This is a genomic window from Nonomuraea sp. NPDC050536 (assembly GCF_044457685.1).
Classification (GTDB): Bacteria; Actinomycetota; Actinomycetes; order Streptosporangiales; family Streptosporangiaceae; genus Nonomuraea.
Genome location: NZ_JBITHD010000002.1, coordinates 446,471 through 502,645 on the forward strand (window position 1 = coordinate 446,471; position 56,175 = coordinate 502,645).

51 protein-coding genes (2 of these 51 only partly in view) are annotated in these 56,175 nt (G+C 70.2%); 24 read left to right on the forward strand and 27 right to left on the reverse strand.

Going from position 1 to position 56,175, the window contains the following annotated elements:
• Positions 1 to 329, reverse strand: the beginning of a protein-coding gene (locus ACIBHX_RS09050) for an amidohydrolase family protein (protein WP_397065721.1). 910 nt of this gene lie to the left of the window's left edge; only the first 329 of its 1,239 coding nucleotides appear in the window; its start codon is at positions 327 to 329; the stop codon falls past the left edge of the window.
• Positions 330 to 389: 60 nt separating this feature from the next.
• On the opposite strand from ACIBHX_RS09050, the gene ACIBHX_RS09055 reads away from it, so the two are divergent.
• The gene (locus ACIBHX_RS09055; RefSeq protein ID WP_397065723.1) at positions 390 to 899 is read left to right on the forward strand and encodes a MarR family winged helix-turn-helix transcriptional regulator; all 510 of its coding nucleotides are present in this window, start codon (positions 390 to 392) and stop codon (positions 897 to 899) included.
• Here the strand turns inward: ACIBHX_RS09055 and ACIBHX_RS09060 are convergent.
• Genes ACIBHX_RS09060 through ACIBHX_RS09070 form a run of 3 tightly spaced genes read right to left on the reverse strand, consistent with a single transcriptional unit; the run spans position 896 to position 4,241 of the window.
• A complete protein-coding gene (locus ACIBHX_RS09060) occupies positions 896 to 1,855 on the reverse strand; it encodes a hypothetical protein (protein ID WP_397065725.1) in 960 nt (319 codons plus the stop codon). The genes ACIBHX_RS09055 and ACIBHX_RS09060 overlap by 4 nt on opposite strands.
• 53 nt (positions 1,856 to 1,908) lie before the next feature.
• Entirely contained in the window at positions 1,909 to 2,913 is a 1,005-nt protein-coding gene (trpS, locus tag ACIBHX_RS09065) for a tryptophan--tRNA ligase (protein ID WP_397065727.1), read from the reverse strand.
• Between the two features lie 14 nt (positions 2,914 to 2,927).
• Positions 2,928 to 4,241 (reverse strand): hemolysin family protein, encoded by a 1,314-nt coding sequence (locus ACIBHX_RS09070; RefSeq protein ID WP_397065728.1) that lies wholly within the window; start codon positions 4,239 to 4,241, stop codon positions 2,928 to 2,930.
• A gap of 85 nt (positions 4,242 to 4,326) precedes the next feature.
• On the opposite strand from ACIBHX_RS09070, the gene galE (ACIBHX_RS09075) reads away from it, so the two are divergent.
• Positions 4,327 to 5,274, forward strand: coding sequence for a UDP-glucose 4-epimerase GalE (galE, locus tag ACIBHX_RS09075; RefSeq protein ID WP_397065730.1), 948 nt, complete (start codon positions 4,327 to 4,329; stop codon positions 5,272 to 5,274).
• A gap of 178 nt (positions 5,275 to 5,452) precedes the next feature.
• Here galE (ACIBHX_RS09075) and ACIBHX_RS09080 read toward each other — a convergent pair whose 3' ends face one another.
• The 3 genes from ACIBHX_RS09080 to ACIBHX_RS09090 all read right to left on the reverse strand — a co-directional run bounded on the left by ACIBHX_RS09080 (position 5,453) and on the right by ACIBHX_RS09090 (position 9,819).
• A complete protein-coding gene (locus tag ACIBHX_RS09080) occupies positions 5,453 to 6,313 on the reverse strand; it encodes a hypothetical protein (RefSeq protein ID WP_397065731.1) in 861 nt (286 codons plus the stop codon).
• A 604-nt stretch (positions 6,314 to 6,917) separates the two neighbouring features.
• Entirely contained in the window at positions 6,918 to 7,892 is a 975-nt protein-coding gene (locus ACIBHX_RS09085) for a malate dehydrogenase (RefSeq protein ID WP_397065732.1), read from the reverse strand.
• A 55-nt stretch (positions 7,893 to 7,947) separates the two neighbouring features.
• Positions 7,948 to 9,819, reverse strand: a complete 1,872-nt coding sequence (locus tag ACIBHX_RS09090) for a serine/threonine-protein kinase (RefSeq protein WP_397065733.1) — start codon at positions 9,817 to 9,819, stop codon at positions 7,948 to 7,950.
• A gap of 111 nt (positions 9,820 to 9,930) precedes the next feature.
• Here ACIBHX_RS09090 and ACIBHX_RS09095 point away from each other — a divergent pair, with 111 nt between their 5' ends.
• Together ACIBHX_RS09095 and ACIBHX_RS09100 are read left to right on the forward strand one after the other, a co-directional pair.
• A complete protein-coding gene (locus tag ACIBHX_RS09095; protein WP_397065734.1) occupies positions 9,931 to 11,061 on the forward strand; it encodes a saccharopine dehydrogenase family protein in 1,131 nt (376 codons plus the stop codon).
• A gap of 11 nt (positions 11,062 to 11,072) precedes the next feature.
• Positions 11,073 to 12,365 carry a hypothetical protein gene (locus tag ACIBHX_RS09100; protein WP_397065736.1) on the forward strand — a complete coding sequence of 431 codons (1,293 nt, stop codon included), beginning with the start codon at positions 11,073 to 11,075 and terminating at the stop codon, positions 12,363 to 12,365.
• On the opposite strand, the gene ACIBHX_RS09105 is transcribed toward ACIBHX_RS09100, so the two are convergent.
• Positions 12,362 to 12,886: a hypothetical protein gene (locus ACIBHX_RS09105; RefSeq protein WP_397065738.1), complete on the reverse strand. Its 525-nt coding sequence runs from the start codon at positions 12,884 to 12,886 to the stop codon at positions 12,362 to 12,364. The genes ACIBHX_RS09100 and ACIBHX_RS09105 overlap by 4 nt on opposite strands.
• A 105-nt stretch (positions 12,887 to 12,991) precedes the next feature.
• Here ACIBHX_RS09105 and ACIBHX_RS09110 point away from each other — a divergent pair, with 105 nt between their 5' ends.
• Both ACIBHX_RS09110 and ACIBHX_RS09115 read left to right on the forward strand, forming a co-directional pair.
• Positions 12,992 to 14,035 carry a hypothetical protein gene (locus ACIBHX_RS09110; protein WP_397065740.1) on the forward strand — a complete coding sequence of 348 codons (1,044 nt, stop codon included), beginning with the start codon at positions 12,992 to 12,994 and terminating at the stop codon, positions 14,033 to 14,035.
• Positions 13,944 to 14,666, forward strand: coding sequence for a hypothetical protein (locus ACIBHX_RS09115; RefSeq protein ID WP_397065741.1), 723 nt, complete (start codon positions 13,944 to 13,946; stop codon positions 14,664 to 14,666). Before ACIBHX_RS09110 ends, ACIBHX_RS09115 begins: the two co-directional genes overlap by 92 nt.
• A gap of 33 nt (positions 14,667 to 14,699) precedes the next feature.
• Here ACIBHX_RS09115 and ACIBHX_RS09120 read toward each other — a convergent pair whose 3' ends face one another.
• Positions 14,700 to 15,734: a polysaccharide deacetylase family protein gene (locus ACIBHX_RS09120; RefSeq protein WP_397065742.1), complete on the reverse strand. Its 1,035-nt coding sequence runs from the start codon at positions 15,732 to 15,734 to the stop codon at positions 14,700 to 14,702.
• Positions 15,735 to 16,179: 445 nt separating this feature from the next.
• On the opposite strand from ACIBHX_RS09120, the gene ACIBHX_RS09125 reads away from it, so the two are divergent.
• Complete coding sequence (locus tag ACIBHX_RS09125; RefSeq protein WP_397065744.1) at positions 16,180 to 18,369, forward strand: NADP-dependent isocitrate dehydrogenase; 2,190 nt, start codon at positions 16,180 to 16,182, stop codon at positions 18,367 to 18,369.
• Between the two features lie 24 nt (positions 18,370 to 18,393).
• Here ACIBHX_RS09125 and ACIBHX_RS09130 read toward each other — a convergent pair whose 3' ends face one another.
• Both ACIBHX_RS09130 and ACIBHX_RS09135 read right to left on the reverse strand, forming a co-directional pair.
• A complete protein-coding gene (locus tag ACIBHX_RS09130; RefSeq protein ID WP_397065746.1) occupies positions 18,394 to 18,690 on the reverse strand; it encodes a DUF3017 domain-containing protein in 297 nt (98 codons plus the stop codon).
• 52 nt (positions 18,691 to 18,742) lie between these two features.
• On the reverse strand, positions 18,743 to 19,867 hold the full coding sequence (locus ACIBHX_RS09135; protein ID WP_397065747.1) for a citrate/2-methylcitrate synthase: 1,125 nt from the start codon (positions 19,865 to 19,867) through the stop codon (positions 18,743 to 18,745).
• A gap of 423 nt (positions 19,868 to 20,290) precedes the next feature.
• Here ACIBHX_RS09135 and ACIBHX_RS09140 point away from each other — a divergent pair, with 423 nt between their 5' ends.
• Both ACIBHX_RS09140 and ACIBHX_RS09145 read left to right on the forward strand, forming a co-directional pair.
• Complete coding sequence (locus ACIBHX_RS09140) at positions 20,291 to 20,941, forward strand: FHA domain-containing protein (RefSeq protein WP_214320786.1); 651 nt, start codon at positions 20,291 to 20,293, stop codon at positions 20,939 to 20,941.
• A gap of 62 nt (positions 20,942 to 21,003) precedes the next feature.
• A complete protein-coding gene (locus ACIBHX_RS09145) occupies positions 21,004 to 21,870 on the forward strand; it encodes a polysaccharide deacetylase family protein (protein ID WP_397065748.1) in 867 nt (288 codons plus the stop codon).
• On the opposite strand, the gene ACIBHX_RS09150 is transcribed toward ACIBHX_RS09145, so the two are convergent.
• Both ACIBHX_RS09150 and ACIBHX_RS09155 read right to left on the reverse strand, forming a co-directional pair.
• On the reverse strand, positions 21,823 to 22,929 hold the full coding sequence (locus ACIBHX_RS09150) for an anhydro-N-acetylmuramic acid kinase (protein ID WP_397065750.1): 1,107 nt from the start codon (positions 22,927 to 22,929) through the stop codon (positions 21,823 to 21,825). The genes ACIBHX_RS09145 and ACIBHX_RS09150 overlap by 48 nt on opposite strands.
• A gap of 4 nt (positions 22,930 to 22,933) precedes the next feature.
• Positions 22,934 to 24,460 carry a glycoside hydrolase family 10 protein gene (locus ACIBHX_RS09155; protein WP_397065751.1) on the reverse strand — a complete coding sequence of 509 codons (1,527 nt, stop codon included), beginning with the start codon at positions 24,458 to 24,460 and terminating at the stop codon, positions 22,934 to 22,936.
• A gap of 90 nt (positions 24,461 to 24,550) precedes the next feature.
• On the opposite strand from ACIBHX_RS09155, the gene ACIBHX_RS09160 reads away from it, so the two are divergent.
• Genes ACIBHX_RS09160 through ACIBHX_RS09175 form a run of 4 tightly spaced genes read left to right on the forward strand, consistent with a single transcriptional unit; the run spans position 24,551 to position 28,293 of the window.
• Positions 24,551 to 25,981 carry a glycoside hydrolase family 3 protein gene (locus ACIBHX_RS09160; protein ID WP_397065753.1) on the forward strand — a complete coding sequence of 477 codons (1,431 nt, stop codon included), beginning with the start codon at positions 24,551 to 24,553 and terminating at the stop codon, positions 25,979 to 25,981.
• Positions 25,978 to 26,838, forward strand: a complete 861-nt coding sequence (locus ACIBHX_RS09165) for a MurR/RpiR family transcriptional regulator (protein WP_397065755.1) — start codon at positions 25,978 to 25,980, stop codon at positions 26,836 to 26,838. The genes ACIBHX_RS09160 and ACIBHX_RS09165 overlap by 4 nt, the downstream gene beginning before the upstream one ends.
• Before the next feature lie 50 nt (positions 26,839 to 26,888).
• A complete protein-coding gene (locus ACIBHX_RS09170; protein ID WP_397065757.1) occupies positions 26,889 to 27,425 on the forward strand; it encodes a TetR/AcrR family transcriptional regulator in 537 nt (178 codons plus the stop codon).
• Between the two features lie 52 nt (positions 27,426 to 27,477).
• The gene (locus ACIBHX_RS09175; RefSeq protein ID WP_397065759.1) at positions 27,478 to 28,293 is read left to right on the forward strand and encodes an MBL fold metallo-hydrolase; all 816 of its coding nucleotides are present in this window, start codon (positions 27,478 to 27,480) and stop codon (positions 28,291 to 28,293) included.
• On the opposite strand, the gene ACIBHX_RS09180 is transcribed toward ACIBHX_RS09175, so the two are convergent.
• A complete protein-coding gene (locus tag ACIBHX_RS09180; RefSeq protein ID WP_397065761.1) occupies positions 28,290 to 29,138 on the reverse strand; it encodes a bifunctional methylenetetrahydrofolate dehydrogenase/methenyltetrahydrofolate cyclohydrolase in 849 nt (282 codons plus the stop codon). The two genes, ACIBHX_RS09175 and ACIBHX_RS09180, sit on opposite strands and share 4 nt — an antisense overlap.
• A gap of 142 nt (positions 29,139 to 29,280) precedes the next feature.
• Between ACIBHX_RS09180 and ACIBHX_RS09185 the strand changes: the two genes are divergently transcribed.
• From ACIBHX_RS09185 to ACIBHX_RS09195, 3 genes are read left to right on the forward strand one after another with little or no spacing between them, the layout of a single operon-like run.
• Positions 29,281 to 33,378 carry a glycoside hydrolase family 38 C-terminal domain-containing protein gene (locus ACIBHX_RS09185; RefSeq protein WP_397065763.1) on the forward strand — a complete coding sequence of 1,366 codons (4,098 nt, stop codon included), beginning with the start codon at positions 29,281 to 29,283 and terminating at the stop codon, positions 33,376 to 33,378.
• Positions 33,375 to 34,103: a hypothetical protein gene (locus tag ACIBHX_RS09190; RefSeq protein WP_397065765.1), complete on the forward strand. Its 729-nt coding sequence runs from the start codon at positions 33,375 to 33,377 to the stop codon at positions 34,101 to 34,103. The genes ACIBHX_RS09185 and ACIBHX_RS09190 overlap by 4 nt, the downstream gene beginning before the upstream one ends.
• The gene (locus ACIBHX_RS09195) at positions 34,103 to 34,999 is read left to right on the forward strand and encodes an ROK family protein (RefSeq protein WP_397065767.1); all 897 of its coding nucleotides are present in this window, start codon (positions 34,103 to 34,105) and stop codon (positions 34,997 to 34,999) included. Before ACIBHX_RS09190 ends, ACIBHX_RS09195 begins: the two co-directional genes overlap by 1 nt.
• Here ACIBHX_RS09195 and ACIBHX_RS09200 read toward each other — a convergent pair.
• From ACIBHX_RS09200 to purN, 3 genes are read right to left on the reverse strand one after another with little or no spacing between them, the layout of a single operon-like run.
• Positions 34,990 to 35,154, reverse strand: a complete 165-nt coding sequence (locus ACIBHX_RS09200) for a hypothetical protein (RefSeq protein ID WP_397065769.1) — start codon at positions 35,152 to 35,154, stop codon at positions 34,990 to 34,992. The two genes, ACIBHX_RS09195 and ACIBHX_RS09200, sit on opposite strands and share 10 nt — an antisense overlap.
• A gap of 9 nt (positions 35,155 to 35,163) precedes the next feature.
• Positions 35,164 to 36,696 (reverse strand): bifunctional phosphoribosylaminoimidazolecarboxamide formyltransferase/IMP cyclohydrolase, encoded by a 1,533-nt coding sequence (gene purH, locus ACIBHX_RS09205; protein WP_397065771.1) that lies wholly within the window; start codon positions 36,694 to 36,696, stop codon positions 35,164 to 35,166.
• On the reverse strand, positions 36,693 to 37,322 hold the full coding sequence (gene purN, locus ACIBHX_RS09210) for a phosphoribosylglycinamide formyltransferase (RefSeq protein WP_397065772.1): 630 nt from the start codon (positions 37,320 to 37,322) through the stop codon (positions 36,693 to 36,695). Before purN ends, purH begins: the two co-directional genes overlap by 4 nt.
• A gap of 74 nt (positions 37,323 to 37,396) precedes the next feature.
• Between purN and ACIBHX_RS09215 the strand changes: the two genes are divergently transcribed.
• A complete protein-coding gene (locus ACIBHX_RS09215; protein WP_397065773.1) occupies positions 37,397 to 37,816 on the forward strand; it encodes a hypothetical protein in 420 nt (139 codons plus the stop codon).
• A gap of 16 nt (positions 37,817 to 37,832) precedes the next feature.
• Here the strand turns inward: ACIBHX_RS09215 and ACIBHX_RS09220 are convergent, their stop codons facing one another.
• Together ACIBHX_RS09220 and ACIBHX_RS09225 are read right to left on the reverse strand one after the other, a co-directional pair.
• Positions 37,833 to 40,079 (reverse strand): hypothetical protein, encoded by a 2,247-nt coding sequence (locus tag ACIBHX_RS09220; protein ID WP_397065775.1) that lies wholly within the window; start codon positions 40,077 to 40,079, stop codon positions 37,833 to 37,835.
• Positions 40,080 to 40,364: 285 nt separating this feature from the next.
• Positions 40,365 to 40,925, reverse strand: a complete 561-nt coding sequence (locus ACIBHX_RS09225; protein WP_397065777.1) for a TetR/AcrR family transcriptional regulator — start codon at positions 40,923 to 40,925, stop codon at positions 40,365 to 40,367.
• Positions 40,926 to 41,011: 86 nt separating this feature from the next.
• Between ACIBHX_RS09225 and ACIBHX_RS09230 the strand changes: the two genes are divergently transcribed.
• A complete protein-coding gene (locus ACIBHX_RS09230) occupies positions 41,012 to 42,007 on the forward strand; it encodes an NAD(P)-dependent alcohol dehydrogenase (RefSeq protein ID WP_397065779.1) in 996 nt (331 codons plus the stop codon).
• A 43-nt stretch (positions 42,008 to 42,050) separates the two neighbouring features.
• Here ACIBHX_RS09230 and ACIBHX_RS09235 read toward each other — a convergent pair whose 3' ends face one another.
• The 3 genes from ACIBHX_RS09235 to sucC form a co-directional block, all read right to left on the reverse strand.
• Entirely contained in the window at positions 42,051 to 43,673 is a 1,623-nt protein-coding gene (locus ACIBHX_RS09235; protein ID WP_397065781.1) for a DUF6350 family protein, read from the reverse strand.
• A gap of 338 nt (positions 43,674 to 44,011) precedes the next feature.
• Positions 44,012 to 44,887, reverse strand: a complete 876-nt coding sequence (gene sucD / locus ACIBHX_RS09240; RefSeq protein ID WP_397065783.1) for a succinate--CoA ligase subunit alpha — start codon at positions 44,885 to 44,887, stop codon at positions 44,012 to 44,014.
• Between the two features lie 5 nt (positions 44,888 to 44,892).
• Positions 44,893 to 46,071 carry an ADP-forming succinate--CoA ligase subunit beta gene (sucC, locus tag ACIBHX_RS09245; protein ID WP_397065785.1) on the reverse strand — a complete coding sequence of 393 codons (1,179 nt, stop codon included), beginning with the start codon at positions 46,069 to 46,071 and terminating at the stop codon, positions 44,893 to 44,895.
• Positions 46,072 to 46,270: 199 nt separating this feature from the next.
• Between sucC and ACIBHX_RS09250 the strand changes: the two genes are divergently transcribed.
• The 3 genes from ACIBHX_RS09250 (at position 46,271) to ACIBHX_RS09260 (ending at position 49,122) form a co-directional block, all read left to right on the forward strand.
• Complete coding sequence (locus tag ACIBHX_RS09250) at positions 46,271 to 47,176, forward strand: hypothetical protein (protein ID WP_397065787.1); 906 nt, start codon at positions 46,271 to 46,273, stop codon at positions 47,174 to 47,176.
• 151 nt (positions 47,177 to 47,327) lie between these two features.
• A complete protein-coding gene (locus ACIBHX_RS09255) occupies positions 47,328 to 48,182 on the forward strand; it encodes a hypothetical protein (RefSeq protein ID WP_397065789.1) in 855 nt (284 codons plus the stop codon).
• Positions 48,183 to 48,324: 142 nt separating this feature from the next.
• Entirely contained in the window at positions 48,325 to 49,122 is a 798-nt protein-coding gene (locus ACIBHX_RS09260) for a hypothetical protein (protein ID WP_397065791.1), read from the forward strand.
• Between the two features lie 14 nt (positions 49,123 to 49,136).
• Here ACIBHX_RS09260 and ACIBHX_RS09265 read toward each other — a convergent pair whose 3' ends face one another.
• The 4 genes from ACIBHX_RS09265 to galE (ACIBHX_RS09280) form a co-directional block, all read right to left on the reverse strand.
• Positions 49,137 to 49,487: a VOC family protein gene (locus ACIBHX_RS09265; protein WP_397065793.1), complete on the reverse strand. Its 351-nt coding sequence runs from the start codon at positions 49,485 to 49,487 to the stop codon at positions 49,137 to 49,139.
• The gene (locus tag ACIBHX_RS09270) at positions 49,484 to 49,735 is read right to left on the reverse strand and encodes a zinc ribbon domain-containing protein (RefSeq protein ID WP_397065795.1); all 252 of its coding nucleotides are present in this window, start codon (positions 49,733 to 49,735) and stop codon (positions 49,484 to 49,486) included. Before ACIBHX_RS09270 ends, ACIBHX_RS09265 begins: the two co-directional genes overlap by 4 nt.
• A gap of 61 nt (positions 49,736 to 49,796) precedes the next feature.
• Complete coding sequence (locus ACIBHX_RS09275) at positions 49,797 to 50,228, reverse strand: MarR family winged helix-turn-helix transcriptional regulator (RefSeq protein ID WP_397065796.1); 432 nt, start codon at positions 50,226 to 50,228, stop codon at positions 49,797 to 49,799.
• A 133-nt stretch (positions 50,229 to 50,361) separates the two neighbouring features.
• Complete coding sequence (gene galE / locus ACIBHX_RS09280; protein WP_397065798.1) at positions 50,362 to 51,342, reverse strand: UDP-glucose 4-epimerase GalE; 981 nt, start codon at positions 51,340 to 51,342, stop codon at positions 50,362 to 50,364.
• An 83-nt stretch (positions 51,343 to 51,425) separates the two neighbouring features.
• On the opposite strand from galE (ACIBHX_RS09280), the gene ACIBHX_RS09285 reads away from it, so the two are divergent.
• Entirely contained in the window at positions 51,426 to 51,887 is a 462-nt protein-coding gene (locus ACIBHX_RS09285; RefSeq protein WP_397065800.1) for a nuclear transport factor 2 family protein, read from the forward strand.
• A 91-nt stretch (positions 51,888 to 51,978) separates the two neighbouring features.
• Entirely contained in the window at positions 51,979 to 52,950 is a 972-nt protein-coding gene (locus tag ACIBHX_RS09290) for a L,D-transpeptidase (RefSeq protein ID WP_397065801.1), read from the forward strand.
• Between the two features lie 308 nt (positions 52,951 to 53,258).
• Here the strand turns inward: ACIBHX_RS09290 and pcrA are convergent, their stop codons facing one another.
• Entirely contained in the window at positions 53,259 to 55,478 is a 2,220-nt protein-coding gene (gene pcrA, locus ACIBHX_RS09295) for a DNA helicase PcrA (protein ID WP_397066067.1), read from the reverse strand.
• 432 nt (positions 55,479 to 55,910) lie between these two features.
• On the opposite strand from pcrA, the gene ACIBHX_RS09300 reads away from it, so the two are divergent.
• Positions 55,911 to 56,175 carry the start of a PIG-L deacetylase family protein gene (locus tag ACIBHX_RS09300; protein WP_397065803.1) on the forward strand. Its footprint extends 455 nt past the window's final position, so 265 of the gene's 720 nt are visible here — the first part of the coding sequence; it begins with the start codon at positions 55,911 to 55,913; the stop codon falls past the right edge of the window.

The window sequence follows — 56,175 nt, forward strand, 5'->3', positions numbered from 1 at the left end:
AGCGCCTCCAGCGCGCCGGCCAGGTTCCCCGCCCGCACGTCCTCGGGCGTGAAGCGGGGCGCCAGCTCCCCGAGGACAGTCTGCAGGTATCCCTGGAAGTCCGTGTCCGGGGCGACCGCCCGGATCGCCGCCTGCCAGGTGTGCCGGTGGCTGTCGACGAACCCGGGCAGCACGATGCGGCCGGTCGCGTCGATCACCTCGTCGCCGCTGAGGCCCTTGCCCACAGCCGCGATCTTTCCGTCCTCGATGAGCACGTCGGTGCCACGCAGCACGACCGGGTTCGGCTCGGTGTCGATCACGGTGCCGTTTCTGATCACTGTTGTCGTCATGTCTGAAAGCTTAGGGAAAAGCTTTTTAGAAAGCAAGATGGTGACAGGTATCCTCGATCCGTGGAACGTAGGGACGAGGTCGACGCGCTGGTGCCGCGCTGGGAGAGGTCGGGGCTGTCCGCCTCGCTGATCGCCGGCCTCGAGCTGAGCAAGCGGATGTCGCGCATCAACGGCCTGTTCGAGCAGGCGCTCAAGTCCGAGCTGGCCGAGCTGGGTCTCACCTATGCCGAGTTCGACGTGCTGGCCGCGCTGAACCGGATCGGCCCGCCGTACCGGATGAAGCCGAGCGAGCTGTCACGGGCGCTGTTCCTCACCTCGGGCGGGATCAGCAACGTGCTGCAACGGCTGACCGCGGCCGGCTACGTCGAGCGCGCGGACAACGACGGCGACGGGCGCAGCCGCTGGGTGCAGCTCACCGAGGAGGGCCTGCGCGTCTCCGACACCGCGATGAACGTCTCGGGCCAGGTGCACGAGGAGGTGCTCGCCGGAGTCCCGGAAGAGGCCGTACGGCAGGCCGCCGACGCCCTGCGCGAGGTGCTGCTCGTGGTCGGCAGGCGCCGGGTCCGCTAGGCCTCGGGCAGCGGCAGGCCCAGGTTCTTCAGCCCGCCGGCCATCATGCGGACGGGGTCGTCGGACAGGATGGCCCACGGCATGCTGTCGACACGGCGGCCGATGCGTGCCAGGTGACGCTTGCGCCTGTCGAAGTCGCGCATCTTGTTGCCCTGCAGGTAGGCGCCGGCGAAGAGATTGTGCGCCTTGAGCGCGTACGGGTGCGGAGTCTGCCTGCTCTCCCACTTGGCGTCCGCCTCGCGGATCTCGGCCAGCACCTCGTGGGAGAAGTAGGTGAGCTCCAGCTTCGCCCCGGCCATGAACTTGTTGTCCTCGTAGAGCCGGTCGCGCTCGCGCCGGTAGCGGATGAAGTGTGCCAGCGGCAGTATCGCCACGATCGGACTGCCGGCCGGGGCCCGCTCGACCGTGTCACGGGCGAAGGCGAACATCTCCTCCTCGGATCCCGACCAGCGGTCGCCGACGATGCCCAGCCTGTCCCAGTGTGCGGCGAACAGGCGCGGCGAGCGCGCCACTGCCTCCTGCCAGAGCCGGTCCACGTCCTCCCTGCGCGCCTGCGTCAGCGCCGCGACACGCTGCAGCACCGCCCACGGCGCCGCGTCGCCCGGGGCGAGGCGGGCGGCGCTCAGCAGCGAGTCGTGCGCCTGCTCGAGCAGTGCGAAGAAACGCTGGAATTCCTCGTCGCTGAGATGCCCGTCGAAGGCGCTCCACGCCTCGTCGGCGATGACGCAGCCGTGCCACACCCACAGGTCGGGATCGTCGTCGGCGTCTCTCAGCAGGTCGGCCAGGCGCTCGCTCTGCCCGTTCGCCGCCCTGCCCAGCGCGTCAAGCCGCAGCGTCCTGCGGTCGGAGTCGCCGCGCGTCTCGGCCAGCAGCGTCTTGCCCGCGGCCAGGTGTCCCTCGGCGACGGCCTCGACACCCGCATCGAGTGCGGGATCGGACCAGGTGCGGTCAAGCACGAACCGTGCCGCGCGATCGTCCGCCTTCCGCCTGAAGAGCCCCACGATATGCCCTACAGCGACGGCAGGAAGCCCACCCTGTCGCGGACCTCGGCCATGGTGTGGGCGGCGACGCTGCGGGCGCGCTCGGCGCCGATGGCCAGCAGACGGTCCAGCTCCGACTCGTTGGCCAGCAACTTCTCGGTGCGCTCACGGATCGGGGTGAAGGCCTCCACCACGGCCTCGGCCACGTCCTTCTTGAACGTGCCGTAGCCCTGGCCCTCGTAGCGGGCGACCAGGTCGGGGATCGGCGTCTTGGTGAGCGCCGACTGGATGCGCAGCAGGTTGGAGATGCCCGGCTTGTTCTCCTCGTCGAAGAGCACGTCGGAGCCGGTGTCAGTGACCGCGCGCATGACCTTCTTGCGCAGCGGGCCGGGCTGCTCCAGCACGTCCAGGATGCCGGCGGGGCTGGAGGAGGACTTCGACATCTTCGAGGTCGGGTCCTGGAGGTCGGTGATCTTCTCGACCTCCTTGAGGATGTACGGGTCGGGCAGCGTGAACGTGTCGCCGAAGCGGTGGTTGAACCGCTGGGCCAGGTCGCGGGTGAGCTCCAGGTGCTGCTTCTGGTCGGCGCCGACCGGGACCGCGTTGGCCTGGTAGAGCAGGATGTCGGCGGCCTGCAGGATCGGGTACGTGAACAGGCCGACGCTGGCCGCGCTCTCGCCGAACTTGGCCGACTTGTCCTTGAACTGCGTCATGCGGGCGGCCTCGCCCATACCCGTCAGGCAGATCAGCACCCAGGCCAGCTCGGTGTGCTCGCGCACGTGCGACTGGACGAAGACGGTGGAGCGCTCGGGGTCGAGCCCGGCGGCGAACAGCTGCGCGGCGGCCACCCGGGTGCGGCGGCGCAGGTCGGCGGGCTCGGTCGGCACGGTGATCGCGTGAAGGTCGACGACGCAATAGAACGCGTCGTGCGTCTCCTGCAGCGTGACCCACTGGCGGACCGCACCCAGGTAATTACCCAGGTGGAAGGAGTCTGCCGTGGGCTGGATGCCGGAGAGTACGCGAGGTCTGGCCATAGCAGGCAATTGTGTCAGGAATCCTGGTCGGGCGGCGACTCGACCGCCGGACGGCGTTTCACCCGCACGCGGGCGATCCGACGGCCGTCCAGCTCGGTAACGATCATCTCGAATCCCGGAATTTCCACCTTCTCCCCCACAGACGGGACATGTCCCAGCATGGCCATGACGAACCCGCCGAGCGTCTCGTAAGGGCCGTCAGGCAGGCGGATCCCCGTCGAGGCCGCGACGTCGTTGAGGTTGGTGAGCCCGTCGACCTCGCTCTCGCCCGCGGGCAGGACGACCTGCTGCTCCTCGATGTCGTACTCGTCCCTGATGTCGCCGATCAGCTCCTCGACCAGGTCCTCGAGCGTGACGATGCCCGCCGTACCCCCGTACTCGTCGACCACGATGGCCAGGTGATGGTTCTCGTCACGCATCTCCGACAGCGTGGTGAGCACCCGCTTGGAAACCGGCACGAGCTTGATCGGCCGGATCGGCACCAGCTGGCTGATCGGCTCGATCCGCCCGGTCAGCACCGGGTCGAGCAGGTCGCGCACGTGGACGAAGCCGAGGATCTCGTCGTAGGACTCGCGGTAGACCGGGAAGCGGGAGTGCGGCAGCGCCGCGGCCAGCACCGCGGCCTCGGCCAGCGGCGTGTCGGCCTCCATGAACTCCACCTCGGTCCGCGGCAGCATCACCTCGCGCAGCTGCCGCTTGCCGGCGGCGAACACCTCGGCGATCAGGTTCCGCTCGTCGGTGGTCAGGTCGGCGTGGCCGACGACCATGTCGCGCAGTTCCTCGGTGGTCACCTTCTCCCTGTCGGCCTGCGGGTTGCCGCCGAGCAACCGGACCACGCCGTCGGTCGACTTCGACAGCACCCAGATGATCGGGCGCGACAGTGACGCGACCCTGTCCAGGATGGGCGCCACGACCAGCGACAGCCGTTCGGCCCGCTGCCGGGCGAACCGCTTGGGCGCCAGCTCGCCGAGCACCAGCGAGAAGTAGGAGATCGCGATGGTCACCAGGATCAGCGCGAGCGAGGGCGCGATGGCCGGGGACACCCCCCAGCCCTCCAGCGCGGGCACCAACTGCACGCCGATCCGGTCGGCGCCGAAGGCGGCCGACAGCACGGTGGCGACGGTGACCCCGATCTGCACTGCGGACAGGAAGCGGTTGGGGTCGCGGGCCAGCTTGGCCACTCGCTGGCCGCGCTTGCCCTTCCCCGAGAGCTTGCGAATCTGGCTCTCCCGCAGGGAGATCATCGCCATCTCCGCGGCCGCGAAGAACCCGCCCACGACAATGAAGAGCAGGACCAGGGCGACGTTGGCCACGACGGTGTCAAACATGGTGTTGGCAGCGTACTCGGCGGGATTCCCCCGTATGCTGAACAGCAAGCCCTACAAAATCACACATGTTTGAACAGGAGTAAACATGAGACTGCTGGTCACCGGAGGCGCCGGGTATGTCGGCAGCGTCGTCGCGGCGCAGCTGGTCGAGGCCGGACACGAGGTGACCGTGCTCGACGACCTGTCCACGGGACACGAGGACGCCGTTCCCGCCGGGGCTCGCTTCGTCCGGGGCAGCATCACCGACCCCGGCGACGCGCTCGCAGGAGTGGAGGCGGTGCTGCACTTCGCCGCCAGGTCGCTGGTCGGCGAGTCGGTCGAGAAGCCTGGCCTCTACTGGCAGCACAACCTCGGCGGGGCCCTCGCACTCCTGGACGCGATGCGACGGCAAAATGTCGGGAAAATCGTCTTTTCATCCACTGCAGCCGTGTACGGCGAGCCGGAGCGGACCCCGATCGAGGAATCCGACCCCACCCGGCCCACCAACCCCTACGGGGCCTCCAAGCTGGCCGTCGACACCGTTTTGAGCACCTACGCGGGGCTGCACGGGCTCGGCGCGGTCAGCCTGCGGTACTTCAACGTCGCCGGGGCCTACGGCGCCTTCCGCGAACGGCACGCCGTCGAGACCCACCTCATCCCGAACGTCCTGAAGGTGGCCACCGGCGAGCGCGAGTCGGTGTCCGTGTTCGGCACCGACTACCCGACGCCCGACGGCACCTGCGTGCGCGACTACATCCACGTCGCGGACCTGGCCCGTGCGCACCTGCTCGCGCTCGACGCGATCACCCCGGGCGAGCACAAGATCTACAACCTGGGCAGCGGCACCGGCTTCTCGGTCCGCGAGGTGATCGAGGTCTGCCGCGAGGTCACCGGCCACGAGATCCCCGCCGTGGTCGGCCCGCGCAGGCCCGGCGACCCGGCCGTGCTGGTCGCCTCGTCCGCGAAAATCCAGCGTGAGCTGGGGTGGAAGGCCGAGCGCGGGTCGATGCGGGAGATCGTCGGGGATGCCTGGGGAGCGCTTTCCGGGAAATGAGGTATGGCGACGCCGAATATGTGCTGTGATACCGAAATGTGAGGAGCTTTTCACCAAGGGTCACGAAGGTGCTCTTCGGCGTCCTCATCTTGCTCGGCTGCCTCGCTGCCGCATCCGGCGTGCTCTTCGCCACCTCCCAGCCCGCCCCGGCCGCCCGGGCCACCCCCTGCCCCCGGCACTAGCCCGCCCCTCCAGCGGTCAGGCGGGTGCCGGCCTGGTTGTCGGTGGGGTGCCGGGTCAGGCGGGTGCCGGCCTGGTTGTCGGTGGGGTGGCGATCGCCGTACCTGGCCGAGAAGACCGTGGCCTGCACGGTACGGCCGGGCGCGCGCAGGCCCAGACGCAGCTGTACCCGCTCCCCCGCGGCCATCGGGGCGAGGGCGCACGAGACGGACCCGGCCCCGCCGGTGCACCGGCCGCCCGCCGATGACACCAGCCGGGCACGGCCCGTGCGCAGGTACACGCGGGCGTCGCGGACCAGCCGCGGCCCGCGGTTACGCACGAAGGCCGACACCGAGGCGACCCCCGCCCGCACCCGGCCCCGCAGCCGCAGCCCCAGGTCGGCGCCCTCGTCCACCGCCGTGTTCACGGTGGTCAGGTTGTCGGCCTCGTTGGCGTCGTCCACCTCGGAACGTATGCGCGCCACCGTCCGCAGCGGCCCCGTGGCGCTCGGCCTGACGATCCCGCTGACGGTGAGCTGCCCGGACGCGCCCGCGGGCACGTCGACGGGCGACGGGCAGACGATCTCGTTCACGCTGGTTCCCGTCCTGCAGGTGCCCACGTCCAGCCCCACGATCTCGACCCCGGCGGGGATCGCCAAGGTCATCGTGGGCAGCACCGCGTCACCGGGCCCGGCGTTGTGCACCTGCACGCGGTAGACGATCGGATGGCCCGGCTGCGCCACCCCCGGTTCCACGGCCACCCGCACGGACAGATCCGCGTCACCCGAGGCGGGCTCGGACCTTCCGTCGGCCGTGCCAGGAATTCCCGCCAGCACGACTCCCAGCACACCGGCGACCACCCACGCCGGAACCCCCACCATCGCCCCCACCGACCCCCGTCGCTCCCCGCCCCCCATTCAACCCCGCCCCGCCGAGCCCCCAACCCACGACACGCCGCCCAAGATCACCCCCACCAAGCCCATCCCCAACAAGCCCCCTCACGGCGAACCAGCCACGGCGAGACCCCAGGCGCCGGGTCGGCGAGACGGTGCACGGCGAAATCCGGCGCCCCGGGAACGGCCAACAACCCACAACCCCAGCGCCCGCTAACAGCCCGAACCGTGACAGCGCCCCGCATCACAGCGAGCCCCCAGGCGCCGGGTCGGCGAGAAGGTGTACGGCGGAATCCGGCGCCCCGGAACGGCGAGCAACCCACAACCCCGGCGCCCGGACAAGAGCCGGAGCCGTAGCGGCGCCCAGCCACGCGTCACCGGAGGAGCGTCTCCCTGGACAGAGCCCAGCCGAAGTGCGGTGACAGGCGGTGGGGGCGGCCTCGCCGTACAAGAAGAACTCGCCGTACAAGCAGAAGCGACCGCGCAAGAAGAGGCGGCCGTACAAGAAGACGCGGCCGCACAAGAAGACGCGGCCGCGCATGAAGAGCATGAAAAACGGCGCGCACCTGGGTGCGCGCCGTGAAAGTGGACCTCAGATGAGGCCGAGGGACTTCACCGCGTCGCGCTCCTCGATGAGCTCGGCGACGGAGGCGTCGATGCGCTCGCGGGAGAACGCGTCGATCTCGAGGCCCTGGATGATCTCGAACCGGCCGTCGACCGCGCGGACCGGGAAGGAGGAGATGAGCCCCTCCGGCACCCCGTACGAGCCGTCGGAGACGATCGCCGCAGAGGTCCAGTCGGTGCCGTTGACCCAGTCGTAGACGTGGTCGATCGCGGCGTTGGCGGCCGAGGCGGCCGAGGAGGCGCCGCGGGCCTCGATGATGGCGGCGCCGCGCTTGGCGACCGTGGGGATGAACGTGTCGCGCAGCCACTCCTGGTCGACCTGCTCAGCCGCGACCTTGCCGCCGACCTCGGCGTGGAACAGGTCGGGGTACTGGGTGGCGGAGTGGTTGCCCCAGATGGTGATGTTCTTCACCTCGGTGACCGGGACCTGGAGCTTCTGGGCGATCTGGGAGATCGCGCGGTTGTGGTCGAGGCGGGTCATCGCGGTGAAGCGCTCGGCCGGCACGTCGGGCGCGTGCTGCTGGGCGATGAGCGCGTTGGTGTTGGCCGGGTTGCCGACGACCAGGACCCTGATGTCGTCGGCCGCGTGGTCGTTGATCGCCTTGCCCTGCGGGCCGAAGATGCCGCCGTTGGCGCCGAGCAGGTCGCCGCGCTCCATGCCCGCCTTGCGGGGCATGGCGCCGACCAGCAGGGCGACGTTGGTGCCCGCGAAGGCGACGTTGGGGTCGTCGGTGATCTCGATGCCGGACAGCAGCGGGAACGCGCAGTCGTCGAGCTCCATCGCGGTGCCCTCGGCCGCCTTCACCGCCTGCGGGATCTCCAGCAGGCTCAGCTTCACCGGGACGTCGGCGCCGAGCAGCTGGCCCGACGCGATGCGGAACAGCAGGGCGTAGCCGATCTGACCGGCGGCTCCGGTGACGGTTACCTTGACGGGCGTGGCCATGGCCTTCCCCCAACTCAACGGGATTCGATGGTGACGTTCGGATGTTACCCGCTCGTCATCCGCAGGGTTCCATCGCGGGCACTTTCAGCTCCGGAGTGAAGCCAACCTCGCCGAAGTACTTGGTGAGCAGCGCCTTCATGGTGCCGTCCCGGTAGAAGCCCTTGATCACGCCGGTGACGGCCTTGCACGTCTTGGCGTCGCCCTGCTTGATGCCGACGGCGTAGCGCTCGTCGTCGAGCTGGGCGCCCAGGATGCGGAAGCGCAGGTTCTCCCTGCTGGCGAAGCCGGCCAGGATCAGGTCGTCGCCGGGGATGGCGTCGACGCCGCCGTTCCTGAGCAGGTCCATGCACTGGGCGTAGTTGCCGGCGGGCACCGGCTCGATCTTCACCCGCGACTGGACCTCGCCGACCGACGGGCTGTCGGGCGCGCACAGCTTCTTGCCCTTGAGGTCGGCTAACGTCTTGATCGAGTCGCCGTCCCGGATCAGCACGTCGTGGTGTGCCAGGTAGTACGGCCCGGCGAACTGGACCTCGCTCTTGTCGATGGAGTACGTGGCCAGCACCATGTCGACCGTGCCTTCGGCCAGCATGTCGGCGCGGGTGGCCTTGGTGACCTTGGTGAAGACGGTCTGCTTGGCGCCGAGCGCGGTGGCGATCCGCCTGGCCAGCTCCACGTCGAAGCCCTCGAAGCCGCCGTTGCGCTGCAGGCCGATGCCGGGCAGGTCGACCTTGACGCCGATGGTGACCTTGCCGGTCTGAGCGATCTTGTCAGCGACCGCCGTGAAGGCGGCGGGCTGGGTGGGGTTCTTGCCGGAGGTGGGCGGCGTGGTGGTGGTGGTCGGCTGCTGCCCGAAGGCCAGCGGCAGGAAGCCGTTCGCCAGCAGGGCGACGGCGGCGGCCGCGAGCAGCACCAGGGCCATGATCAAGCCGATCCACACGCCCAGGCGCCGCCTGCGCGCCGGCGGAGGCGGCGGGGCGACCCGCAAGGGGGGCGCCTGGGCCGTCTCGGCAACGGGCTTCTGCTCCGTGACCGCGGTCGGCAGCTTCGGGATGGGCATCGTGTCGTCGCCGGCCAGCTGCGCGGCCCTGTTCATGACGGCGGTGGAGGCGCCGGCGGTCTCCGGCTGGCCGAGCAGCCGCAGCAGGATCTGGTCGGCAGAGGGCCGCTCGGCCGGCGACTTGGCCAGCGCCGCGCGCACCACCCCGCGCAGCGGCTCCGGCATGACCTCGACGTCGACCTCGTGGTTCAGGATCCGGTTGAGCACGACCGCGATCGAGTTGCCCTCGAACGCGGTCTTCCCCGTGGCCGCGAACGCGATCGTCGCGCCCCAGGCGAACACGTCGGTGTAGGGCCCGACGTCGTCGCCCGCGATCTGCTCGGGCGCCATGTAGGCGGGCGTGCCGATGGCGCGGCTGGTGATCGTGCCGGTGGAGTCGATGATCCGGGCGATGCCGAAGTCCACCACGCGCGGCCCGTCCGCCGCGATCAGCACGTTGTCGGGCTTGAAGTCGCGGTGCACGATCGAGGCGTGGTGGATCGCGGTCAGCGCGGTCGCCGTGCCGATCGCCAGCCGGTCCAGCGCGGTGCCGTGCATCGGCCCGTCGCCCTCGACCACGTCGCGCAGCACCCGCCCGTCGATGTACTCGCTGGCGATGTAGGGCGTGTTGCCGTCGAGGTCGGCCTCCATGACGCGGGCCGTACAGAAGGAGGCGACCCGCTGGGCCGCCTTCAGCTCCCTGGCGAAGCGCGATCTCGCGATCGTGTCGCCGGAGAACTTGACGTGCAGCAGCTTGATCGCCGCCCGCTCTCCCTGCTCATTGACGCCCAGGTAGACGATGCCCTGACCGCCCTCTCCGACCCTGCCGGTCAGCCGGAAGGACCCCAGCTGGCTGGGATCGCCGGCAACCAACGGCGAGATCTGCGGCATTCGTCTTCCCCACGTGTACTCAAAGCCTGACGAGGCAAACTTTACGACGCCCAGGAAGCTCTCAGGGAACCGTTAACCGTTCGTGATCCAGTGAGATGGAGGCTTCGCACCATGTACGACATCGTGCTCTTCGGCGCCAGTGGATTCACCGGCGCCCTCACCGCCGCTTACCTCGCCGAGGTCGCCGGCCCCGAGGTGCGCTGGGCGCTGGCCGGGCGTGACAGGGCCAAGCTGGAACGCCTCGGTCTCGACGCACCGATCCTGATCGCCGACGCCGGCGATCCCGCGTCGCTGGCCGCGATCGCGCGGCAGGCGCGCGTGGTCGCCACCACCGTCGGTCCTTACATCAGGTACGGCGAGCCGCTCGTCGCGGCGTGCGCGGAGGCGGGGACCCACTATCTGGACCTGACGGGCGAGTCGGAGTTCGTGGACCGGATGTACGTGCGCTACCACGATCGGGCCGTGGCGTCGGGGGCCAAGCTGGTGCACGCGTGCGGGTTCGACTCGATCCCCCCGGATCTCGGCGTGCTGTACACGGTCAGCCAGTTGCCGGAGGACGTGCCCCTCCGCGTGTCCGGATATTTGCGGACTCGTTTGCAGCCGTCAGGCGGCACCTTCCAGTCGGCCCTGTCGATCATGTCGCGCCCGCGGCAGATGCTCGAGGCGGGCACCCAGCGCCGCTCGGCCGAGCCCGCGCTCGCGGGCCGCCGGGTCAGCTCGCTGCCGGGCGGCCTGCGGTACGTGGGCGGGTGGGCGCTGCCGATGCCCACGATCGACCCGCAGATCGTCGGCTACTCGGCCCGCCTCCTCGACCGCTACGGCCCCGACTTCACCTACCGGCAGTACTTCGCCATCAGGCGGCTCCCGCAGGCCCTCGCCCTCGCGACCGGTGCCGCCGCCCTGGCCGGAGCCGCCCAGATCCCTCCGGCCCGCCGCTTCCTGTCGACCCGCCTCCAGCCGGGCGACGGCCCCAGCCCCGAGCAGCGCGCCCGCAACTGGTTCAACCTCACCCTCATCGGGGAGGGCGCCGGCCGCCGTGTCCGCACACAGGTAACAGGCGGCGACCCCGGCTACGACGAAACCGCCAAGATGCTCGCCCAAGCCGCCCTCTGCCTCGCCTTCGACGACGTCCCCGACCGATCGGGCCAACTGACGCCCGCCTCGGCCATGGGCCACCCCTTGATCACCCGCCTCACCCAATCCGGCATCACCTTCTCCACAAAGGAGGTGATTGATCACTAACCTCACGTTTCATGCGCAGCCTCGCCGGATTCCGTGACTTCGTGCGAGAGCACGAGCACGACCTCGTCACGACCGCTCTCCAGCTCACCGGAACTCGCGAGTCCGCCGAACGGCTGGCCGCGGCGGCGCTGCGCGACGTCGGCCTGACCTGGCCTCCACCGCCCTGGCCGACCCCGGCCGCGCACGCCCGCCATGCTCTCTACCGGCGTTTCCTCGCGACGACGACCATCCCACTCGCCGAGCGGCACCGCCGCCTGGCCGCGGTCGCCGATGCCCCGGCCGCGTCCCCTCAGCCGGTCGCACCCGGGTTCGCGGACCGGGTTCTCCGGTCGGTCAGGTCGCGCCGCCTGGGTCGGGTGCTGGTTCCCGCGGCGGTGCTGGTGTGCGTGGCGATCGCCGCCCCGCCGGTCTGGGACCACGTACGGCCGGCGGCGCCCGTGAGCATGCCGCCCGATTTCGCCACGCCGACGCCCCGGCCGGCCGCCTGGAAGATCCCCCGGACGGAGTTCACGATCCGCTTCGCCGTACCCGATGAGTGCCGCAGTGACGTCGGTCCCGCCGCCGCGGGGACGGTCACCTGCTCGGGGTGGGTCCTGCACCTCGGCGGCGAGAAGCACCAGAAGAGCGGCGACCTGCCCTTCCGTTCCTGCTCCGAGACGTGCTGGAGTAACGTCCGCATCCCCGACGCCGCCCGCTGGGTCGCCGCCGACGACGGCTCCATGTGGAATCTCGAACCCGCCCTCAGCTCGGACGGGCGCCGGGTCGCCTACCTCAGCGCGGTGGAGCGGCGCTACGTGGCAGCGGACCTGAGCACGGGGACCAAGGTGTATCTGACTCCCGAGCTGGCCCCCGGCGACCTCAGGGAGTCGAGCTTCGTGGTCGCGGACGGGCGTGACTTCACGGTCTCGGTGAGAGGCGAGCGCAGGCGGGTCGACTCCACGACCGGCGCGTCCAGCCCCGTCTCCGAGCCCCACGCCAAGGTCGGGGACAGGTACGACGACAGCGCCGTCGCGCCGGGCGGCCGCCTCGCGGCGGCGCTCGACACCGAGCGAGGCGGGAACGGCGGCCTGGACTTCATCGACGCCCGCAAGGGCCGGGTCCTGCGGCGCGTGGAGCTGCCGACGCTGGGCTCCGCCGCCTCGTCGTCGGAGCTGATCTCCTGGGCGGACGACGAGCGGGTGGTGATCCGCATGACGAGCGAGAACGACCTGCTCGGCTGGTTCACCGTGAGCGCGAAGACGGGCAGGCTCACCCGCATCCCCAATATCCCCGACATCCGAGACCTCATTCTCGGCAAGGCCTAGCCGTCGCGGCAGAGCGACCCGGCCGCGAGCGGCAAGGGGGTGAGGTCCTCGTCCTGGGCTGCGGTCACCGTGGTGGTGCCCCACCAGCGGGTGACCTCGATGAGTACGGGTGCGTTGGCCGTGCCGTCGCAGCGTCGTACGTCGAGGACGAGCTTCAGTCTTACGGCGGCGCCGGGCGCAAGCGTGCGGGGGAACGATCCGCCCGCGACCTCCACCAGGGACACGTCCGGTGTCTGTACCGCCACGCCGGTGATCGTGACGGGGAACCACCCGTCGTTGACGAACGTCTGGACGACCGTTGTCCTGGCCGTGCGCCGCCTGCCGGCGTCGTCCTTGGAGACGAGCGTCCGCTCCGGGCCGAAGCCGCGCTGCTCCAGCAGGGGAATCAAGGCGCCCGACCGCCAGGTCAGGAAGCAGATGAGGGAGACCGCCACAGCGGCGGCCAGGCCGAGGAGGAAACGGCGACGGCTCAGCCTCCCGACGTCGGGATCCAGCCGGGCCCAAACGTCGGCATAAATCACTTCATATCTCCCCTGTCACGCGATTTCGCATTCTGCTACATTTTCGGGCGTGATGAAAGGCATTCGTTGCTCGTAATCTGGTTCCTGGTATTGTTCACGACTCTCGTGCCTCTCGCGATAATGGCCGTCAACGTCTCTCTCGGGCCGGAAGCGGTGAAACGCTTCGCCCGCAGGCAGCAGGTCGACATCAGCGCGTTCAACGGCAACCAGGTCATCGGCTACCTCCAGGTCACGCGCCGCTGGATGTGGATCGGGCTGGCGGCCGGGCCTGCATGGACGATCGCCTCCGGCCTGACCATAAGTCCGTTTCCATTTGTGGTCGGCTGGCTTTTCGGAATTGTGGTCGCGGAGGTGGGATTCGCCAAGGGGCCCAAAGGGCGGCGGCCGATCGGCATGCGGCTTGCGCCCCCGCTGCTCGTCGCCTGCTGGCGAATCGCCGCCGCCGTCGGCTGCGCCCTGGCGGTGGCCACGGTGGCGCGGTCATTCCGCGCCGAGGTGGGCCTCGCCGAGCGGCTGGCGGCGGTCACGGCGCTCGGCGCGACGCTCGCCGTACATCTGCTGATCAGGAGCCTCGAGCGGCGGCCGCTGCCCGCGGGACCGGCCGACCTGGTCGGGGCCGAGGTGGCCGTGCGTTCCCGGTCGGCACGCACGCTGCTCGCGCTGGGCGCGGCCGTCACGCTGTGGACAGGGCTGCAGGCCGCCTTCCCGCAGCCGTCCCGCGACGCGCTCGCGCTGGTGGTGATCGTCTCGTACGGCCTGCCGCTGGTGGCCTGGGTGTCCGCGGCCTCGTCCTGGCAGGCGGTCCCGGCGCGAGAGGGCCGGTCCCTGCCGTGGGCTCCAGCAGCCGCGGTGACGCTGGCCGTGGCGGCATTCCTCGTGCCCGTTCCCGCGCCGGCGGAGGTGCCACAGCCGCAGTCAGAGCAGCAGACTGGTCGTGGCGGCGATCCTGGCCGCGGTCTGGGTGGCGCTGCCGCCGCGGACGGCGGATCGGCCCACGTTCGTCCACCCGTCGCCCACGCCCTCCGCCGCACCGGCACCGCACGAGCTGCGTGGGCGCGTGACCAGCCCGGTGCGCTACGCCTACCATCCCGAATGCGACGACGAGGTCCCCGAGTGCGAACGCTGGGTGCTGGTCTCGGTACGCGGTGACCGCTGGCGGCTGCCGGACGCCCTCTCCGACGACGTCCTCGCGCTCAGCCGGGACGGGACGCGCGTCGCCTACCCGCACAGGAAGACGAGGCGGTTGGTCGTCGCCGATCTGGAGGCGGGCACCGCCAAGACCTTTCCCGTGAAGCCGCTCTTCGATACGCCGGAGTTCTCCCTCGACGGCCGCCGTCTCCTGATCCCTGGCGCCCACCCGGTGATCGTCGACGTCGCCCGGGGCACGGTGCGCGGGGTGCCTGACGGCACGGTCCCGGTGCCGCCGGGGCACGTCACGTCCACGACGTACATCGCGTACGCCGGGGGCGGGGCGATCCGCCGCGTGACACTGCCGGGCAACCTGGTCGGCAAGCTGTCGCCCTCGGGGCGGCTGCTGGCCACGGTGCCACGCGAGGTGACTCCCGACGAGGTGATCACACCGGGCGTGCTACTCGTGGACACCGCCACCGGCAGGTCCATCCGCACGATCCCCGGGCCCGTCCAGGACGTCGTCCGATGGGAGAGCGAGAGCGCCCTGATCGTGCGGGAGAACGGCTACCAGGTCCTCGACGTCGACACCGGCGCTCGGCGTCCGCTCGGGATCGACGGTGACGACGTCGTGGTCGGCGCGGTCGGCTAGTGGGAGCCCAGGGCGAGGGCACCGCCTTGTCGCCTAGTAGGTCAGCGACCTGGCTTTGTACACCGTCCGCAGGTACGGGTTCTTGAACTTCGGGTAGGCCACGGTCTGCGGATCGCCGTCGCTGGTGTACCGCATGTCCGGGTTGCGATTGAGCCAGTCCAGCCACGCCGTCGAGCAGAACTGCGCGCAGTCGCCCTTCTTGTCCATCGCCCTGATCCGCGGGATGCCCAGCGGGTCGAAGGTCTTGGCGAACGGCGCCGGCGCCGGCGTGTAGCCGGCCAGGAACACCCCCAAGTGGTGGTAGGTGTCGCCGCCGAACTTGCCCTTGATCGCCCACTCCTTCTTGCGGGGCTGGTTCCCGTACGGCAGGGCCACCGTGATCGGCTTCACGTTGGTCAGGGAGATGATCTGCTTCTGGATGGCGCCGATCTGCTCCTCGACATCCTTCTGCGAACGGGAGTGCAGATTGATGTGGTCGCGGGTGTGGTTGCCGATGTCGAAGCCGTTGTCCTTCAGCCAGATCAGTACCTGGGCCTGCTCCTCCCTCGTCGTCTTGCCGAACATGTCGCGCGTGACGTAGAAGGTCGCCACCGGCCTGAAGCCGGGGTTCTTGGCCGCCACGTCACGCAGGATCGACACGGCGGTGTCGGCCTTGGGCGCGCCCAGCTCGTCCAGGTCGAGCTGGGACGGCGACGAGTCGTCGAAGGTCAGCACGACCGCGTGCTTGCCCGCCGGGATGTCGATCTTCCCGGTGACGTACTCGGCGGCGGTGATCGGCACGTAGCCGTCGTGAGCGAGCCGCTCGAGGTCGGCGCGGAGCTTCTCCGGCGTCCTGTCGTCCTCGGAGCCCGGGTGCTCGACGATGCGGTGATACATCAGCACCGGGATCTGGCCGAGCTCGTTGGCCTTGACCTTCGCGGCGGCGGCCACCTTCGCCGCGTGAGCCTGCTGGACCTTGGCGGCGGCCGCCACCTGGGCGGTCTGCGTGTTGGTGCTGGGCTGACCGCCGCCGCAGCCACCTACCACGACCACGGCCGCGACGGCCACCCCGAGTGCACCCAGACGCATCGCAACCCCCTCGACACGGAACGTCAACACGCAGGGCTCATCCCCCCCACCCCGCCATGCCACTCCGAGCCCGGCTAAAAGAGATCACCAAAGGTAGGGATCATTACAGGCCCCATCCGCCATGCTCCGCTACCACGCCACCAGCCGCCCCTTCGTGTCCCCCGACGTGACCCGCCGCCTCTCCTCCACGGCCTCGAACACCCCATCCCGTGACCACGAGGTGTAGGCGACCCCGCGCAATCCGTAACCTCGAAGAACAACCGCATGGCGACCCCCTTCCCGGTGCCCAGGGACACCGACGAAGGGCTCAGAGTGGAGAGCGGACCACGTTTCGGCTGGATGTGGTTACGGGGCGGACCTGGCACCTGTGAGAGCTGTCGCGGGCAGCCCCGGCAAGGGATATCTTGATATCAAGCAATCTCATTGACGTGGAGCGGACACCCCGGTGACTGATTCGACCATCATTTACACGTATACCGACGAGGCGCCTGCCCTGGCGACGTATTCGTTCCTGCCCGTGATCGAGGCCTACGCCTCCACGGCCGGGGTCCGGGTGGAGAGTCGTGACATCTCGCTGGCGGGGCGGATCATCGCCAGCTTCCCCGAGCGCCTCACCGAGAGCCAGCGCATCGGCGACGCCCTCGCCGAGCTCGGAGAGCTGGCCAACACCGCCGAGGCCAACATCATCAAGCTGCCGAACATCTCGGCCAGCATCCCGCAGCTGAAGGCCGCGATCGCCGAGCTGCAGGGCAAGGGCTACGCGCTCCCCGACTACCCGGAGGACCCGCGGACCGACGAGGAGCGCGAGATCCGGGCCCGCTACGACAAGGTCAAGGGCAGCGCTGTCAACCCGGTCCTGCGCGAGGGCAACTCCGACCGCCGCGCCCCCGCCTCGGTGAAGAACTACGCCAGGACGCACCCGCACCGCATGGGCGCGTGGTCGTCCGACTCCAAGACGAACGTGGCGCACATGACCGCCGACGACTTCCGCTCCTCCGAGAAGTCCGCGGTCATCGCCGAGTCCCAGAGCCTGCGCATCGAGCTGGTCGGCGACGACGGCACCACCACGGTGCTCAAGGAGTCGGTGCCGGTGCTCCAGGACGAGATCGTCGACGCGACGGTCATGCGGGTGGCCGCGCTGCGCGAGTTCCTGACGGAGCAGATCGCCCGCGCCCAGGCCGAGGGCGTGCTGTTCTCGGTGCACCTGAAGGCCACGATGATGAAGGTCTCCGACCCGATCATCTTCGGCCACGTCGTACGCGCGTTCTTCCCCAAGACGTTCGCCGAGTACGGCGAGCAGTTCAACCCGAACGACGGCCTGGGCGCGATCCTCAAGGACGCCAGTGACGAGGTGAAGGCCTCGTTCGAGGCCGAGCTGGCGGAGCGCCCGCGCCTGGCGATGGTCGACTCCGACCGGGGCATCACCAACCTGCACGTGCCCAGCGACGTCATCGTCGACGCCTCGATGCCCGCCATGATCCGCCAGTCGGGTCACATGTGGGGCCCCGACGGCGAGGAGGCCGACACGCTCGCGGTCATCCCCGACAGCAGCTACGCCGGCATCTACCAGGCCGTCCTCGACGACTGCCGGGCCCACGGCGCCTTCGACCCCGCCACGATGGGCTCGGTGCCGAACGTCGGCCTGATGGCGCAGAAGGCCGAGGAGTACGGCAGCCACGACAAGACCTTCGAGATCCCGGCCACGGGCACGGTCCGGGTCGTCGACGCCGCCGGCCAGGTGGTGCTCCAGCACGCCGTACAGCAGGGCGACATCTGGCGCATGTGCCAGACCAAGGACATCCCGGTGCGCGACTGGGTCAAGCTGGCCGTCACCCGGGCCCGCGCCACCGGTGACCCGGCGGTGTTCTGGCTCGACGCCGAGCGCGCCCACGACGCCGAGCTGATCGAGAAGGTCAACGCCTACCTGCCCGAGCACGACACCGACGGGCTCGACATCAGGATCCTGGCGCCGGTCGAGGCGATGAAGCTGTCGCTGGAGCGCATCCGCAGGGGCGAGAACACGATCTCGGTCACCGGCAACGTGCTGCGCGACTACCTGACGGACCTGTTCCCGATCATGGAGCTGGGCACCAGCGCCAAGATGCTGTCGATCGTCCCGCTGCTGAACGGCGGCGGCCTGTTCGAGACCGGCGCGGGCGGCTCGGCGCCCAAGCACGTCCAGCAGCTGCTCAAGGAGAACTACCTGCGCTGGGACAGCCTGGGCGAGTTCCTCGCGCTGGCGGCCAGCTTCGAGCACCTGGCGACCAAGACGGGCAACGCCCGGGCGAAGATCCTGGCCGACACGCTCGACCGGGCGACCGCCACGTTCCTCAACGAGAACAAGTCGCCCACCCGCCGCGTCGGCGGCATCGACAACCGCGGCAGCCACTTCTACCTGGCCATGTACTGGGCACAGGAGCTGGCCAAGCAGACCGACGACGCCGAGCTGGCCGAGGCGTTCAGCGGGCTGGCCGAGACGCTGGGCGAGCAGGAGAAGACCATCGCCGACGAGCTGATCGCGGTGCAGGGCTCGCCCGCCGACATCGGCGGCTACTACCAGCCGGACCCGGAGAAGGCCACGGCCGTGATGCGGCCGTCGCGGACGTTCAACCAGGCGCTGGCCGACCTCGGTTGATCCGTGAGGGGGATGACCTGCGGGTCATCCCCCCAGCAGGTTCAGGATCATCGCCTTGAGCGTGTCGTTGCCCAGGATGAGCGACGTCAGGACGACGGCGAAGCCGCCGAGGCCCATGACGATCATGTCTGCCCGCTTGCTGCGGACGGCGAGCTGCCCGCCGTAACCGGCGAAGCGGAGAGCGGCGGCGATCATGAGGACCGCGCCCAGCGCGAACCCGCCCCAGCGCGGATCGATCAGGAAGATCACCGCAACGCTGACGACCGCACCCGCCAGAATCAGCGGGTACGGTCCCCAGCTCTCACGCTTCGAGTCGTTCACGCGGGCTTACAGGCCTGCGTTGACATGGTTCCTCGCTCTCCCCGGCCCAGACTCACCGCTCGTCGATGGGCTTCCACTTCTGATCCCGTTCCCCGATGTACTCGCTGTCAGGGCGGATCAGGCGGTTGTCGGCGTGTTGCTCGATCACGTGGGCCGTCCAGCCGGACATGCGGCTGATAGAGAATACCGGCGTGAACAGGTCGGTCGGGATGCCGAGGTAGTGGTAGACCGAGGCCGCGTAGAAGTCGACGTTGGGATAGAGGCCCTTGGTCTCGAAGACGACCTCCTCCATCTCCTTCGACATGCGGTAGTAGGTGTCGTCGCCGGTGGACTCGGCCAGCTCGGCGGACATCCTGCGCAGGTGCGTGGCGCGCGGGTCCTCGGTCTTGTAGACGCGGTGGCCGAAGCCCATGATCTTCTCGTGCGCGTCCAGCTTCTCCCGTACGGCCTGCGCCACGTTGCCCGGTGAGATCGACTCGAGCGTCTTCATGACCTGCTCGTTGGCGCCGCCGTGCAGCGGGCCCTTGAGCGTGCCGATGGCGGCGACGATGGCCGAGTGCATGTCGGACAGCGTGGCGGCGCACACGCGGGCGGCGAAGGTCGAGGCGTTCATCGTGTGGTCGGCGTGCAGCACCAGGCAGGTGTCGAAGAGCTCCGCCTCGCGCCGGCTCGGGACGCGCCCGGTGACCTGCAGGAGGAAGTTGCCGGCGATGCTCAGCGACGGGTCCGGCTCGGGCGGCGCGTCCTTGCCCGTGCGGGCGGCGTGGTACTGGGCGACCAGCAGCGGCTGCTGTGCGGTCAGACGGGCGGCCTTGCGCAGGTTCGCGTCAGGGGCGATGGAGTCCTTGTCCGGGTCGTCCGCCCCGGCCAGGGAGACCAGCGAGCGGAGCGCCTCCATGGGTTTCTGCTTGCTCGCGATCTCCGGGATGTTGTGGGAGACGAGGGCGCCGAGCGCGCGGCCGTCGTGCAGCTCGTCGATGTAGGCGGCCAGCTCGGCGCGGGTGGGCAGCTTTCCGCGCTGCAAGAGGTGGGCGGTCTCTTCGAACGTCGTACGGCCGGCGAGATCATGGATGTCGTATCCGCGATAGAAGAGCCGGCCGGCCTTCCCGTCAATGTCGCTGAGCGCTGTGGACGCGGCTACGACATCGGCCAGGCCTTTCGTGGGCTTGTCCGCCATGAGTGTTTCCTCCGCTTATCTTCGGTGGAAGTCTACCCGTGAGCAGGCAAAACCGTCCGCAAAGGTCCAGACCAATTTCACGCCGGATTCTCCTTATGGCAAAGGCGATTCCGCATCCCCTCGTTTGGGTAAGCCGGAGCTGTAGCAATAGTTACGGCGGGCTACCCCCATGGGTGTGGCACGCCCCGGTCAGCCGTGGGAGGAACTGCCGTGCCTGTGGGAAGCGCGGCGCCGTTCAGTCATAGGCACACATAGGGCTCACATGTCATAGGCGCACATTGGGCTCACATAGGGAAAGGAACTCCCATGCCAGGTGAAGGCATGGGGGCGTCCATTCCCAGACTCAACTGAGGGAAGGAACTGCCGTGTCCGGGAGGGCACGCCGCCGTTCATTCGCAGACTCAACTGAGGGAAGGAACTGCCGTGGAGGGGCCGTTCATTCGCATCGAGGACACAGGCGAGGTTGTCCCGTTGCGCCCCGAGATCACGACGGTCGGCAGGGGACGCGGGGTGGACATCCGGCTCACTGATCCCAGCGTGTCTCGACTCCATGCCGAGTTCGTCAGGCGAGGACCCTACCTGTACGTCGTTGACCTGGGCCTGTCCCGCAACGGCACGCGGGTGAATGGCAGGCCGATCGCGCGGAGGGTGCTGGACGACGGCGACGTCGTCTCCTTCGGCGCGGCGCGCGGCCGCATCGGAGGGGTCCCGCGGGAGGACTTCACCCCGGAGGTCGAGCTGCGCAGGGCGGCCGCTCCCGAGCTGACCAGGCGCGAGGTGGACGTGCTGACGTCGCTGTGCAGACCGGCGCTGTCGGATGAGGCCTTCGTCGCCCCCGCGACGGCCCGCGAGATCGCCGACGACCTGGTGGTCACCGAGGCGGCGGTCAAGCAGCACCTGCTGCGGCTCTACCAGAAGTTCAGGATCCCCGAGGGCACCAACCGGCGCACGCGTCTGGCCAACGAGGTCGTGGCGCTGGGGCTGGTCCGCCCGACCCCGGTGGTGCCGCCGCAGCGGTCGGCGGGCACCGCGCCCGAGGCGCAGCCCTCGACGGCGGGTCGCCGCGCGTCCTGACGAGTTAGAAAGACTCACATATCGGGACGCAACTTCGGGCCTCGGCGGGGAGTCTCACACCCGTGAGATTCAACAGGATCTGGACGTTGCTGGGCGCGGGCGCCATGACCGCTGCCTTGATCACGCCTCAGCCCTCCGCCGCGGAGGCCCCGGCCGACATGCCGAAGGCCGACACAGCGCCGACCCCCGTGCCGACCACCCCTGTGCCGACAACCCCGGCGCCGACAACCCCGGCGCCGACAACCCCCGTGCCGACCACCTCAGCGCGGACCACCCCGGCGCCAGTCGCCAGCGAGCCCGTTCCGGTCGACACGGCGCCGGTGGACTGCTCGGCGGTCAAGTGCGTGGCGCTCACGTTCGACGACGGGCCGGGCATATATACCCCGAAGCTGTTGACGCTGCTGGAGCGTCAGCACGCCAGGGCCACGTTCTTCGTGGTCGGCTACAACACCCGGCGCTATCCCAAGGTGCTGCGCCGGATCGTGGGCGACGGGTTCGAGCTCGGCACGCACACGCAGTCGCACCCCGACCTGCGGTGGCTGCCGCCTTCCAGGGTCCGGGCGCAGATCAGGGGTCCCATCGACGACATCGTCGCCGCCGGCCAGCCCGCGGTCACGCTGTTGCGCCCGCCGTACGGCGCGACGAACGCCAAGGTGACCAAGGTCGCCAGGAAGCTCGGGCTGGCGCAGATCCTGTGGAGCGTGGATCCGCAGGACTGGGCCGTCCACAACTCGCGCAGGGTGGCCGGCCGGATCCTGTCGCACGTCAGCCGCGGCTCGATCATCCTGGTCCACGACATCCACCCGACGACGGTCGGCGCCATGCCCAAGGTGATCAAGACGCTCCAGAAGCGCGGCTTCCACCTGGTCACCGTCTCGCAGCTACTGGGTCCGAAGCTCGAACCTGGCCGCAAGTACTTCCGTCAGTGACGGTGACAGCTCCAGCGGACCGGCGCCGGGGGTGATCGTGCCCAGCACGCGCGCCCCCGACGCGCCGGTACAGCTGGGCACGGTGGCGGGCAGCCCGTGCGCGGTCAGCCAGCCGAACAGCGAGAACGCGATCGCCTCCTTGGCGTCCGACGGCACGCCCAGCTCGTCGCTCGGCACCACACTCGCGGTGACGCGCTCGCGCAGCATCCGCATCAGCGTCGGGTTGCGCACCCCGCCGCCGGAGACGACCAGCGTGTCGAGCCGGTGCCTGCGCACCTCGGCGGCCACGGTCTCCGCGGTGAGCGCGGTCAGCGTGGCCACCAGGTCCGCCTGCGGCAGGCCCAAGGTGACGTAGCCGGGGGTGAACAGCTCCTTGCCGGTGCTCTTGGGCGGCTCGAGCGCGTAGTACGGCTCCTGGAGCAGCTCGTTCAGCAGGCCCTCGTCGACCTTCCCCGCCGCCCCCAGCTCCCCGTCCCTGTCGTACGGCGGGGCCGCCGCGTCGATGAGCGCGCACGCGGGCCCGGTGTCGTAGGCGATGGCCGGTTCCCGCACGGTGAGGTTGGCGATGCCGCCGAGGTTGAGGGCCCCCGAGCGGCCCTCGACCCCGGCCAGCAGCAGCAGGTCCAGGTAGGACACGAGCGGGGCGCCCTGCCCGCCCGCGGCCACGTCCCTGGCCCGCAGATCGGAGACGACGGGCAGCCCGGTCCGCTCGGCGATCCAGGCGGGCTGGCCGAGCTGGAGGGTGCCGCGCACGACGCCGTCCTCGACCCAGTGGTAGAGCGTCTGTCCGTGCGAGCACACCAGGTCGGCCTCCACGCCGGCCGCCACGTCGGCGAAGGCCTGGCCGATGAGCGTGTCCAGCGCGCACACCTCGGCCATGTCGACCTTCGCCGGGGGCAGGGCGTTCTTGATGCGGGTCCGCAGTTCCGGTGGATAGGGCCGCTCGCCGGCGTGCGTGATGACGCCGGTGAGCACGCCGTCCCCGTCGAGCGACCAGTCCACGACCGCGCTGTCGATGCCGTCGTGGGACGTGCCGGAGATCAGCCCGAGGACCCGCACAGGCTCACACCACCCTGAATCCGTGGGAGGGCCTGCTCGTGCGGCCCACCCTGTCCACCGCCACCGTGTAGTAGCGGTCTCCCCGCTTGCCGTCCGGGTCGGTCCAGCGGGCCTGGCGGCCACCGGGTACGACCGCGACCAGGTTGCGGGCGTCGTCGAATGACACGTTCCCATCCGAGGAACGGAAGATCGCGAACTGGAACGGCTCGTCGCGTCCCGTGGCCACCGTACGGACCTCGACCCTGTTGGCGCGGCGCAGCGCGTAGGCCACCACCGGGCGGCTCGGCGGCTCCCCGCCGGCCAGCCTGGGCAGCACGGGCGGCAGCGCAGGGTGCTGGTAATGGTCCTTGACCGCCGTCGTGATCGAGCCGATCCGGTCGTCGCGCACGTCGCCCGCGCTGAACCAGATGTCGCCGCTGACCTGTGGGTGGTCGCGGTTGAGCGTGAGGTGCTTGGACAGCTCGGCCGGATCCTGCCACTGCGGGGCGGTCTGGGCCGGGTCGCCCGCCTTGTAGGCGGCCTGGCCGATCCACAGCAGCGTGTTCGTGCCGTCGGCCACGTCCGACCACCAGGGGATGAGCTTGCTGTAGTCGGCCGGCGGCTGGCCGATGTACCAGTAGATCTGCGGCGCGATGTAGTCCAGCCAGCCCTTCTTGACCCAGCCGCGGGTGTCGGCGTGCAGGTTGTCGTAGGACTGGCCGCCGGCGGTGTCGGAGCCCAGCGGGTCGCTGGACTTGTTGCGCCAGATCCCGGACGGGCTGATGCCCCACGAGACCTCGGGCTTGGCCTGCCGTACGCGCTGCTGCATCTCCGAGACCATCAGGTCGACGTTGTTGCGGCGCCAGGTGGCCAGGTCGGGGAAGCCGGCGCCGTACTTGGCGAAGGCGGCGCTGTCGTCGAAGGCGGTGGTGTTGGTCGGGTAGAAGTAGTCGTCGAAGTGCAGGCCGTCGATGTCGTAGCGGGTGATCGCGTCGAGCATCGCGTCCTGGCAGAACTTGCGCACCTCCGGCATGCCGGGGTTGTAGTACAGCTTCCCGCCGAACGGGAGGATCCAGTCGGGGTGCTGGCGCCCGGGATGCGAGGGGTGCAGCTTGGCCGGGTCTGACTGCATGGAGACCCGGTAGGGGTTGAACCAGGCGTGGAAGGTCAGGCCGCGCTTGTGCGTCTCCTCGACGAGGAAGGCCAGCGGGTCGTAGCCGGGGTCCTGACCCTGGGTGCCGGTCAGCCACTGCGACCACGGCTCGAAGGACGAGGGCCAGAAGGCGTCGGCGGTCGGCCTGATCTGGACGAAGACCGAGTTCAGCTTGCGCTGGATGGCTAAGTCGAGCCAGGCGAGGTATTCGGCCTTCTGCTCCTCGACGCTCAGACCGGGCTTGGACGGCCAGTTGATGTTGACCACGGACGCGATCCACATGCCGCGCATCTGGCGCAGCGGCGGGATGTAGCCGGTATCGGCGAACGCGGGTAACGGTACTGCGGAGGCGGCGACGGCGAGGGCGAGACCCTTCAGGACTGTCCTTCTGCTGGGCATGTGGGGGGTGCCTCCCGGGAAGCGGTTGTGTCGAGGGCGACGATGACAGAAAATTACCTTCAGATCAATAAATGTGAAGGAAAATGCCGCATGCCTGATGACCTGTACCGACTCGCTCTGACAGTGCTCCAGCCCGGCTACGAGGAGACGTCCGTTCCCGACTGGCTGCGCAGGCTGCTGGGCGAGGGCCTGGGCGGCACGGTCCTGTTCGCGCGCAACGATCCGAGCAGGCAGGTCGTCGACCAGTTGCGCGCCGAGAACCCCGGCGTGGTCGTCGCGATCGACGAGGAGGGCGGTGCGGTCACCCGCCTCGAGGTCTTCACCGGCAGCTCCTTCCCCGGCAACCGGGCGCTGGGCGTCGTCGACGACGTGGCGCTGACCGAGCGCGTGGGACGCCAGATCGGCCGGATGCTCGCCGAGGCGGACATCACGCTCAACTACGCGCCCTCCGCCGACGTCAACTCCAATCCCGCCAACCCGGTCATCGGGGTGCGCTCCTTCGGTCCGACCGTCGACCTGGCCTCCCGGCACACGGTCGCCTACGTCAACGGTGTGCAGGGCGCCGGCGTCGCGGCCTGCGCCAAGCACTTCCCCGGCCACGGCGACACGATCACCGACTCGCACCTGAGCCTGCCCACCGTGCACGCCGCCCGCGAGGTGCTCTTCCAGCGCGACCTGCCGCCGTTCCGCGCCGCCGTCCGGGCGGGGGTGCGCGCGGTCATGACGGGTCACCTGCTGGTGCCGGCGCTGGATCCCGAGGTGCCCGCGACGCTCAGCCGTACCGTGCTGACCGAGCTGCTCAGGGGCGAGCTCGGATTCGACGGGATGCTCGTCACGGACGCGATCGAGATGCGGGCGGTGGCCGCGCTGTTCTCCCCCGGCGAGATCGCCGTCCGGGCGCTGGCCGCCGGGGTCGACGCGATCTGCATGGGCAGCGCCTCCGAGCGGCTCGTGCGCGAGGTGTGCGAGGCGATCGTCGCCGCGGTCCGCGCCGGCACGCTGCCGGAGGAGCGCCTGGCCGAGGCGGCCGCGCGCGTTCTGTCCCTGTCGGAGTGGTACGGCAAGCAGTCCGACCTGCGCGAGCAGGCGGTCGCCGACCTCGACGCCGAGGCCGGGCTGGAGGCGGCGGCCAGGGCGCTGACCGTGACAGGCGCGGGCAGGCTCGAGCGGGCGCCGCTGGTGATCGAGGTCAACACGCGCTTCAACCGGGCGGTCGACCCGGCCACGCCCACCGGCATCACCTCCGCGCTCACCGCGGTGCTGCCCGGCACGGCTCGCGTCCAGCTCACAGCCGGCGACGAGCTGCCGCCCTTCGACGAGCGGCCCGTGGTGCTCGTCGTGCATGACGCAGCGCGGCACGACTGGGTGCGGGAAAGGGTGGCCCAGGCCGTCGCCGCCCGCCCGGACGTGATCGTGGTCGACACCGGCATCCCGGACGAGCCGGCGGGCGGGATCCACATCGCCACGCACGGCATCTCCCGGGTGGCCGCGCGGGCGGCGGCCGAATGGCTGACCCGATGACGAACGAACCGGCGAACCCGGTCGCCGCGGTGCGTGCCGTACTGCCGTCACTCACGCCCGCGGCGCAGGCCATCGCACGGATCATCCTGGACGACCCCAGGCTGGTCGTGCGGAGCACGATCACCGAGTTCAGCGCGGTGTCGGGCACGAGCGAGGCGACGATCGTGCGCACGGCCAGGGCGCTGGGCTTCGGCGGCTACTCGCAGATGCGCTTCGCGCTGGCTGCGGCGGTGGCCAAGGAGCCGGAGCGGCTCGTACCCGGCGACCTCGGGCCTGACGACCCGCTCACCGACGTGATCGCCAAGGTGGCGCGCGCCGAGTCGGACGCGCTCGCCGACACCTCCGCCCAGCTCGACCCCGTGCAACTGGGCGAGGTGGTCTCCGCCATCGCCGAGGCCCGCAGGGTCGACGTGTACGGCGTGGCCGCCTCGGGACTGGTGGCCGCCGACATGTCGCAGAAGCTGCTGCGCATCGGGCTGTCCAGCCACCCCTTCAGCGACGCGCACCTGGCGCTGACCAGCGCGGCCCTGCTGCAGTCAGGCGACGTAGTGGTGGCGATCAGCACCAGCGGCGAGACGCCCGACGTGCTGGTACCCGCCCGCACCGCGAAGGAGGCGGGCGCGATGCTGATGGCGATCACCAACAACCCGCGCTCGTCGCTGGCCGAGCTGGCCCACCACACGCTGGTCTCCGCCGGGCGCGAGACGGCCTTCCGCCCGGGGGCGCTGGCCAGCCGGATCAGCCAGCTGCTGATCGTGGACTGCATTTTCGTCGGCCTGGCCCAGCGCACCTACGACACGGCCGAGGCCGCCATCCGCGCCACCCGCGCGGCCACCGACCGCTACCGCGGACGCTGATCGGCCTCCGCACTTGACAGTGAATATGAAGACCGGTCTATTATTCATGCATGGGACAGAAGGGGCAGGAGACCCGGGCACGGCTGCTCGACGCGACGCAGGACCTGATCGAGTCGGGCGGCTACTTCGCCGCCGGGCTCAACCAGATCATCGCAGCCAGCGGCGCGCCACGCGGCTCGGTCTACTTCCACTTCCGCGGCGGCAAGGACGAGATGGTCGTGGAGTCCCTGACCCGCGCCGCCGACGCGATCACCGCCGCCATCAAGGAGCTGGACGCCGAGACCCCGCGCGAGCTGGTGCAGCGGACGCTGGGGCTGCTAGGCGACCGGCTGGAGCAGTCGGATTGGCAGAAGGGCTGCCCGATCGCCACGGTCGCCCTCGATGTGTCGGGCAACAACGACGAGGTACGGCAGGCCTGCTCGGCCGCCTATACCGCGTGGGAGCGAGCCCTGCGTGACCGCATCGGCTCCGACGACCTGGCCACCGCCGTGCTCGCGTTGATCGAGGGGGCGATCCTGCTGGCCAGGACCCACCGCAGCAGGGAGCCGCTCGAGCGCGCGGGGCGGGTGATCGCCACCCTCCTCTAGCTTTTTCACGTCCACAAAATATGTAGACCGGTCCATTATTAAGGAGCCCGTCATGAAGGTCCATCACCTCAACTTCGGCACCATGCGCGAGATCGACCCCGAGCACGACGGCCTCGCCCCCGCGTCCGCCCTCAACCACTGCCTGCTCGTCGAGACGGACTCCGACGGGCTCGTGCTCGTCGAGACCGGGTTCGGCACCGTGGACGTGGAGCGGCCCGTGGAGGCGCTCGGGCAGACGTTCCTCGACAGGACCCAGGCCGTGCTCGATCCCGCCGAGACCGGCGTGCGGCAGCTGGCCAGGCTCGGCTTCGCGGCCGAGGACGTGCGCCACATCGTGCTGACCCACCTGGACCTCGACCACTCCGGCGGCCTGCCCGACTTCCCCGAGGCCAAGGTCCACCTGCACGACGCCGAATACCGGGCCGCGATGGCCGCCACCAGCACGCACCCGGAGCACGCGCTGCGCTACCGGCCCGCGCACTGGGAACACCGGCCGCACTGGGTCACCTACGAGACGCGCAAGGGCCTGTCGTGGTTCGGCTTCGACGCCCTGGAGCTGGAAGGACTGCCCTCGGACATCCTGCTCGTCCCGCTGCCCGGGCACACCGAGGGGCACTGCGCGGTGGCCGTGAAGGACGGCGAGAAGTGGCTACTCCACGCCGGCGACGCCTTCTACTACCACGGCCAGATCGACCCGGAGGCACGCTGGGAGATCCCGCTGTGGAACGCTCTCGAGGAGATCGCCACGATCCACCGGCCCCTGAACATGGGCCAGCAGGCCCGCCTGCGCGAGCTACTGCGCGAGCACGGGGACGAGGTCGAGGTGTTCTCGGCACACGACCCCTGGGCGTTCCAGCGCTACGTCTAGAGGCGCTTCTCGGCGGCCTCGACCACGTTGGCCAGTAGCAGGGCCCGGGTCATCGGGCCGACGCCGCCGGGGTTCGGCGTGAGGAAGCCGGCCACCTCGGCCACGTCGAGGGCCACGTCACCGGCGATCTTGCCGTCCACGCGGGAGACGCCCACGTCGAGCACCGCGGCACCGGGCTTGACCATGTCCTTGGTGATGAGCCCGGGCACGCCCGCCGCCGCGACCACGATGTCGGCGTGGCGCACGTGGGCGGCCAGGTCCTGGGTGCCGGTGTGGCAGAGGGTGACCGTGGCGTTCTCCGACCGGCGGGTCAGCAGCAGGCCGAGCGAGCGGCCGACCGTGATGCCGCGGCCGACCACGGCCACCTCGGCGCCCTTGATCTGCACGCCGTACTCCTGCAGGAGCAGCACGATGCCGTGCGGCGTGCAGGGCAGCGGCGCGTCGACCATGTGCACCAGGCGACCCAGGTTGACCGGGTGGAGGCCGTCGGCGTCCTTGGCCGGGTCGATCTTCTCCAGCAGCGCCATCGTGTCCAGGTGCTTGGGCAGCGGGAGCTGGACGATGTAGCCGGTGCACTCGGGCGAGGCGTTGAGCTCGTCGAGCGCGGCCTCGACCTCGGCCTGGGTGGCGGTCTCCGGCAGGTCGACGCGGATCGAGGCGATGCCCACCTCGGCGCAGTCGCGGTGCTTGCCCGCCACGTAGATCTGGCTGCCCGGGTCGTCACCGACGAGAACGGTGCCCAGGCCGGGGGTGATGCCGCGCGCCTTGAGCGCGGCGACGCGGGCAGTGAGGTCGGCCTTGATCTTGGCGGCGGTGGCCTTGCCGTCCAGCTTCGCAGCGGTCATGGGACCCAATACTTCCACGAGATCAACGACGCCCGGCACCGGCCTCCCACCTATGGCGGCCATCGATTGACATCGTTGTCATAGGACGGTTCGCCGACATAGGGTGACGCTCGCCAGCAACGCGACATTTCGAGGAGTTCCCTTGCCTGCTCGCCTGTTGTCAGCGGAGTCGACCGACCTGTTCGTGGGCACGGAAGCTCGGCCGTACCAGGTACTGAAAGTGACGGTCGCCGCGGGCGAGGAGCTTCCCCTCCAGGTCAGAGGGGTACGGCAGGCCGCACCGGTCACCGCCGCCGAGGGGGTCGTCGAGGTCCCGCTGGACATCGACGCGCCGCCGGGCACCGTGATCCCCTGTGTGGTCGTGCTGGGCGAGGAGGAACTGGCCGTCGAGGTCACGGCCGAGGAGCCGGGCTGGACGATGCACATGGTCTCCCACTTCCACTACGACCCGGTCTGGTGGAACACCCAGGCGGCCTACACCAGCCCGTGGGAGTTCCTCTCCAGCGACTCCACGACCAGGCCGCTGTGGGAGCGCAACGCGTTCGCCCTCGTGGAGGCGCACCTGGAGCTGGCGCTGCGCGACCCCGACTACCGGTTCGTGCTGGCCGAGATCGACTACCTCAAGCCGTTCTTCGACACCCACCCCGAGCGCCGCGCGGACCTGCGCCGCCTGCTGGCGGAGGGCAGGGTGGAACTGATCGGCGGCACCTACAACGAACCGAACACGAACCTGACCGGCGCCGAGACCACGATCCGCAACATCGTCTACGGCATCGGCTACCAGCGCGACATCCTCGGCGGCGACCCGCGCACCGCCTGGCAGCTGGACGTCTTCGGGCACGACCCGCAGTTCCCCGGCTACCTGGCGGCGGCCGGGCTGACCGGCAGCGCCTGGGCCCGCGGGCCGTTCCACCAGTGGGGCCCGATCAACAAGAACTTCAAGGAGGCCAAGAACGACGCCTCCCTCATGCAGTTCCCCAGCGAGTTCGAGTGGATCTCGCCGTCGGGGCTGGGCGTGCTCACGCACTACATGCCCGCGCACTACTCGGCCGGGTGGTGGATGGACTCCTCGCCCACGCTGGAGGAGGCCTCGCAGGCGGTCTACGACCTGTACCGGTCGCTGAAGCCGGTGGCGGCCTCGAAGAACATCCTGCTGCCCGTCGGCACCGACTACACGCCGCCCAACAAGTGGGTCACCGACCTCCACCGGACGTGGGCCGCCCGCTACGTCTGGCCCCGGTTCGTGTGTGCCACGACCAGGGACTTCCTCGATGCCGTCAGGTCCGAGGTCTCGGACTTCAGCCCGCAGTCGCGGGACATGAACCCCATCTACACCGGCAAGGACGTCTCCTACATCGACACCAAGCAGGCACAGCGCGCCGCCGAGGTCGCCGCGCTGGACGCCGAGCGGCTGTCGACGTTCGCCCAGCTCCTGGGCCTGGGCCGGTATCCGCACACCGCGCTGGACAAGGTCTGGCGGCAGCTGGCCTACGGCGCGCACCACGACGCGATCACCGGCTCGGAGTCCGACCAGGTCTACCTCGACCTGCTGACCGGCTGGCGCGAGGCCCACGACCTGGCCGCCGACGCCCGCGACCGCGCGCTCGACGCGCTGACCGGCCAGGTGGCGGTGAACGGCCGCAGCGTGGTGGTCACCAACACGCTCCCCTTCGACCGCGACGGCCTGGTCCGGGTACGGCTGGCGCCCGGGCAGCGGGTCGCCGATCCGGCGGGCGTGGAGATCCCGGCCGTGGACGAGGACGGGACGCTGGTGTTCGTGGCCCGCGACGTGCCCTCGCTGGGCTGGCGCACCTACCGGGTGGTCGAGGGAGCGGCGCCCTCGTGGTCCGCGTTGGACGGGACACGGATCGAGAACGAGCGCTGGCGCGTGACCGCCGATCCCACCCGGGGCGGCGCCCTGGAGTCCGTCCACGACCTGGCCTCCGGCACGGAGGTGCTCACCGGGCTCGGCAACGAGCTGCGCCTCTACGCGGAGTACCCGGCGCATCCGGACATGGGCGAGGGGCCGTGGCATCTCATGCCTACCGGCGAGACCGTCGGCTCGGGTGACGTGGCGGCGGTAGCCGTACGGGCCTATGAGAGCCCTGTCGGGCAGCGGCTGGTGATCAGCGGGTCGGTGGGCGAGCTCGACTACGAGCAGATCATCACGCTGTGGGCGGGGTCGGACCGGGTGGACTTCACCACCCGGGTGGTCGACTACACGGGTCAGGACCGGCTGCTGCGGGTGCGGTTCCCCGCCCGGGTGGCCGGGGCGCTGCCGGTGTCGGACGTGGCGGGCGCCGTCGTCGGGCGCGGGTTCGCGCTGCCGGACACCGACTCCGCCGAGCACCCGTGGACGCTGGACAACCCGGCCAACACCTGGTTCGGGCTGTCGGCCACGGCGCGGGTGGACCTGGGCGAGGCGGGCGCGCGGGCGCTGGGCGTGGCCGAGATCGTCGTCCCTTCCTCCCAGGACGCGGCCGGCGCCCGCAACCTGGTGGTGGCACTGGCCAGGGCGGGCGTGACGGCGACCACCTCGACGGCCGCCGGCTCGCGGTACGGCTGGCTGGACGTCGACTCGAACCTGCCTGACGTGCGGATCATCCTGGGCGGCCCCGACGTGAACCCGCTGGCCGCTGAGGTGCTCTCGCGCAGCGAGCCCGCCTACCTGGACGCGCTGAAGTCGGGCGCGGCCCGGGTCTGGGTGCCCGCCGACCGGCCGCTGGCCGAGGTGTGGCAGCCGAGCGCGGACCTGCGCGACGTGCGGACGCTGCCCGCCCTGATCGTCGCGGGGCCCGTCTCCGAGCTGGTCGAGGACCTGGCCGACGCGGTGATCTCGGCGGTGTGCCCGGTGGGCTCCGAGTCGCTGGAGGATCGGACCGTGGCGCTGCTGGCCTACGGGCTGCCCGGCTTCGCGGTCGATCCGTCGGGGGCGCTGCACCTGTCGCTGATGCGGTCGTGCACCGGCTGGCCATCGGGGGTCTGGCTGGATCCGCCGAAGCGCACCACGCCCGACGGGTCGGGGTTCCAGCTGCAGCACTGGACGCACGAGTTCTCCTACGCGCTGGCCGGCGGGCAGGGCGACTGGCGGGCGGTGCGGCTGCCCGCGGCCGGGCAGGAGTTCACCACGCCGCTGCTGCCCAGGACCGTGGATGGGCGCGGCGGGTCGTTGCCGCGGACGCACTCGCTGCTGCGCCTGGAACCGGCCCGCGACGTGCTGCTCGGCACGCTCAAGGCGGCGGGCAACCCGCTGGCGCACGGTGCTTCCGAGCCCGGCGACGGCGTCACTGTCCGGCTCGTGGAGTCGACCGGGCTCGGGTCCCGGGCGGCGCTGGAGTCCGCGCTGCTGGCAGTCGACGGCCTGCGCCACGCCGACCTGCTCGAGGTGCCCGGCGAGCCGGTCGTCTCGCTGGATCTGGCCGGGTCGGAGGTGGCCACGTTCGTCGCCCCCGCCGCGACCCCCTCGGGTCCCGAGCTCGGGGCCACCGCCGAGATCGCGCAGCCCGTCTACAGCCGCTACTGGCTGCACAACAAGGGCCCGGCGCCGCTCGGCTACCTGCCGGTGTCGGTGGCCATCACGCCGGGGCTGGTCGTGGACGGTCCCGCCGAGTTCGAGGTCGTGGTCACCTCTGTCCAGGACTTCGAGGGCGTGGTGGACCTGCGGGTCCCCGGCGGGTGGACGGCCACGCCGGGAAATCGCGCCTTCCGCGTCGAGGCGGGCGGCCACCTGCGCTTCCCTGTCACCGTGACGCCCGCTCCAGGTCAGGGCCTGCACTTCGTGTCGGCCTCGGTCCGGGTGGGCGACCAGGTCGTCGAGGACGTGGCGACCGTCCCCCTGGGCGAGGCGCCCGAGCTGCCCGTGCCCGGCCGCCCCGAGGACGAGGGCTACAACGGCACCACCGCCACCGAGGGACGGCCCACGGGCCTCACGGTGTCCGCGGTCTCGGACTCGCTGTCCCTGCGTCCCGGTGACCGTTCCGCGGTCGTGGTACGGCTGGCCAACACCACCGCCGACGAGATCCGCGGCGAGGCCCAGCTGGCCTCTCCCTGGGGAACGTGGGAGCTGCTCCCCGAGGTCATCCGGGGCTTCACCCTGGCTCCCGGGGAGACGGCCGACGTGGAGTTCCCCGTCGAGGTGCCACCGGACGCCACCCCAGGTCACGCGTGGGCGCTGGCGAAGGTGATGTGGTTCGGCCGCTGCCAGTACTCCCCCGCGGTACGCCTGGAGGTGGCGCGATGATCGGGCTCGTGGGCGGTCGCCCGGTGTCCAGGGAACTGCTCGACCGCCGCGTCCGCGAGCTGCGGGACGGGCCGCTGCGGGCCGCGCTCCCCGCGCCGGGCAGCTCGGAGGATCGGCAGATGCATCGATGGATGACCCAGGTCATCCTGACCGAGGAGCTGTGCGCCGCCGAGGCGGTGGCGCTGGGGCTGGCGCCCGTGGAGGGAAGGCCGCTCGACCGGGTCGCCGCGGTCGAGCTGGGCTCCATCAACGCCGCGGCCTACAACGGGAGTCCCTGGGTGCGGGCCGTGTACGAGCACGTCACGGCCTCCGTCGAGGTCCCGTCCGGATGGCGGCCCGCTCCCCCGCCTCCGGCGGCTACCCGATTCCTCGTCCGGCACCGGATGTTCGCCGACTCGGCGGCTGCCGGGCGGGCGACCGTACGGGATCTCGAACCCCTGGGCGCGATCGAGCTCGGCTCGCTGCCCTCCGCGATCGCCGGCGAGCTGCGCCGCCAGCCGTACGGCGAGCTCGCCGGGCCTGTGCAGGACGCCCTCGGCTGGCACGTCGCGACCGCCGAGCCCGCGCCCGCCCCGCGACCCGAGGCGCCCGACCTGGTCGGGCCCGCGCGCAGGCGGGCCTTCGCACAGTGGCTGGACCGGCTGCGCGCCGAGAAGCTGGAGCTCGTGCCCGGGCTTGAGCATCCCGGTGACCCCCGCCAACCCGACAACCACCACAAACACTGATGAACTGCGTACTTGCCATCGACATCGGAGGGACCAAGCTGGCCGCCGCGCTGGTGGACGGCTCGGGTTCCGTACTGCGCTCGGGCACGCGGCCCACTCCCCCGCAGGACGTCATCGACATCCTGGCCGGGCTGATCGCCGAGGTGACCGCCGACGGCCCTGCGCCCGTGGCCGTGGGGATCGGCTGCGCCGGGCCCCTGGACCTGGCGCTCGGCACGGTCAGCCCGGTGAACATGCCGAGCTGGCGCGGCTTCCCGCTGCGTGACCGGGTGCGCGAGCTGACCGGGCTGCCGACCGTGCTGGCCGGCGACGCCCAGGTCTTCGCGCTGGGCGAGCACTGGCTGGGCGCGGGGCGCGGCAGCGCGGCGCTGCTCGGAATCGTGGTCTCCACCGGCATCGGCGGCGGCCTGGTGTTCGACGGGGTGCCGCTGCTCGGCCCCAACGGCAACGCGGGCCACGTCGGCCACATGTGCGTGGACCCGTACGGCGAGACGTGCGAGTGCGGCGGCCGGGGCTGCGTCGAGCGCTACGCCAGCGGCCCGAACCTGGCCCGCTGGGCGCTGGAGAACGGCTGGCGGCCCGCAGGCACCCCCGACGCCAGGACCCTGGCCGAGGACGCCGAGGCGGGGCACGAGGTCGCGGTGGCCGCGTTCGAGCGCGGCACCAGGGCGCTGGCCGCGATGATCGCCTCCACGGCGGCGGCCACCGAGGTGACGGACGTGGTCATCGGCGGTGGCGTGTCAGCGGCGGGGCCCGTGCTCTTCGACCCGCTGGCCAAGGCGCTCGACGAGATCGGCGGGCTGGCGTTCGTGCGGGCGGTGCGGGTGCACCGGAGCACGCTGGGCGTGCAGGCCAGCCTGGCCGGTGCGGCCAAGCTGGCCTGGGATCACTCCTGAGCCTCGCGGCGCTCGATGATCCTGCGCGTGAACGGGATCTTCTCGACCGCCTTGGCGCCCATGAAGGCGCCGAGCAGGGCCAGCACCACCAGCATCACCGGCTGCATGGCCAGGCCGTTCACGGTCAGGAAAGCGCGCAGGATCAGGTCGAGCAAGACGATCTCCTAGTGGAAGAAATGACGCGTCCCCGTAAAGTACAGGGTCACGCCGGCCTTCTCGGCCGCCTCGATCGTCTCCTGGTCGCGGATCGAGCCGCCCGGCTCCACGATGGCCTTCACTCCCGCCTCGATGAGGACCTGCGGCCCGTCGGCGAACGGGAAGAACGCATCGGACGCCGCCACTGAGCCCGCGGCCCGCTCTCCCGCCCGTGTGACCGCGAGGCGGCAGGAGTCGACCCGGTTGACCTGGCCCATCCCGACGCCCACGGTCGCGCCGTCGCTGGCCAGCAGGATCGCGTTGGACTTCACCGACCTGGACGCCCGCCAGGCGAACTCCAGGTCCGCCAGCAGCTCCGGCGAGGCGGCGGGCCCGGCCTTGAGCTCCCAGCCGGCGGGCGCGTCGCCGGGCGCGTCGACGCGGTCGACCTGCTGCACCAGCAGCCCGCCGTCGATGCGGCGGAACTCGGACGGGTCGCGCGGCGGCGTCGGGCACACCAGCAGACGCAGGTTCTTCTTGGCCGTCAGCTTCTCGAGCGCTCCCTCGCTGTAGGAGGGGGCGATGACGACCTCGGTGAACACTTCGGCGATCTGGGCGGCCAGCTCCGGCGTCACCTCGGCGTTGACCGCGATCACCCCGCCGTAGGCGGAGACCGGGTCGCAGGCGTGCGCCTTGCGGTGGGCCTCGGCCACGTCGGCGCCCACCGCGATGCCGCACGGGTTCTGGTGCTTGATGATCGCCACGCACGGCTGCTCGAAGTCCCACGCGGCCCGCCAGGCCGCGTCGGAGTCGAGGTAGTTGTTGTAGGACATCTCCTTGCCGTGCAGCTGCTCGGCCTCGGCCAGGCCGCCCCTGCCGTCGGTGTACAGCGCGGCGCTCTGGTGCGGGTTCTCGCCGTAGCGCAGGACGGCCTTGCGGGTGCGGGCGGCGCCCAGGAACGACTCGTCCCCGGTGTACTTCTCGGAGAACCAGTTGGCCACCGCCACGTCGTAGGCCGCGGTGTGCGCGTAGGCGACGCCCGCCAGGTGCTTGCGGTCCTCCAGCGTGAAGCCGCCCTCGGCGACCGCGTCCAGCACGTCGCCGTAGCGACCCGGATCGACCACCACCGCGCAGGTGCTGTGGTTCTTGGCCGCGCCGCGGATCATCGCCGGGCCGCCGATGTCGATCTGCTCGACGCACTCGGCGTCGGACGCCCCCGAGGCCACCGTCTCCTGGAACGGGTAGAGGTTGACCACCACCAGCTGGAACGGGTCGATCTCCAGCTCATCCAGCTGGGCCACGTGCGACGGCTTGGTCAGGTCGGCCAGCAGGCCCGCGTGCACGCGCGGGTGCAGCGTCTTGACCCGGCCGTCCAGGCACTCGGGGAAGCCCGTGAGCTGCTCGACCTTGGTCACAGGGATCCCGAAGGACGAGATGGCGGCAGCCGTACCGCCGGTCGACACGATCTCGACGCCCGCCGCCTCGAGTCCACGGGCCAGCTGCTCCAGGCCCGACTTGTCGTACACCGCGATCAGCGCGCGCCGGATGGCGATGCGAGTCACTTGGATTCCCCTTCTGGTTGGTTGCCGATGCGGACCGTGCGTCCGCTGACCGACCAGCCCTCGCGGGCCATCCGGCCGACGATCTCGACGAGCAGGCTGCGCTCGACGGTCTTGATGCGCTCGTGCAGGGTCGCCTCGTCGTCATCCGGCAGTACGGCTACCGCCTCCTGCGCGACGATGGGCCCGGTGTCGATGCCCGCGTCGGCCAGCATCACCGTGCAACCGGTGACCTTGACCCCGTGGGCCAGCGCGTCGCGCACGCCGTGCGCGCCGGGGAACGACGGCAGCAGCGCGGGATGGGTGTTGAGTACCGCGAACCGCTCCAGCGTGGGCTGGCCGAGGATCTTCATGAACCCGGCGGAGACCACCAGATCGGGTTCATAGTCCGCGATTTTCGCCGCTATCGCGGCATCCCAGGCTTGGCGCGAGGGATGGTCGCCGAGCTTTTCGACAAATGTCGGGACACCGGCCTTCGTCGCTCGGGTCAGCCCCTCGATGCCGTCCCTGTCGGCGCCCACCGCCACCACGCTCGCCCCGAACTTCGGATCGGCGGAAGCATCGAGCAGGGCCTGTAGGTTGGTTCCAGAGCCGGAGACGAGGACGACGAGCCGCCCAGCCTTAGACACGCATACTCCAATTCGGAAGCCGGGGTGGGTAGCCAGGTTATCTGTTCCTCGCGCGGCCACGCAGAGGAGGTCAGGTGTCGACACCGGTGCACGCGCCGACCGGCCCGCAGCCGGCGGATTCCGCGGGCCGCCGTGCCATCTGGCTGTCGGTGGCGGCGCTGGCCATGACGTTCATGCTGCCGCTCGCCGGGCTGGTCATGGCGCTCTTCGCCCTGGTCGCCGGGGTCCGCGCCGTCCCCCTGTTGCGTTCCGCGGGCCGTACCACCGGCATGGCGGTCGGCGGGATCGTCATCGCGGCCCTCGCGCTCACCCTGTCGGGCCTGGCCACCGGCCTCCAGCTCTACCTCATGGACGAGTACTCGGCCTACCAGGAGTGCATGAAGGGCGCGGGCACGGTGACGGCCCAGGGCGAATGCTTCACCCAGTTCCGCGCCGCCGCCGAACGCAAACTCCCCCACGACGTCCTCCAGCTCCTGGGCGCCGTCCAACCCTGATCTTCGGGTCGGGGTTTCACGCCGGGCGGGCGAGGCGGGCGAAGGACAGCACGACGACGGTCGACAGGATCCAGCCCAGCAGGCCGGCCACGTTGAGCAGGATGGCGACGACCTGTCCCGCGGTGGTCTCCGTCTCGGGAAACCAGGTCTCGCGCTGGCCGAGCGAGATGAGCGGCACGACCGTGTCCACGGTGTAGAACACGGGATCGAAGCAGCGCACCTGCCCGTCCCCGCACGGCCCGGGGTGCGGACCACGCCGCGCCGCGGTCGCGGTGGCGTCCGTCGGGGAGGTCACGGCGTCGACGGTGACCAGCCGGCCGTCCACGGCGTAGACGTTGCCGCGCGGATCGGTGGCCCGCAGCGTGTGCTGAACCGCCGGGATGAACATCAACACGCCGACCAGGGCGAGCAACGAGCTCAGCAGCCACAGCGTGCGCCCGGGCCGGTAGCCGTACCCGACAGTGACCCCGTAGAACAGGTCGCGAGCGTTGCGTAGGCGGCGGCGTGACGACGGCTCTTCCGTGCTCGCGCGCCTGGCCTGGTGGCGTTGGTCCATGAGAAGCCGCTCGGCCTCCACGGGCCGCCCGTGCTGGCGGTACACCCGGGCCGCCTGCTCGTAGGCGCTGGCGTCGTACGGCCGCATCGAGCGTAACCACGCGCGCCTGGCCCGCCAGTCCCAGACGCCGTCGAAGCGATCGTACGCGAATCCCGCGATAGCCGTCCTCCCCGGCCAGGCCTGCGGGTCGTCGTCGAGAACCGTGGTGGCCGCGCCGGTCAGATCGACCGACGTGGGAGGCTTGGCCCAGCGCAGGCGCATGCCGCCTCGCGCCGTGGCGGAGACGGCCTCGATCGCGTCCTCGAACGTGCCGCCTTCGCAGTCGAGCCGCCCGTCGACGGTACAGCGGCTCAGCACCACCCGGCCCTGGGCCCGGAATCCATGGGTGAGGGACAGTGATCCCCGCACCGTGGCCCGGTGCAGGGAGATGGCTTCGCCGTCGGGGTTGCGCAGGATGGCTTGGCGGGCGTCCAGGATGCCGCCGATCGTGGCCGAGCGGAATCTCAGGGTGCCGCCGGTGGCCTCGATCCCCCGCAGATTCACCTGGCCGTCGACAGTGAGGGATGGCGCGGAGATCAGCGCGGTGCCTTCCGGGTCGCTCCAGCGGGTGCCCCGGAGGGAGAGATCGCCCCTGATGTGGGCTCCCGCCAGCCTCAGCGTTCCCGCGCTGACGACCCCCTCCTCGATGAAGAGGCTGGAGCGGAGCTCGGCGTTCGTCAGATCGAGGGCGCGCCCGCCACTCACCGCGAACTCGGATCCGCGGTGGATCACGATGGTGCTGAACGAGCCCATCGCCAGATCCACGCCTCCGCCGATCCTGCACTCTCCCTCCACGCTGATGTCCCCGCCGACGAACAGGCCCGGGGCGCTGATGGCCGTTCCCCCGGCCCGCCTGCTCGCGTACAGGGCGGCCTTGACCGCTTCCGTGGGCTCGAACGTGGTGTTTCGTATCAGGAACTGTCCGGAGATGCGGGCGTTGCCCAGGTCGATGCGGCCACGGATCAGCGGGCGGCGTCCCGTCTGGTCGTCGATCAGGAACATGCTGCCCCCGATCTTCGCGTCGCCCAGGTCCATGGCCTGACCCCGATCCGGGCGGCACAGCCGGGCTCCTGTCAGGTCGAGCGAGCCCGCGACGTCCACACCCAGCAGCCGCACCCCACCGTGCGCCTCGAACCCGTGCAGCAGCCGGATCGTGCCGCCCACCCGCATCCGGTCGGCCTGCATGGCCCGCCCGGAGGACTCCAGGATCGTGTCGACGCACAGCAGCCGCCCGCCGATCTCCGACTCGCACAGCCACACCGCGGCGGGGCAGGAGGTGCTGGCAGAGGTCCACAGGTCACCGGTGATACGCGATCCGGACAGGTCCAGATCTCGCCTGACCCGCAGGCCGTTGGCCATGACGCCGGGCACCGTGCAGCCGGTCAGCACGAGGCGGTGCAGGTCCGCACCGTCCATGACGACCTCGTGGTCGAACACGCACCGGGTGAACTGGAGGGGGAAGGCGACCTCCATGCCGCTGAGATCGAGTACGCCGCTGATCCTCGCGCCCTCGATCACCAGTCCGCGTGGGTCGACCTTGCCGGCGCCGTGCCGGCACAGGTCGCGCACGAGGTGGGCCTCGACCACGAGGTGGTCACCGCTGCGGCTGCGGATGGCGTGCCCCGCCTCGCAGGCCTGCGCCAGTGCGGCCGCGTCTAGCTGCTCCACCGGCGGGCTATGACCGCGCGGGAAACCGGGCGGCCGTCCTGGCCCGCCGTCGTCGTCGCGCGTGCAGGATGGCCCCGATCGCCGCGGCCGCGACGACGGCTGCCTTGCCGAGTGGTGTCCACCGCATGCGGTCAACGCTAGCGGCCACGACGATCATCCGTCACGGGCGAGATCGAAGCCTGGGTGGTTGTCCACGATCATGCCGTGCCTGTTCGCCCGTTCGGGTGATGCGGTCAGCGGCCTGCGCCTGGCCCGCCGTACCCGCTGAACGACGGGGAGATGCGGCTAGGGGCGGGCGTCGATGATGTGTTCGGCCAGGGCGCGGGCCGACTGGGCGGGGGTGGCGCCCGGGCGGGTGGCGGCTGTGGCCAGGAGGCCTTCGATGAGGAGGTGTAGCTGGTCCGCCGCCTGGGCGGGGGTGGGGTGGCCCAGGTGGACGAGCTCGGCCTCCAGGAGGTCGTGGATGTCGGCGCGGTACTGGCGGGTGATGGCGTGGGCGGGGTGGTCGGGGTCCGCCAGGGCGAGGTCGGCGGCGAGGTAGCGGCAGCCGCGGAAGTCCGATCGGGACACGACATCCGTCAGGTGGTCGAAGATGGCGAGCAGGCGCGCCCGTGGATCGTCGCCGGCGGCGGCCATCGTGCGATGGTAGGACTTCTCGTCCTCGGCGGTGGTGCGCCGCAGCACCTCGGCCAGCAGCCCGTCCTTGCCCCCGAAGTGCTCGTAGAGCGAGCGTCTCGCCACGCTGGCGGTCTTCAGCAGCGCGTCGACGCCGACGCCCATGCCGTGGGTGTAGGTCAGGTCGCGGGCCGCCTCCAGGAGGCGTTCCCTGGGTCCGGGTGTGCTCATGGTCGCCAGCATGCCACCCGTTGACAGGTAGATCAATCGGTCGATATGGTCTTAATAGACCGAACGTTCTATCTAGGAGCAATCCCGTGCGTAGTTACCATCTCGACAGCGGTGCCGGCATCGAAGGCCTGACGATCAGGGAGCACCCCGACCCCGTTCCCGGCCCCGGGCAGGTGCTGGTCGCGGTGAAGGCCACCTCGCTGAGCTTCCGCGAGCTGCTGGTGGCCCGCGGCACCTACGTCCTGCCGGTCAAGCCCGACGTTGTCCCCGTCTCGGACGGCGCGGGCGAGGTCGTCGCCGTGGGGCCCGGCGTGACCTCGGCCAAGGTGGGCGACCGGGTCACCGCGACGCTCTTCCCCAGTTGGCAGGACGGCCCGTTCGGCGTCGAACACCTGGCGCAGCGGGGTGGCTCGCTGGACGGCATGCTGACCGAACTCGCGCTGGTCGAGGAGGAGGCGATCGTGCCGATCCCCGACCACCTGAGCTACGAGGAGGCGGCCACGCTGCCCTGCGTCGCCGTCACGGCCTGGAACGCCCTGGAGGGCCTGCGTCCCGGTGAGACCGTGGTGACGCAGGGCTCGGGTGGGGTGTCGCTGTTCGCGCTGCAGTTCGCCAAGGCCCGCGGCGCCCGGGTGATCGCCACCACCAGCGGTCCCGCCAAGGCGGAGCGTCTGCTCAAGCTGGGTGCCGACGAGGTCGTCGACTACCGGGCCACCCCCGACTGGGCGGCCGAGGTACGGCGGCTGACGGGTGGCCTCGGCGCCCACCGGGTGGTGGACGTGGCCGGCCAGGTGGACCAGTCGCTCAAGGCCATGCGGCCCGCCGGGCAGGTCGCCCTCGTCGGCTTCGTCTCCGAGACCGCCGCCCCGATCGACGCTCGCTTGCTGTTCGCCTCCGGAGCGACCGTGCGGGCTATCGCCGTCGGGAGCCGGGCACAGTTCCTCGAGATGAACCAGACCATCGCCGCCAACCTCCTGCGCCCCGTCATCGACCGCGTCTTCCCCTTCGACGAGGCCCCGGACGCCTACCGCTACTACGCCTCCGGCCAGCCCTTCGGCAAGGTCGTCATCTCCCACGCCTAGCACCCCCACTCCGCCAGGCCTCGATCACCGCCCCAGGGGAGATCTACTCGCGGTCCCAGGCGTATGGGTCGAGGTAGATGACGTGGCCGCCGCGGTCGTCGGATTCGTCGACGATGTCCTTGCGGGGGGTGCGGGGTTCGGGACGGGTCTCGGGGTCGGTGTCGGTGTCAACGGAAGCGGCCGAGGCGTGCTCGTCCTGCCAGTCGTCGCGGATGACCGGGATGGGCTGGGTGTCGGCTTCGGTGACGTCCATCCAGTGGCCGGGCAGCGGCTTGGCATCCGACTCGGCCAGGCCCACCTTGCTGGCGGCCCGCGCGATCGCCGCCCCGGCGGCGCGGACCGGCGCGGCGGCCTTGTCCAGCGGGGCGCGGGCGCGGCGGTTGAGCAGCAGCAGGTTCGTGACCCCGGCGGAGATGCCCGCGGCGACGCCCACCTCGAGCGCCACCGACACGGCCACCTCCCAGGGCGACGGGCCGATGGCGGCCAGGCGCCCGGCGCCGATTGGGCCGCCGGACAGCGCGGCGAGCACCCCGCCGGCCAATCCGGTGGTCACCCCGGTGACCAGGCCCCACAGCGGCGCCGCCTCGTAGGACGGCGACGGCGCGATCCGGGCCACCATGACGCCCGCCACGGCTCCGGCCAGGAACGGCAGCGCGATGACGGCCATCACCCAGCCGGGCACGGAACCGCTGTCAGGCAGCGCCCCCAGTATCGGCAGGCTCGGCACGGTGCCCAGCTGCACCCCCGTGGGCGCGACCAGCGTCCCGGAGCCGACGGCGAACCCGGGCCCCGCGATGTAGGCCGATCCCCAGACCACCGCGTTGAGCAGGTAGAGCGCCTGGACCAGCAGGAGCAGCAACCCGCCGACGAACCCGGGCGACAGCACGTTCGTCAAGTCCCTGACCTGGCCGAAGTTCACCACGAGCGCCGCCAGCACCAGCAGCAGCCCCGCGGCCAGCAGGATCGCGGTCGCCGCCGCGGTGCCGACCGTCACGGCGCGGACCCGCTCGGGCAGCAGGCGCAGCATCGCCCCCCACGGCCCGATCGTCCGCGCGGTCGCCAGCGCCCCCGCCAGGAACGCCAGCACGAAGTGGCTCAGCAGCGCCTCGCCGATGAACGGCTGGGTGATCTCGTTGCGCGCCACGAGCGCGATCAGGCCGGCGAGCAGCGCGTACGGCGCGGCCAGCGACACCCCCGCCTGCACCACGAGCACCAGCTGGGCGCGCCGCCTGGCGCTGGCCTTCTCTCGCGGGCTGTTCTTGGGCAGCCTGGCGGGCAGCCGCAACCGCAGGTCGGCGTCGCGCGCCATCCAGCGGCCCGCGCGGTAGAGCAGGACGGCGGGCAACACGGTCAGCCCGAGCGGCAGCAAACCTACGCGCCCGCCGGGGATCGCGAAGCCCGCGTGGTGGGCGGCCAGCCACACCTGCGCCGCCGTCCTGAACACCCCCGGCAGCCCGGAACCCAGCGTGCCCTTCGGCGCGGCGATCCATCCGACCAGGGTGAGCGTGGTCAGCGCGGCCAGCCCGACGCCCAGCGTCGCCGCCGCGGCGAGCATGCCGGACACCGGGAGCGGACGCCTGGACTCGTCGTCGTCTCCTGTGACCCCGGGGATCTTGCTGAGGACCGACTTGGGGGCTGTCCGCAGCTGGTCGAGAAGCGCCGTCACGGGTTCGATTTTCTCAAGTTTTCCTTCTCTTGAAGCCCTGCCGCGCCGCGCACAACGATTTCTCTGCTTTTTCGAGAGGTTTCTTGCCGTTGTACGGCGGGCCGCCGCCACCGGCCGCCCGCCGTACTCCCTGTTACGGGATCTTGTAGACCACCCGGGCGGCTTCCGTGCGGCGTAACGGCGCCCAGCCCCGCATCGCCGGAGGAGCGTCTCCCTGGACAGGGCCCGGCCGAAGTGCGGCGGGTGGCGGTGGGGCGGCTTGCCGTACAGGACGTGCAAAGGGAAGGCCCCGCGCGGCGAGGAGTCGCCGGGCGGGGCCTTCAAAGTGATGCGGATTTCTAGCGGGACTGCATGATCTCGCGCATGAGGCGGGCCGTCTCGGAGGGGGTCTTGCCGACGCGGACGCCGACCTTCTCCAGGGCCTCCTTCTTGGCCTGCGCGGTGCCGGCCGAGCCGGAGACGATGGCGCCGGCGTGGCCCATCGTCTTGCCCTCGGGGGCGGTGAAGCCGGCGACGTAGGCGACGACCGGCTTGGTGACGTGCTGCTCGATGTAGGCGGCCGCGCGCTCCTCGGCGTCGCCGCCGATCTCGCCGATCATGACGATCGCGTCCGTGCCGGGGTCCTCCTGGAAGGCCTGCAGGGCGTCGATGTGCGTGGTGCCGATGACCGGGTCGCCGCCGATGCCGACGCAGGTGGAGAAGCCGACGTCACGCAGCTCGTACATGAGCTGGTAGGTCAGCGTGCCGGACTTGGACACCAGGCCGATGCGGCCCGCGGTGGTGATGTCGGCGGGGATGATGCCGGCGTTGGAGGCGCCGGGAGAGGCGATGCCGGGGCAGTTCGGGCCGATGATGCGGGTCTTGTTGCCCTTGGCCACGGCGTAGGCCCAGAACTCGGTCGAGTCGTGGACCGGCACGCCCTCGGTGATCACGACGCAGAGCGGGATCTCGGCGTCGATGGCCTCCTTGACCGCGTCCTTGGTGAAGGCCGGGGGCACGAAGACGACCGACACGTCGGCGCCGGTCTGCTCCATGGCCTCCTTGACCGTGCCGAACACGGGCAGGTCGAGGTGGGTGGTGCCGGCCTTGCGGGCGTTGACGCCGCCGACGACCCTGGCGCCGGAGGCGAGCATGCGCTTGGCGTGCTTGGTGCCCTCGCTGCCGGTCATGCCCTGGACGATGATCTTGCTGTTCTCTGTGAGCCAGATAGCCATGTCGTTCACACCCCAGCCGCGAGCTCGGCGGCGCGCTTGGCCGCGTCGTCCATCGTGTCAACCAGCTCAACGCGAGGGAGCTTGGCGTCCTGCAGGATCTGCCGCCCGAGAAGAGCGTTGTTGCCGTCGAGGCGGACCACCAGCGGGTGGGTCACCGCCTCCCCGCGGCTCTGCAGCAGTTCGAAGGCGGAGACGATGCCGTTGGCCACCGCGTCGCAGGAGGTGATGCCGCCGAAGACGTTCACGAAGATCGACTTCACCGCGGGGTCGGAGAGGATGATCTCCAGCCCGGCGGCCATGACCTCGGCGCTGGCGCCGCCGCCGATGTCCAGGAAGTTGGCGGGGGACGGCTTGCCGGGGAAGGCCTCGCCGGCGTAGGCGACCACGTCGAGGGTCGACATGACCAGGCCGGCGCCGTTGCCGATGATGCCGACGTCGCCGTCGAGCTTGACGTAGTTGAGGTGCTTCTCCTTGGCCTTGGCCTCGAGCGGGTCCTCGGCCGCCTTGTCCTCGAACTTGCCGTGGTCGCTCTGGCGGAAGGAGGCGTTGTCGTCGAGCGTGACCTTGCCGTCGAGCGCCTTCACCTGGCCGTCGGCCGACAGGATCATCGGGTTGACCTCGACCAGCGTGGCGTCCTCGTCGACGAAGCAGTGCCACAGCTTCTCGATGAGGTCGGCGGCGCCGTCGAGCGCCTTCTCCGGCAGGCCGCCGGCCTGCGCGATCTCGCGGGCCTTGGCGTGGTCGACACCCGTCAGCGCCGAGACCGGCACCTTGGCGACCTTCTCGGGGGCGCTGTGGGCGACTTCCTCGATGTCCATGCCGCCCGCGGCGGAGCAGATCGCGAGGAAGGTGCGGTTCGCGCGGTCGAGCAGGAAGGAGAAGTAGTACTCCTCCGCGATCGCGCTGGCCTCCTCCACGAGCACCTTGTGGACCGTGTGGCCCTTGATGTCCATCCCCAGGATCGCGGTGGCCTTCTCCACGGCGTCGGCGGCGTCGTCAGCCACCTTCACGCCTCCGGCCTTGCCACGGCCACCGGTCTTCACCTGAGCCTTGACGACGACACGGCCGGTCAGCTGCCCGGCTGCCGCTCGTACCCCCTCCACGGTGTCGGCGACGATGCCGCGTGGCACCGGGATGCCGTAGTCCGCGAAGAGCTCCTTCGCCTGATGTTCGAACAGGTCCACGAGGGTCCGTCCTTGTTTCGTTCGACTGATGTTCGACGGCCCGGGCCACCATCCCGTGCGTGCCGGGCGTTTCCGCCAGTGAAGCCTAGCCCCATGCACGACCTGCCCAGGTCACCGGGTCGCAGATGTGCCGTGATGTGACGGTGATCTCACTAGTGCACCATGTCGCGAGACGTCATAAAGAAGGGCATTCACACAAATGAGGCGATGGATCGCCGCCGGTGTGGCGGCCTCCGCGATGGCGGCCGCCCTGGCCGCTCCCGCGATGGCCGAAGCCAAGCCGGCGAACCCGGTCGACATGCTGAAGAAGCAGTTCGTCGCCGGGCACGGGGTGAAGATCAGCGAGAAGACGCGGACCTGGATCGGGCGGCAGGAGTACGTGGGGGCCGTCCGCGAGGGTCGTATCGGATTCGACGCCAAGGGCGTCGCCGCGGTGGAGAACACCCGGACTCCGGTGCTGACTGCCGCGCTGCTCAAGGACCTGAAGAAGGTCTCCAAGACCAACGAGGAGACGGCCGACGCGGTCGACCTGCTCACCGAGCGGCTGTACATGATCGGCGCGGGCGGCAAGCTCTACATCAACGGCGGCCTGTTCTCCACGCTGCTGCCTGACGACAAGACCTGGGCCAGCTTGCCGGGCAGTCCCTACTCCGCGGCGTACGGGGACCAGCTGATCGACGTCTTCGAGCCCGCCACGCTGAAGACGCTGCTCGCGACCGCCAAGCACAAGGGCGACCAGTACCGCGGCTCGATCACGTTCGGGGACCTGTACAAGGTGTCTCCGATGTTCCGCAGCCAGACGCTGAGGAAGCCGAAGGGCGCGGTGGCCAAGGTCGTCATCTCCTGGCGCATCACGCTGGACGCCGGCAAGCTCGTCAAGCGGGTGGCCTCGTCGTGGTCGCTGCCCGTGAGCAAGAAGGTGACGATGACCGCCACCTCCGAGACGCGCTACACCGACTGGGGCACGGACGTCTCGATCGCGGCGCCCGACGCGAGCGAGGTCATGGACCTCAACGCCCTGACCAAGAAGGGCTACCAGCCGCCGACCGTCGACCGCAACATCGTGATCGTCCCGCCGGACGACGACGGCAACGTCGACCAGTAACACCCAGGTGGGGCCCGCATTCTTTTCCCACGGGCCCCACCTGCACAAAATATTCACACTTACCGCGATAAATGCTTCTCTACTCGAGACGCCATCGTGATCTTCGATTGGCAAGATCCCCTCGCTCGCATACAAATCGAGGGAATCTCACATGAAGAAGATGCTCGCCGGCCTGGCGTTAGCCACGGCCGCAACCGCCATCGCCGCCGCTCCCGCACAGGCGGCGCCCAAGGAGCCTGTTGCCGCGGTGAAGCAACAGTTCGTCCCGGGCAAGGGCGTCAAGTTCACCGACCGGGCCTCCCTGGTCGAAGGTGCTCGCCGGGCCATTCTGATGCGCCGGAACGGAACCTTCGAGTTCGGCAAGTCCGGAGTGACCGCGTCCGACATCACCAGCAAGCTCAACATCCCGGCCAGCATGCTCGATGACGAGGACAAGGCTCTCGCCAAGCCCGAGCACGTGGTCACCGTGGGGCGCAAGACCTACGTGTCCGGCTCGTTCTGGAGCCAGGACCTTCCCGCGGAGCAGCCCTGGTACAAGCTCCCCATCTCGCTGCCCAGCGGCGTCTTCGGTCCCACCGGCCAGCTGGTGAACATCACGGAGCCCGCTACCCTCAAGACCCTGCTCAAGGGGGCCAAGGCCGGCGGCTCGGGCTACTCGGGCACGATCACCTTCGGCGACCTCAAGAAGGTCTCGCCGTGGGCCTCCTCCTCGCTGCTGCTGAACAAGCAGTCCGGCAAGCAGCTCAAGAGCGTGATCACCTGGAAGCTCACGGTGGACGCCAAGGGCCTGCCGACCCGCCTCGTCACCTCGTTCCCCTCCAGCGCCCTGGCCAAGGGCGACGCCAAGGGGCTGACGATCAGCGTCGACTCCCGCTACAGCGGCTGGGGCAGCACCGTCAAGGTCGAGGCACCGCCCGCCGACCAGATCGCCACCGATGTCAAGGACGACTCGGGCGCGCCGGAGGCTCCGCAGATCCTGGGCGACGTCGGGAAGCTGTTCGGCTAGGACGTCTTCCTCACGGGTCGGACAGTTCAACCGACCAGCCCGTGAAGACCTCGAACGGTTCGCCGCCGAGTTCGGCGGCGGCCGTTCGGGCGTCGGGAACCCGGCGCCGCCGTAGAACTCCTTGAGAAAACGAGAAATCCGCATGAAGCGTATGCTCGCCGGCCTGGCGCTGGCCACGGCCGCGACCGCCATCGTCGCCGCGCCCGCGCAGGCGGCCCCGAAGGACCCTGTTGCCGCGGTGAAGCAACAGATCCGGCCGGGCAAGGGCGTCAAGTTCGCCGAAAGCACCGTGGTGGTCTCGCATTCACGACGCGAGGTTCTGGTCCGGCGCAACGGCACGTTGCAGTTCGGCAAGTCCGGGGTCACGGCCTCGGACGTCACCGGCAATCTCAACTGGCCCAAGCAGGACGACGACAACGAGGCGGCCAAGGCCTTCGCCTCGCCGGAGCACATGCTCACGGTCGGCGGCAAGTCCTACGTCCAGGGCGGCCCCTGGAGCGGCCAGATCCCCGAGGACAAGAGCTGGCTGAAACTGCCGTCCGACAAGCCGAACGGTCTCTACACCACCATGGGCCAGGTCGTGGACGTGACCGAGCTCGCCACGCTCAAGGCCCTGCTCAAGAACGCGAAGGCGAGCGGCTCCGGCTACGCGGGCAAGATCACGTTCGGCGAGCTGAAGAAGGTCTCGCCTTCCTTCCGCATCATCGTCGAGCCCAAGAACAAGCAGCTCAAGACCGTGATCACCTGGAAGCTTTCGCTGAACGCCAAGGGGCTGCCGACCCGCCTCGTCACCTCTTATTCGGCCAAGGCCGTGGGCGGCGGAGGAGACGACCCGAAGGCGCTGTTCGACACCGACACCCGCTATACCGGCTGGGGCAGCACCGTGAAGATCCAAGCACCTCCCGCGAGCCAGGTCGCCACCGGCACCACCCCCGAGTAGCCGTCGCCGACCGGCTAGGATTTCCTGGCCAGGTCTGGGCGCTTGGTGTAGTCGGTCAGGCCGATGATGTTCCCCCACGGGTCGGCGAGTTCGACCGTCCAGCCCGTGAAGACCTCGAACGGTTCGCCGCCGAGTCCGGCGGCGGCCGTTCGGGCGTCGGGGACCTCCAGCCACACGCGTGTCGTGCCCGGCTGGACGTCCTGGACGCGGACGAGGAGCCCGGGCGTCTCGTCCCCGATGGCGTAGAGGGCCAGCTCCCCCGTCGAGAACTTCTCCGGGAGCCCGAGCAGCCCGCCATAGAACTCCTTGGCCCGCGCGAGATCCCCGACGCCGATCAGCACGTTGTCGATCCCGAGGATCCTCACAGCGCCAGCTTCGGGTGGTCGCGCCAGGCGGGCATCCCGCGCATGTAGGCCCGCGTCGCCTCCTCGGCCTCGCCCCGCGGCTGGCCTGTGCGCTGGGTCTGCCACTGGACCATGCGCTCGAAGCGCTCGTCGAAGTCCTGCAGCGAGCCGTCGGGCTTGCTGCACAGGCGGCACCAGGTGCTGTCGGGATGGCCGGGCAGGTGGTCCTCGGCCGTGTCCATGGGCATTCCGCAGCTCTCGCAGTTCACCGCTACTCCTCCCTGAGCAGGGCCCACGGCCCCATTCCTGCCTGTGCAGGCCCGCGCGGCCCTATTCCTCCCTGAGCAGGGCGCGCAGCCCGGCGATGAGCCCCTCGCGCTCCTGTGGCGTCATCCGCTGTACGGCCAGCACCAGCAGATCCCCCTCGAGCACCCGGGGCGATGCCGCGGCGGCAGCCGTACTCCCCTCTTCCGTGACCCAGACGAACACGCGCCGCCGGTCACGCTCATCCCTGATCCTGGCCACGAGGCCGCGCTCCTCGACGCGGTTGACCAGCTCCGTCGTGGCGGCCTTGGACAGCTGCAGGTGCTCGGCCAGCTCGCCGAGCGTCAGCGGGCCGGCGGCCCGCAGGTGGCTGAGGACGGCGTACATGCGGGCGGTCAGGCCGGAGCCGCCGGGCACCGGGCGCTTGGTCGCCTTGAAACGCCGGTAGACCGCCGGGTAGAGCCGCCCCACCGCCTCTGCTGCCTCAGTCGCGTCCATGATTCTCTTCGTATACGAACATTTCGCATACGAACCATACTCCGAGCCCACTCACGCCACAACCTCCTCCACCCGCGCCACGTAGTCGGTGAGCCGCCCCGACCCCGTCGAGACAGGCACGGCCGCCTTTTCGCTACGTGAGGCGGGAGTCCCTGATCGAGGCCCACTCCAGCGAGTGCCGGATGCCCTGCTCGACCGTGAAGCCCGCCTCCCAGCCCAGCAGGCGCTTGGCCCGGTCGCTGCGGGTGTAGGCGCCCGCCACGTCGCCAGGCCTGCGCTCGGTCTCCACGACCTCGATCGGCCGGTCGGAAACCCGGCTGAAGGCGTCGACCAGCTCCCGCACGGTGGTCCCCTCGCCGGTGCCGAGGTTGATCACCGCGGTACCGCCCAGGTCGTCGAAGCGTTCCAGGGCCGCCACGTGCGCCAGGGCCAGGTCCCAGACGTGGATGTAGTCGCGGATCCCCGACCCGTCGCGGGTGGGGTAGTCGGTCCCCGTGACCTGGAACGGCGTGCCGTACTCGTAGGCCTCGATCATCTTGCCCAGTGCGTGGCTGGGGCGGCGCACCTGGAGCCCGGTGCGCATCTGAGGGTCGGCGCCGATCGGGTTGAAGTAGCGCAGCGACAGGATCTTGATCGGCTGGGTGGCCGAGATGTCCGCGAACATGCCCTCGCAGACCGCCTTGGTCCTGGCGTAGGGGCTCTGCGGGTCGAGCGGGGAGTCCTCGTTGACGGTGAAGTCGTCGCCGGTCTGGTAGATCGAGGCCGACGAGCTGAAGATCATCCGCTGGCAGCCGTTGCGGAGGAGGTGGTCGGTGAACTCCAGGCTCTTGGTGACGTTGGCCCGGTAGTAGCCGACGGGGTCGGCCACAGAATCGGGGACCACGATCAGTGCGGCGCAGTGCACAACAGCCCCGATATCCGGATTTTCCCGGAAGATCGTGTCGACCAGGGTGCCGTCGGCGATGTCGCCCCGGTAGAACCGCCTTCCCTCGGCGAACTCCTCACGCCCCGTCACCAGGCTGTCCAGGATCACGGGCTCGATGCCCGCGTCCAGGCACGCCGACGCAACCGTGCTTCCGATATAACCCGCCCCACCCGAGATCAGCACACGCATTCCGCCAGCCTATAAGCCTCGCTTAACGGTGGTTGCGCGATACCTCGTTGTTCCGGGTCCGCGCGCGCTGGAACCTCGTAGCCATGGACGTCAATCAGCATCTGCTCGACCGCGTGGAGATCATCGACGCGCTCTACCGTTTCGGCCTCGGTCAGGATCTGCGCGACAGGGACCTGTTCGCCTCCGCCTTCGCCGACGACGCCGAGCTGGACTTCGGTCCCGCCTCCGCCAAGTGGGGCGCGCCGAGCCCTGTCATGGTCGGCCGCGACACGATCGTGGACACGATCCTCACGCTGTTCGAGGGCCGGATCAACACGACGCACCAGGTCACGAACCCGCGTGTGCGCATCGACGGCGACACCGCCACGCTCACCGCGCTCGTCGAGGCGCAGCACCTGCTCAGCGCCGACCACGGCACGTTCGCGCTGCTGAAGAACTTCTACGACGTGGACCTGGTCAGGGACGCAGACCACTGGGTGATCCGGCGCGTGCGCATCGACAACGCCTGGTACACCGGCGATCCCAAGGCGATCTTCGGCGGGTAGTTGCGAGATCGTTACTCGGCGGCTTCGACGGTTGGCGCGTTCCCGTTGTCTGTATTAGGGAAGCGTGACCCATAAGCCCCAGGAGTACCCCTTGATCCCCCTCCCCCGGACGCTGGCCGGGGTGGCCTTGGCCATGGCCACCCTCGCCGCCTGCTCTCCCGCGGCGCCCACGGCCCCCGTGCGGATCGCCCAGGTCGCCGCGGTCCACCGCGCCGCCGCCGACCCCACGCAGGAACCCACGCCGACGCCCACGGCCGTCGCGTCGGGCAAGCCCAAGCTCGACATCGCCGACATCACCCCCATGGGGGCGGACAAGGAGAAGGTCGGGATCGGCTTCCCGATCATCGTCACGTTCGACCGTGACGTGAAGGACAGGGCCGCCGCCGTCACCGCGCTCGAGGTCGTGCCGGAGAAGGCGGTGGAGGGCGCCTGGCGCTGGATCACCGCGCGCAAGGTCGTCTACCGGACCAAGACGTACTGGCGTCCGCACCAGAAGGTGCGCTTCACCGCCCACCTCAGCCAGATCCCGGGCAACGGCGCCGTCAAGGACCAGAGCCGCACGTTCGCCGTCGGCACGGCCAACATCGTCAACGTCAACACCCACACCCACCTGGCCAAGGCCTACCGCGACGGCAAGCTCGCCAAGACCATCCCGATCAGCGCCGGCCGCGGCGGCATGATCAGGAACGGCGTGGACGTCTACCTCACCACCTCCGGCGTCCACCTGGCCATGGGCAAGAAGCGGGTGGAGACCATGAGCTCGGCGTGGATGGGCGTCACGGACCCCAAGGACCCCCGGTACTACAAGGAAGAGATCCCCTGGGCGGTCCGCATCTCCGACAGCGGCGAGTACTTCCACCAGAGCGCCGGCTACTACCAGTACCTCGGCCACTCCAACCAGAGCCACGGCTGCGTCCGCGCCACCCCCGCCGGGGCCGAGTGGTTCTACGGCATCGCCCAGCGCGGCGACGTCGTCAAGATCACCGGCACGAAGCGCAAGCTCGACTGGCGCAACGGCTGGGGCTTCTGGCAGCTCTCCTGGTCCCAGTGGAAGAACAACTGACGGCGTTTCTTTCAGTACAGGCGTTCTGAGGACAGGCCTGCTGTGAGTACGGCGGGCCGCCGCCACCCCCACCCGCCGCACTCCGGCCGGCCTCTGTCCAGGGAGACGCTCCTCAGGTGATGCGGGGTTGCACGCCGTCACGCCGTCGTGGAACCCACATCCCCCGGCCCTTGGTCCCCCACCGCACAGGGCGCCGCCCACCACCGCCCCACATCCCACCGCTACGGCGCCTGAACCCCCGGGAACCCGGCTCACGGCACCCCCAAGGCGTACAGCGGTAATCCCGGACGCCGGTACGGCCAGGATGCCTAGAGCTTCTCGAGGGGTGCGTAGGCGAGTAGGAGTGTCTTCTCGCCGCCTGAGCCGAAGTCGATCTTGACCTTGGTCTTGTCGCCGACACCGTCCACCGTGACGACCGTGCCGAGGCCGAAGGCGTCGTGGGTGACACGGTCGCCGGGGGCGAGCGTGGGCACCGTGCGGCCGCCCTTCTTGGGGGCGGGAGCCCGCGTCGGCTCCCGACGGGTGGCGGCCGACCAGGCGGACTTCTCCGGGTCCGTACGCCAGTCGATCAGCTTGGCCGGCACCTCGCTCACGAAGCGGGAGGCCGGGTTGAACGAGGGCGACCCCCACGAGCTGCGCACCGCCGCCCGCGTGATGTACAGGCGCTTCTGCGCGCGGGTGATGCCCACGTAGGCCAGGCGGCGCTCCTCCTCCAACTCCTTCGGCTCGCCCAGCGACCTGATGTGCGGGAAGACCCCGTCCTCCATCGCCGTCAGGAACACCACCGGGAACTCCAGCCCCTTGGCCGTGTGCAGCGTCATCAGCGTGACCACGCCCTGCCCGCCGTCGGCGTCGGGGATCTGGTCGGCGTCGGCCACCAGGGAGACCTGCTCGAGGAACTCCACCAGAGTCCCCTCCGGGTTGGCCTCCTCGAACTCGGCGGCCACCGAGATCAGCTCGTTGAGGTTCTCCAGCCTGGACTCGTCCTGCGGATCCTCCGAGGCCTCCAGCTCGGCCCGGTAGCCGGTGGCGACCAGGATCTCCTCGGCCAGCGCGGACGGCGGCATGCCCTCCGCCTTGGCGATCAGCTCCTCGATCAGCGCCACGAACTCCCGCACCGCGTTGAGCGAGCGGGTGGCCATGCCGTACGCCTCGTCGGCCCGGCGCAGCGCGTCCCAGTAGGAGATCCGCTCGCGCGAGGACAGCGCCTCGATCATCGCCTCGGCGCGGTCGCCGATGCCGCGCTTGGGCACGTTGAGTATCCGCCGCAGCGACACCACGTCGGCCGGGTTGGCCAGCACCCGCAGGTAGGCCAGCAGGTCCTTGACCTCCTTGCGCTCGTAGAAGCGCACGCCCCCGACCACCTTGTACGGCAGGCCGGTGCGGATGAAGATCTCCTCGAAGACCCGGGAGGCGGCGTTGGTCCGGTAGAAGACGGCCACGTCGCTGGGCCTGACATCCTCCTCGTCGCTGAGCCTGTCGACCTCCTGGGCGACGAAGACCGCCTCGTCGTGCTCGTTGTCGGCCACGTAGCCCACGATCTTGGGGCCCTCGCCCTGGTCGGACCAGAGGTTCTTGGGCTTGCGACCCTCGTTGCGGGAGATGACGGCGTTGGCCGCGTTGAGGATGTTCTGCGTCGAGCGGTAGTTCTGCTCGAGCAGGATCGTGCGGGCGTCCGGGTAGTCGCGCTCGAACTCCAGGATGTTGCGGATCGTCGCGCCGCGGAAGGCGTAGATCGACTGGTCGGCGTCACCCACGACGCACAGTTCCGACATGTCCGACCCGGAGCGGACCAGCTCGCCGTCGACGGTGCGCAGCTCCGGATGCCCCACCAGCTCCCTGATCAGGATGTACTGCGCGTGGTTGGTGTCCTGGTACTCGTCGACGAGCACGTGGCGGAAGCGCATCCGGTAGTGCTCGGCCACCTCGGGGAAGAGCTGGAAGAGCACCACCGTGTTCATGATGATGTCGTCGAAGTCCATCGCGCCGGCCTCGGTCAGCTTCAGCTGGTAGGCCTTGTACGCCTGGGCGAGCACCTTCTCCAGGTGGGAGCCCGCCCTGTCGAGCGCGGTCTCGTAGTCGACCAGCTCGTTCTTGAAGTTGCTGACCTGGGCGGAGAACGACCTGGGCGGATAACGCTTGGGATCGAGGTCCATCTCCCGGCAGACCATCGCCATCAGGCGCTGCGAGTCGGCCTGATCGTAGATCGAGAAGCTGGACGGGAAGCCGAGCCGCTTGGCCTCCCTGCGCAGGATGCGCATGCAGGCGCTGTGGAACGTCATCACCCACATCGCCTTCGACCGCGGCCCGACCAGGCGGTCGATGCGCTCCTTCATCTCCTTGGCGGCCTTGTTGGTGAAGGTGATCGCCAGGATCTCGCCCGGATGGACCTTCCGCTCGGCCAGCAGGTAGGCGATGCGATGGGTGAGCACCCGCGTCTTCCCTGAACCCGCCCCCGCCACGATCAGCAGCGGGCTGCCGTGATGGATCACGGCCTCGCGCTGCTGCGGGTTGAGGCCGTCGAGCAAGGGGTGGTCAATCGAGACTTGGGTCGGCACGCACCTAGGTTAAGCCGCCTCACCGACAATCGCGCCCGTCTCTCCCCGGCTGATGCCCTTTCTCACCCACGACTTCTCACGGCTCTCACACGGCGAGCACTCCTTCCACCCCTCGCTGCCGTACGGCGGGCCGCCGCAACCGCCAGTCGCCGCACTTCGGCGGGCCTCTGTCCAGGGAGACGCTCCTCCGGTGATGCGGGGTCGCCCGCCGATACGCCGTTGCGAAACCCACGCCCCCCGGCCCTTGGTTTCCCACCGCACATGGCCGATGTGCGGCGGGCGGCCGGTGGCGGGGGCTTGCCGTACAAGATCAAGAAACAAGATCGCAGAAAGGGCGCATCTGCTGGAATGGGATACCCTGCGCGCCGGTTCTCCCAGGAGAGAAGGACTGAAGGAGAAAGCATGCTGGCCGACAACGAGATCAACAGGGTGCTCGCCGTGACAGCCCACCCGGACGACGTGGACTTCGGGGCCGCGGGATCGGTGGCGCTGTTCGTCGACAGGGGGGTGGAGGTCACCTACCTGGTGGTCACGGACGGCGACGCGGGTGGCAACGATCGCGCCCTGGACAACACGGGCATGGCCGAGCTGCGCCGCGTCGAGCAGACCGCGGCGGCCAAGGCCGTGGGCGTGACGGACCTCCGCTTCCTCGGTTACCCCGACGGGC

Excerpts from the sequence above, each read along its gene's own strand:
- ACIBHX_RS09090 (WP_397065733.1), bottom strand. The coding sequence starts at position 9,819 with ATGCCGCAGATCTCGCCGTTGGTTGCCGGCGATCCCAGCCAGCTGGGG.
- trpS (WP_397065727.1), bottom strand. The coding sequence starts at position 2,913 with ATGGCCAGACCTCGCGTACTCTCCGGCATCCAGCCCACGGCAGACTCC.
- ACIBHX_RS09225 (WP_397065777.1), bottom strand. The coding sequence starts at position 40,925 with ATGAGCACACCCGGACCCAGGGAACGCCTCCTGGAGGCGGCCCGCGAC.
- ACIBHX_RS09095 (WP_397065734.1), top strand. The coding sequence starts at position 9,931 with ATGTACGACATCGTGCTCTTCGGCGCCAGTGGATTCACCGGCGCCCTC.
- ACIBHX_RS09175 (WP_397065759.1), top strand. The coding sequence starts at position 27,478 with ATGAAGGTCCATCACCTCAACTTCGGCACCATGCGCGAGATCGACCCC.
- ACIBHX_RS09190 (WP_397065765.1), top strand. The coding sequence starts at position 33,375 with ATGATCGGGCTCGTGGGCGGTCGCCCGGTGTCCAGGGAACTGCTCGAC.
- ACIBHX_RS09275 (WP_397065796.1), bottom strand. The coding sequence starts at position 50,228 with ATGGACGCGACTGAGGCAGCAGAGGCGGTGGGGCGGCTCTACCCGGCG.
- galE (WP_397065798.1), bottom strand. The coding sequence starts at position 51,342 with ATGCGTGTGCTGATCTCGGGTGGGGCGGGTTATATCGGAAGCACGGTT.
- ACIBHX_RS09170 (WP_397065757.1), top strand. The coding sequence starts at position 26,889 with ATGGGACAGAAGGGGCAGGAGACCCGGGCACGGCTGCTCGACGCGACG.
- ACIBHX_RS09160 (WP_397065753.1), top strand. The coding sequence starts at position 24,551 with ATGCCTGATGACCTGTACCGACTCGCTCTGACAGTGCTCCAGCCCGGC.
- ACIBHX_RS09085 (WP_397065732.1), bottom strand. The coding sequence starts at position 7,892 with ATGGCCACGCCCGTCAAGGTAACCGTCACCGGAGCCGCCGGTCAGATC.
- ACIBHX_RS09120 (WP_397065742.1), bottom strand. The coding sequence starts at position 15,734 with ATGCGTCTGGGTGCACTCGGGGTGGCCGTCGCGGCCGTGGTCGTGGTA.
- ACIBHX_RS09070 (WP_397065728.1), bottom strand. The coding sequence starts at position 4,241 with ATGTTTGACACCGTCGTGGCCAACGTCGCCCTGGTCCTGCTCTTCATT.
- ACIBHX_RS09285 (WP_397065800.1), top strand. The coding sequence starts at position 51,426 with ATGGACGTCAATCAGCATCTGCTCGACCGCGTGGAGATCATCGACGCG.
- ACIBHX_RS09165 (WP_397065755.1), top strand. The coding sequence starts at position 25,978 with ATGACGAACGAACCGGCGAACCCGGTCGCCGCGGTGCGTGCCGTACTG.
- ACIBHX_RS09260 (WP_397065791.1), top strand. The coding sequence starts at position 48,325 with ATGAAGCGTATGCTCGCCGGCCTGGCGCTGGCCACGGCCGCGACCGCC.
- ACIBHX_RS09080 (WP_397065731.1), bottom strand. The coding sequence starts at position 6,313 with ATGGTGGGGGTTCCGGCGTGGGTGGTCGCCGGTGTGCTGGGAGTCGTG.
- sucD (WP_397065783.1), bottom strand. The coding sequence starts at position 44,887 with ATGGCTATCTGGCTCACAGAGAACAGCAAGATCATCGTCCAGGGCATG.
- ACIBHX_RS09135 (WP_397065747.1), bottom strand. The coding sequence starts at position 19,867 with ATGGCGGACAAGCCCACGAAAGGCCTGGCCGATGTCGTAGCCGCGTCC.
- ACIBHX_RS09250 (WP_397065787.1), top strand. The coding sequence starts at position 46,271 with ATGAGGCGATGGATCGCCGCCGGTGTGGCGGCCTCCGCGATGGCGGCC.
- ACIBHX_RS09255 (WP_397065789.1), top strand. The coding sequence starts at position 47,328 with ATGAAGAAGATGCTCGCCGGCCTGGCGTTAGCCACGGCCGCAACCGCC.
- galE (WP_397065730.1), top strand. The coding sequence starts at position 4,327 with ATGAGACTGCTGGTCACCGGAGGCGCCGGGTATGTCGGCAGCGTCGTC.
- ACIBHX_RS09195 (WP_397065767.1), top strand. The coding sequence starts at position 34,103 with ATGAACTGCGTACTTGCCATCGACATCGGAGGGACCAAGCTGGCCGCC.
- ACIBHX_RS09155 (WP_397065751.1), bottom strand. The coding sequence starts at position 24,460 with ATGCCCAGCAGAAGGACAGTCCTGAAGGGTCTCGCCCTCGCCGTCGCC.
- ACIBHX_RS09100 (WP_397065736.1), top strand. The coding sequence starts at position 11,073 with ATGCGCAGCCTCGCCGGATTCCGTGACTTCGTGCGAGAGCACGAGCAC.
- ACIBHX_RS09180 (WP_397065761.1), bottom strand. The coding sequence starts at position 29,138 with ATGACCGCTGCGAAGCTGGACGGCAAGGCCACCGCCGCCAAGATCAAG.